A 56,531-nucleotide genomic window follows, 5' to 3' on the forward strand; every position below is an offset into this window, starting at 1 on the left:
CGGCCGGTCCACCGAGCTGAGCGCCCAGATGAACACGCGCCGCATCGAGCGCGTCGCCGCGAACTACATCACCTACGGCGGCGACGTCCTCATCCAGCCCGGCGAGCTGGGCTCGTTCTTCGTCGTTCAAGTGCCGCTGTCCGGCCGTAGCCTGGTCCGGTACGGCGGCGAGGAGCTGCTGTCCACCCCGGACGTCGCCTCCGTGATCTCGCCGACGGTGCCGCTGACGCAGCGCTGGTCGGCCGACTGCGCGCAGCTCATCCTGCGAGTGGAGCGGTCGGCGCTCGAGGCACACCTGCGCACCATCATCGAGGCGCCCCTGCCGGAGCCGATCCGGTTCGAGCCGAGCATGGACGTGCGCTCCGGGTCGGGGCGGCGCTGGCTGTCGGTGTTCCGGCTGCTGGTCGATGAGCTGGACCGGCCCGACGACAGCCTGATCAACTGGCAGGTCGTAGCGGCGGAGTACGAGGACTGGCTGATGACCGGCCTGCTGAGGGCCCAGCCGAACAACTACTCCGAACTGCTCGACGCACCGACGCGCTCGCCCGTCCCGCACCGTGCGGTGTCGATCGCGCGCGACTACATCGAGAGCCACCCGGAGTGGCGGCACACCGTGACGAGCCTGGCCAAAGAGGCGCGGGTCGGCGTGCGGGCGCTCCAGATCGCGTTCCGCCAGCACATGGGCACGACGCCGCGGGCCTACCTGACCCAGGTCCGCATGCAGCGCGCCCACGAGGAGCTGCTCGCCGCCCAGCGCGACATGACCACGGTGAACAGCGTGGTCGCGAGGTGGGGCCTGGGCCATCCCGGCCGCTTCGCCAGGGCGTACTACGCCCTCTTCGGTGAGTTGCCGTCAGAGACACTCGCGCGGTGAATGGGCGGCGCCATGACCCGGACACGGACATGAGCGCCGCGCCACTGGACCGCTTCCCGGTCCTGCGCTCGGCCGACGTCGAGCACACCCGGGAGGTCATCTACCACTTCGTCCACCGCCACCCGATCGAGCTGGTGCGGCCCGACGACGGCCTCGACGCGTGCATCAACGGCCGGCGGCTCGACCGCATCGGGGCCGCCTACCTGGCGTTCGGCGCCGAGACCCGCACCGATCCCGGCCGGCTGGACTTCTACCTGCTCCAGCTCGTGCTCTCCGGGTCGTACACGGTGTGGCTGGGCGACCGCGAGATCCGGGCGGAGCCGGGCGCGGCGGTCGTGCTGTCGCCCGGCGACGACGTCCGCACCTGGTGGTCCGCCGACTGCGGGCTGCTGTGCTTCCGGATAGGCGCGGCGGACTACCGCGACCACCTCGCCGGGCTGCTGGCCCGTCCACTGGATGAGGAGCTGCGGTTCGAGCCCGAGATGGACCTGCTCCACGGGCGCGGCCGCGATCTCAACGTCGGCATCATCCGGCCGCTCACCCAGCGGCTCAACCAGGTGTTCGGGCTGATCGCCCACTCCGTCCTGGCCCGGCAGCTGGAGGACACGCTGCTCACCGGGCTGCTGCGGGCTCAGCCGCACACGTACTCGGGCTCGCTCGGCTGAGGCGGCTCCGGCCGCCCGGGCGTCGGCGTCAGCCGAACAGGTCGAGCTGCGGGGCGAGGATGCGGGCCTCGTCCACCAGCGACCGGACGGCGGGCAATGCCGCTCCGACGTCGGCGACGGTGACCCGGTTGTCGCGGCCGACCGGGCGGCCCAGGCTCAGCTGCCGCTGGCGCAGCAGCTCGAGGTGCCCGAACCGGTCGCCGAACTGCGCGATGACGCACCGCCCGACGACGTCGCCGTCGGCGCCCGGTGCGGGGCGGAGTCCCTGTGCGGCCAGCAGTCCGCAGCCCACCAGCTGTGCCGCCTGGCAGACCAGCACGAACGCCGAGCCGGCCGACGCCGCCATGACGTCCTCCGCTGCCGTCAGGTGGTGTGCGGCCAGGTCGAGGTAGGGCCGGGCGTCGGCGGCCGGCCCGCTGAACAGCTCCAGCCGGTTGCCGGCCAGCAGCTCGGCGACGACGTCGGCGCCGGCCGGCCATGTGCCGGTCCCGGCCGACACGCAGTCGGCGGCCGCCGGCGGCGCGACGTGGACGACCGGCAGACTGCCGCGCTGGCGCGGGATCCGGACCCGCTCCAGCTGGTGCGTCCGCGGCGCGGTCCGCAGCGCCAGGTGCGGGCCGCGGCCGGCCGGTGCGCGGTGAGCGCCGTTCTCCGGCCGTCCGATCAGGGCGAACGCGACGCGCCGGCGCAGCCGGCGCTCGGCCCGCCGGGCCGCCGCGACCAGCTCCGGCCGGCCGGGCGTGTGGTGCTCGTCGGGGGTGAGCCGCACCTGGATGACGTCCGGCTCCGGCCCGACGACGCCGGTGAACCGCTCCGCCCAGGTGCCGGTCAGCGCGATCCGTGCGACGCCGGCGACCCGCCCGAACTCCTCGCCGACGATCTGCGGCACGCCGTACGTGCCGCGGATCAGCTCGGTGAGCGGGGCGATCGTGGCGCGGTCTGTGGCCGCCCGCATCAGCCGGATGGCGCCGTCGTTGCGCCGGACCAGGATGCCGGCGTCCTCGAGCAGCTTGGCCTCCTTCGACACCGAGGCGAGCGAGCCGCCTGCGTGTTCGGCGAGCTCCGTCAGGCTGAAGGCGCGATCGGGGTTCAACAGCGTGGCCGCGAGGATTCCGGCTTGGACGCGCGACCGGAACACCGGCAGCAGTGCCGGGGTGCCCTGCGGCCGGCGTGCCGTTCCGTTCTGCGGCGGCGGGGTGACCGCCGCCGCGTGTCCCAGCCGGCTCTGCCGCCGGGCCACCGCCGCGCCGGCGTCGAGGCGGTCGGCCGGGACCTCCAGGACCACGGCGAGCCACTGCCGCCACTCGCGTCGCGGCACCTGCCTGCCGCGCTCCCAGCGGGCGACGCGATCGCGGCCCATCGTGGGTTTGCCGGAGACCGCCGCGAGACGGTCCGCCAGCGTGTACTGGCTCATGCGCAGGCGTTGCCGGGCTGAGCGGATCATCTGTCCGATGGGCAGATCCGGGTCGCCGTGAGATTCCGCGTTCATGTCTGCACACACCTCTTCCGGAAGCCCTGCTCCGGGGTATTGCGCTGGGCTTCTGCTCGGAGATTACGGCGATCTTCGCCGCCTCGCCGGTGCAGTTCGCGACGAAGGCTGTCCACTTTGCGAAAAGGGTCGGTTCATCCGATGAGGCCGACGTTTCACCTGGTCAGAGGCGTGTCTGTGGTCAGAAACTCGTCCCCTGCACGCACCGGCGCGGTGCCGTCACGCTGACCTCAGCAATGCCACTGGGAGTGTGCGAAATGAGCCGACGAGGAATGCGACTCGACGACATGCTGGCCGGCGACGGCGCGTCGATTCGCGAATGCCTGACCATCATCGACACGCACGACGTGGGGACTGTTTTCGTCGTGGACCATGCCGGGCGGTTGTCCGGCGTCGTGGGGGAGCGGGAGATCCGGCGGGCGCTGATCTCCGGCGCGCAGCCCGACGACCCCGTCGCGGGCCTCGTCGGCTCGCCGTCGGCGACCGCCCGGCCGGAGGAGGGCCGGGCCGAGGTCCTCGACGTCATGCGCGCCCTCGGCGTCGGCGAGATCCCCATCGTCGACGGCGACGGCCGCGTGGTCGGCGTTCACGTCGACACCGACGTCGTCGGGGCCGAGCCGCTGCCGCACTGGGCGGTCGTCATGGCCGGCGGGCGCGGCACCCGCCTGGCGCCGCTCACCGACGCCGTCCCGAAACCGATGCTGCCGGTCGCGGGCCGGCCGATCCTGGAGCGCATCGTGCTGCACCTGGTCGGGTCGGGGATCCGGCGGATCTTCCTGTCGGTGAACTACCTCGGCGACATCGTCGAGCAGTACTTCGGCGACGGGACCGCCTACGGGTGCACGATCGACTACCTGCGGGAGGAGCCGGACCGGCCGCTCGGCACCGGCGGCGCGCTGGGCCTGCTGGACGACCTCGGCGAGCGCCCGGACGCCCCGGTCCTGCTGATGAACGGCGACCTCGTCACCGGCTTCTCCGTCGCCGACCTGCTGGCGGCGCACGAGGCACTCGGCGGCGTGGCCACCATCGCCACCGCCGAGTACGAGCACCAGATCCCGTTCGGCGTCCTCGAGTCCGACGCCGGCCGGCTGATCCGGATCGTCGAGAAGCCGCGCCGCTCCTGGGCCGTCAACGCCGGCATCTACGTCCTCTCGCCGTCCCTGATGGCCCGCGTCCCGCGCGGCAAGCTGTTCCCGATCACCCGCTTGTTCGACGACTGCCTGGCCAGTGGCGAGCGGATCGGCCTCTGGCCGCTGCGCGACTCCTGGCAGGACATCGGCCGCCCCGACGAGCTCGCCCACGCCCGCGGTCAGCGCTGAGCAATGCCGTGAGGGCACCGGCGCCCGGACCAACTCGATTGTGCGAATGCCTATTATAGTCTGCTGACCTAGGGGCGGACTCCCGTCACGCTAGTCAGCGTGGCGAACGGCGGCCGACCCGAAGACTCACTCGGCTTCCTGGCCCGTCCTCCAGGGGCGATCTCGGATTGCTGGCGGGAGCAGTTCATCAGGTAGCAGGTCAAGTAATTCGATCTCGAGTGCACGGGAGATGGCCAGTAGCGTAGCGAGCCCGGGGTTGCCAGGCCCCGGTTGCGGGTTGCCTGACCCGTCGCGAGCGTTGTTTCGCGCGTTCTCGATGTTCTGGATGTGGTTCCGACTGATCTTGGCCAGGTGTGCTAGTTGTTCCTGGCTGAGCTTTCGGCCGTCATCGGTCTTGAACAAGCCGCGCGCAGCGCGGAGCCTGTCTCCGAGCTTCACGGCAAGCGCCGGCCAATCTGCCGGGAGCGCGCGCCGTTCCGTCACGCCATCGAGCCTGGCTGAGCCGGAGAGCAAAGGCAGCCCACAATAGTAGGCATTTGCCCACTATGATGGGCGCGGCCTGTATCGAGCTGAGCGAGGTGGCAAGTGGGTCAGTCTGCTGGCGTGTCGGCTGAAGCCCGGGGGTGATGTGCGAGCTTGTGGCGCGGGGGCGTCCCCTTGCTGTGCATCCTGTAGTAGGCATACGCTACCTGAAATATCAAGTTCACCCCTTGATACGTGATGTTAAGGCGGGGTTCAACTATGAGCCTGAGCGTGAACATGCAGCGTCGGCCCGGGTCTCGTCCAGATTCTGACCACGGGGTCCCCATTCTCGGCATCTCGAATCTGACCGTACGGTTCCCGAGGCGCTATGGTGACGTCGCTGTCCTCGACCGGGTTGGGCTCAGCATCGGCCCCGGCGAGTCGCTGGCCATCGTCGGCGAGTCTGGCTGCGGCAAATCCCTTCTCGGCCTGGCCGCCGCGAACATGTTGCCACCGACGGCCGAGGTCGCCGGGGAGGTGCTCTTCCGTGGCCGCGACCTCTACGGCATGCGCGGACGCGAGCGCCGTGCCGTCCGGGGTGCCGGCATCGGCATCGTCTACCAGGACGCGTTGACCAGCCTCAACCCCGGCATGAGCATCGGTGCGCAGTTGCGCCAGGTGTGTCGGCTGGGGTCTCCCTACACGCCGGCCGACCTCCTCGACGCGGTCGGACTGCCTGACGCGCGTGTCCTCAAGGCGAAGCCGTACCAGCTGTCCGGCGGGCAGCGGCAGCGGGTCCTGATCGCGCTCGCGCTGGCCCGCGAGCCCGACCTGCTCATCGCCGACGAGCCCACGACAGCGCTCGACGTCACGGTCGAGTCGAAGATCATCGAGCTGCTCCAGCGGCTGCAGGCCGAACACGACTTCGCGCTGTTGTTCATCAGCCACGACCTCGCCATTGTCGCCCGGCTGTGCCAGCGGGTCGCCGTCATGTATGGCGGCCAGCTGGTCGAGACCGGCCCTACGGCGGAGGTCCTGGCGAATCCGCGGCACCCGTACACCGCTGGGCTGCTCGCCGCGAGCACCAGCCTCGACGAGGGCCACGGCACGCTGGCGACCATCCCCGGCTTCGTCCACCCGCCGACCGGGTTCCCCAGCGGCTGCCGGTTCCGCGACCGCTGCTCGCACGCCCAGGACGATTGCGCTGTCCGCCCGGCGCTGTCCGCGGGCACGAGACGCCTTGCTTGCCATCACCCCGTCGGCCTGGTGGACGGTGACCGATGACGGCCGTCGACGCGCCGCGCGCCGCGGACGACGTCGCGGCGGTGCCGATCTTCGAGGGCCGCGACCTCGTCGTCGACTACCACTCCCGCGGGCAGGTGCATCGAGCGCTGAACCGGGTTTCCCTCAGCATCGCCGAAGGCGAGGCCGTCGGGCTCATCGGCGAGTCCGGATCCGGCAAGACCACGCTGGCGCGGACGCTGCTGGGGCTGATCCGGCCCGTGCACGGCCAGGTGACGTTCCGCGGCCAGGACGTCTACGCCCTGAAGAGCGTTCCGCGCTACCGCATGCTGGGCCGCGACGCCTCCCTGGTGTTCCAGGATCCGCGTAGCTCGCTCAATCCGCGGCTGACCGTGGGTGCGGTGGTACGTGACCCGCTCACCGTCCAGCGCATCGGCACGCGGGCGCAGCGCGCTGCCCGGGTCGCCGAGCTGCTCGAGAGCGTTGGGCTCCCGGCCCAGCTGATGAGCCGGCCCGTACGCGCTCTCTCCGGCGGCCAGCTGCAGCGCGTGGCGCTGGCCCGCGCCCTCGCCGTCGAACCCGGCATCATCGTCGCCGACGAACCCACGTCGGCCCTCGACGTGTCCGTCCAGGCGCAAATCCTCAACCTCATCCAGCAGGTCCGGGCCACGCGCCGGCTCGCTCTGCTCGTCGTGTCACACGACATCCGCGTCATCCGCTACCTGACAGACCGGACCGCCGTCATGTACAAGGGCGAGATCGTCGAGCTCGGCCCCACGGCGGAGGTCCACGACCACCCGCAACACGAGTACACCCAGACGCTCCTGACCTCCGTGCCCAGCCTCAGCCGCTGGCCGGCGTGAACTCGTCCCCTGGCTGATCACCCGTGCGCTCACGACCCTGGGTGGTGACGAACCAGCCCGAGCAAGGGGGCAACAGTGACGCGCACGGATAGCGACAGCGTTCGGGTCGAGCTGGTGGGCTGCGCCGGCCTCGGCTCCCACATCTCGGTCGATCGATCGGCCGTGGCCGAAGGCCGCCTGAAGATCCAGTTTGGTGCCGGCTACGAGCACTTCGACCTCGACCACTTCACCGACACCAACGACGACGGCGAACCTGTGGCGGTGTTCGTCTGGACCGACCGCACCTGGATCGCCGAGTGAGCGGCGACTGGTCGGGCCTGGCCACGGCGCGGTCACTGCTCTTCGTGCCCGGCAACCGCCCCGAGCGGTTCGCCAAGGCGGCCGAGAGCGGCGCCGACGACATCGTCCTGGACATCGAGGACGCGGTCGCGCCGGACGCCAAACCGGAGGCGCGGAAGAACATCGGCACCTGGCTGGCGAACGGCGGTTCTGGCGTCGTGCGGATCAACGACCAGGGCACGCCCTGGTACGAGGACGACCTCGCGATGCTCGCGGACTGGCCGTGCGCCGTCATGGTGCCGAAAGTGACGGCACCGGACCAGGTATGGGAGGTCCTCGACCGGCTGCCGCGCGGATCATGCGTGCTGCCGCTCATCGAGACCGCGGCGGCGGTTCTCGGCGCTCGCACTATCTGCTCGGTGCCGGGGACTCTTCGCGCCGTCTTCGGCAATGCCGACCTCGGCCGCGAACTCGGCGTCGACCACGCCGACCCCTCAGCCATGGCCGCGGCCCGGTCGATGGTCGTGCTCGCCTCCGCCGCCGCGCACCTCCCGCCGCCGGTCGACGGCGTCACGACCGCCTTGACCGATGAGAAGAAGGTCACGATCGACTCCGAGCACGCGGTTGGGCTCGGATTCGGTGGCAAGCTCTGCCTGCATCCCCGGCAGGTGCCGGTCGTGAACGCCGCCTTCAGCCCCTCCACTGAAGACGTCCGCTGGGCCGAAGAGGTCGTCGCCGCTGCCGGCGACGGCTCGGTCGCCGCTCTCGACGGCAACGTGGTCGGCAAACCGATCGTCGATCGGGCACGCCGGATCCTGCTGCAGGTGCGGGCGTGACGGATGGCACGGTCCAACGACGTCGATCGTCGTCGCCGCGCACGCTAGAATCCTGAATCAGGCGGTTCATTAAATGAAACAGTCGTGTGTGGAGTCTGACGTGTTGTGGCCTGGAGGCGAGATGGCGATCAAGCCCGGCTGGCAGGGGCGTTTCTACGAAGACTTCGAGATCGATGACGTGTACCAGCATCCGCTCGGCCGGACGGTGACGGAAGCGGACAACACGTGGTTCTCGCTGCTCACGATGAATACGAATCAGGCGCATTTCAATCACGAGGTCGGCGCGGCTTCTGAGTTCGGCCGCCAGCTGGTCGTGTCCACGCTCACCATCGCTATCGCGGTCGGGCAGAGCGTGATCGACACGACACAGAATGCGTTCGCCAACCTCGGGTTGGACGAGGTGCGACTCTCCGCGCCGGTCTACGCGGGTGACACGCTCTGGTCCGAGTCTCTGGTGCTGGAGAAGCGCGATTCGAAGAGCCGCCCACAAGCGGGAATCGTCGCGGTCAAAACCCGAGCGTTGAACCAGCATGGTCACGAGGTGCTGTCATTCGTCAGGACGTTCTACGTGCACAAGCGCGGCTCGGACCGAGCTCGCTCGCTCTTCCCCACGGCGATGGAGCCGCTCGCTCGCCGCGGAACGGCGGAAGCCTCGTGAAGCCGCTTGAGGACGTCCGGATCATCGCGCTCGAACAGTACGGTGCCGGACCGTTCGGTTCCCTGCACCTTGCGCATCTCGGAGCTGACATTATCAAGATCGAGGACCCGTCTGTTGGCGGCGATGTCGGCCGCTACGTGCCTCCGTTCGCCGAGGGTCGCGACTCGCTCTTCTTCGAGTCGTTCAATCGCAACAAGCGCAGCATCACCCTTGACATACGTCGGCCCGAGGGGCGGGCCGTGTTCGAGGATCTGGTCCGATACTCGGACGCGGTGTACTCGAACCTGCGCGGGGATGTTCCAGCGAAGCTGCGGATCAGGTACGCGGACCTCGCCCATCTGAACCCAAGGATCGTCTGCTGCTCGCTCAGCGGCTTCGGGATGACGGGGCCGCGAGCGGCCGAGCCAGGTTATGACTACATCCTGCAGGGTCTGGCCGGCTGGATGTCGTTGACCGGCGATCCAGACGGCCCGCCCGAGAAGACCGGACTGTCGCTCGTCGATTACAGCGGGGGACTGGTGGCAGCGATCGCTCTGCTCGGCGGACTTCACGCGGCTCGCCGCGATGGCCTCGGCATGGACTGCGACGTGAGCCTCTTCGACACCGCGATCGCGATGCTGACCTACCCGGCGACGTGGTATTTGACGGCTGCGCACCGGCCGGCCCGCCTGCGGCGTTCCGCGCACCCGTCGCTGGTACCGTTCCAGATTTTTCCCGCGAAGGACGGCTGGCTCGTCATCGGCTGCGCCAAAGAGAAGTTCTGGCGCCGGCTGGCCACCGCACTTAGGCGGCCAGACCTCCTTACCGATCCTCGTTTCGGGACATTCGCGCGCCGGCTGGAGCACCGCGAGGAGCTCCAGGCGATTCTCGATGCCGAGTTCAGGGTGCGGGCCGTGCCTGAATGGCTGGAACTCCTCACGGCCGCGGCGGTCCCGTGCGGACCCGTCAACGACGTCGATCAGGCTTTGCGGGACGAGCAGGCTGCTGCGCGCGAGTTGATCGTCACGACGGAACACCCGCGCTTCGGTACTGTCCGCCAGGTCGCTTCGCCAGTGCGGGTAGGCGACAAGCAGTTCGAGCAGCGACGAGCCCCGCTGCTCGGTGAGGACACCGATTCAGTTCTTCGCGACGTGCTGGGCTACGACGACTCGGCCATCACCGCGCTGGCCGAGGCCGGAGCGTTTGGGTCGCGGTCCTGGCCGGCGGTGGTGACGGATTGACTGGTCAAGTGCCGGATGCGATGGCGGACGGGTCCCTCGTGTCGGCCAGCGGAGCTTCCCAGGACCGGGCGAAGGTCTCGAGCCCGTCGATCAGCACGGAACCGTCCGCACGGAGGACGTCCCGGCTGCATCGAACGGTGACCGCGACCTCGACGATCTCCCCACTCGTGTAGCGCACAGTGGCTCGGTAGGTTCCTTCGACCTGCGCCTGTTCTGGGTGCAGCTTCGCGACCCCGGCGTGGAAGAGTGAATCGATCTGGAAGGAATGTCCCTCGTTCGTTCGCAACGGAGGGCTTACTGTCCCCACCTCGACTTCGATGGAATCGGCGACCAGGTCACGAGAGATCCGCCGGCGATGGCCCGGGGCGCGTGCGCCGCCAGAATCTGGCGGCTCGGCGGTGTCGCTGGTCGGAGCAGGGGTGATGTCGACTTCACGACCCACCTCATCGGCCACCACCGGCAGTGAGACGGTCAGTCCTGCGATCTCGAGAGGACGTGCCTGGAGGAGGGGCGTGAGCCGAGGGAAATCCGCGTCCGAGATGGTGATTCGGATCCGGTCGCCTCGAGGAATCCTGCGCGCGGTCGGACGCAGCGTGACCCGGTATTCGTCTGCGACGGAGTCAGGGCAGAGGACGCCTGCAGTAACGAAGGTCGAGCGGCCGAGCGAGTCGACGTGTGCCAAGCGCACGACAAGACGACCCGGGGGTGTCGGCGAGAGATCCGCTGGTGCCGGTGCCGTTCGTACACGAACCTCCGGGCGGCCGATGAGCACTGTGTCCTGCGCCACTGGATCCGTAGTCACGGCCAGCGAGCGCATGTCGTCGTCGTGGTGATCGTGCGGTGGGAGAGCGCCGCTGAACGTCGTGCCCCAGAGCCCGCCCAGAATACCGACGGTGGGGTCGGGGCGATACACGCCGACAGGTTCCTGAGCACCGCCGGGAGCGGCCATCCGCAGCGTCCCGTCCATGCCGGACATGAATTCTCGGTCGGTCTTCGCGGGTGGCCAGGTGTCGAATGCGCGCCAGGGCTTCGGTGCTCCTGGGATTCGGACGACGACGGCGGGATCATCGGGTACGCCGTTGGCGACGCCGCGAAGCCAGTGGTCCCACCAGCGCAGGGCGAGAGGGAGAAAATCGATTGGCTCGAGCGGTGAAACCTGGGGAAGGAAATGGGCCCAGGGGCCCATGAGCAACTTCTTCGGCCCGGTGAGTTGCTCGAAGGCGCTCACGATGCCTTCACAGTGCAGGTCGAGCCAACCGCCGACGCAAAAGGCCGGAACATCGATGGACGCCATGTCCACGACCCGGTCGTGCCAGGCTGGGTCACGGGACGCGTGCCGCGCGTAGTCCATGAAGACGGGTTCGGTGCCGTTCAGGCGCCGGTGCCATCGACCGCGTTCGGCTGGCGATCGATGGTTCAGCAGCGAGGGAAGCAGTTGTAGCGCCAGCATGTAGCCGCCCCGGAACACCATCGAGTGCAGGTCTCCGCGGCTCCCGTCGGGATGTACGACTTGGCGACTGGGATCGATAGGGCCCTGGATCGGCAGAATCGCCTTGAGCGGCGTCGGCCGTCGGCTCGCAGCGCGAAACGCCATGTACGCGCCATAGGAGTGTCCCCACATTCCGACGTCGCCGGTGCACCATGGCTGCCGCGCCGCCCACTCGATGGCCGCGACGGCGTCGTCGCCCTCATCGGGGTGGAACTCCGGTCGGTGAACGCCGTCTGATGAGCCCGTTCCGGCGATGTCGATGAGAACACCGGCGTAGCCGCGTACGGCGAACCAGGCGAAGCTGTCTCCGACGAGCTGTGCGGCCAGGAGGTCCTTCCGGTATGGATATGCGGAGACCAGGGCAGGGACCTCGGCGGCGCCGACTGGGAGGTAGAGGTCGGCGGAGAGACTGACGGATGGATCTGTTGTGGGGATCCGCACGTCGTAGTGGATTTCTACGTCGTACTTCGCGCGGTGATCGGCGGTCGCAGGTTCCACTAAGCCTCCTGCCAACGGATGTCGGCGCCTCGGGACGGGCGCACGGACAGCGGCGGGCCCACCGACAGATGTTTCGGACAACGATATCACAGCTTCATTGAGAGAAACTGCTCTAGGAGTAAATCGGCCCGTGGTCGCCAGCGTCGATCAAGGGGTCTACTGGCCATTGCGTTACAGCATGTCAGCGGTGTGCCGATCGACCGGAGGCGGAGAACATTGGAACTCGAACGGTACTTGGATGGCACCGAACGGCAGATGGTGAACAAGCCGATCGTGCAGATCGCGGAGTACAGGGGCGACCTCGACGCAGGCGCACTCGCACGTGCCTTCGATCTGCTGTCCTTCGACTTTCCGGTCATCCGTGCGCGGGTCACGCCCGACGATGACCGCCTGCTGTTGCAGGTCCCTCCGGGTGCTGGTGTGACCACCGGGTTCCTTGCAGGCGGGCTGGACGAGCTGCGGGCCGAGTTGCGCCAGTCATGGAAGCCTGGCGATGGAGTGGCGCGGCTTCTGGTCGTCACCGGCGATCGTCATGGATACGTGGCGTTGCGGATGGACCATTCCGTCATCACCGGACCGAGCTGGACGGCGATCTTCGCTCGGCTCTGGACCCTGTACACACATCTCGTCACAGGTCGCGACGTGACCGTGAGCGCTATCCGATCCGGCACACTGCCGATGCCTCCGTCCGCAGTGTTCCGTAGCGTTCTTGGGGACCGATACACGCGCACGGAGCAGTACACCGAAGCGGCCGTCTCCGCCCGGCAGTTCGTCGTACGACTGGAGGAGCAATCGACGCGCGACTTCCTGGCGGCAGCGCGTGAACTGGGGACGACTGTGCATGCGTTGACCTGTGGAGTCGTGCTCAGGGCGTTGAGGGATCGTGCCGACACGGATCAGCCTGCGAGGATGACCTGCTTCACTGTGGCCAATCTGCAGAAGAGGTCGCCGCTTGGCCTTGGCGTCACAGACACCACGACGCCGCTCGTCTGGCACAGAGCCGACGTGACGGTCGATCACGCTGCAGATCCCGCGGTCATTGGCAGGGCGGTGAAGTGGCAGCTCGATCGCGCGCTCCAAACTCGTGACCTGCCCGACGTCGATGCGTCCGCGCTGGTCGACTCGACCATCGACCAGCGACTCGCCAAGGTGATGGTCACGAACATCGGGATTGTCGAGCGGTTCGAGCAGCCGCCGGCTCTGGAGATCGTCGATTGGTTCAGGCTCTACGAGGTGACGAGCCCGTTCCCGTGGTACGCCGGCTACACCTACGACGGCAGATACCACCTGATCTGTGTCTACCCGGCGACGACCTATACACAGGTTGAGGTCGAGTCGCTTGGAGCGGAGGTGGGGAGTCTGCTGGGGCGGCTCGCCAGCACGAGCGGAAGACGGCCGGTTCGGCCGGCGGTCGGTTCGGCCGAGTTCATGGGAGAATCCGCGTCAGCTCCTTCCGAATCGCCTCGGTCAGCGCCGTGACCTGCTGAGCGTCGAACGCATCGCTGGGATAGAGGTGCCTGATCGTGAGGCGGCCGCCGTACGTATATACCTGGTATGCGGGAAAGATCGATGCCGATTCTGGGAGCAGTCCCTTCTCGTAGTCGACGATCCGCGCGTTCCTCGGGTGACGAGCGGTCGGCAGCACACCGGTGTTCGTCACGTAGGCAACACGAAGGCGGTCCTCGACCCTGCCGGAGTCCAAGGATGCGAGATAGCTGGTGGCACTGAACGCCAGCAACTCGCGCGGTGCCCCAATCGATCTGACGAGCTGAGTCTTGATGTTTTGGCCGAGTTCGAATGCGTCGGAGTCGGGTGCGACATCGATGTCCGCCTTGCTGGTGTGTACGAAGCACGTAGTGTCGGTCGGCTTGATGGGTGGATCGATGAGCTGGCGAAAGTCGACGACGGTGAGGCACGCCATCGGGAGCGATTCCGGGTCCGGATCGGCGAAGGCTCGCTGCGCGATCATGATGGCGCCGCAGATCATCGCGTGGACGGTGGTGTCGCGAGCGCGTGCAGCGGCCCGAACTGCCCGGGTCTCGTCGGGGCCGAAGTCGATGCGGCCCTGATGGATGCGCGTGCGCACCGTAGAGCCCTTGATCGCTCGCACGTCGTTCAGGGCATCGGCCCCGAAAGCACGTTCGATGAAGTGGGTAGGCGGAAGGGGCAGCTGCCCGCGCGGCTCCTCAGGTAGAGCCTCGTCCTCGGTGATGCGCGCATAGATGTCCCAGAAATCGTCGAACATGACGTCCCAACTCCGGCCGTCGATGATCGAGTGGTCCGCACGGAGCGCGACGTATCCACCGTCGTCGTCCGCGATCAAAGTGACCTTCGCCACGCCGTTCGCGGGATCCCAGGGTTCTCCCACGTAATCCCACAACTGTTCACTCCCGCCCGTGATGACACGGATCGACGCCACGTGTCCCGCTGGAACCTCGAGGATCTGCTGATCGCCGACATGAAGTACCCGAGCGGCGAGGAGTGGATAGCGCCACTGAAGGAGCTGAAATGCAGACTCCAGTGCTTCAGGGTCTATGTGTCCTGAGAAGCGAGCCGCCTTGGTCGGGGCGTAGCCCAAGCCGCGGGATTCGATGTGGTCGAGGTTGCGACGCAGCGGAGAGGTGCCGGCGAGTTCAGACTTCATGATCACCTATGCCCAGTGGTAGTGGCGTGTGCTTGTGTTCAGCGTGACCGCGCCAGGCGCGGACGGCGAGGATGCGGCTTCCGGCGCGCAAGAACGAAACTGTTGTTTCAATACTGTGATGGTTGGCTTGCGCGCTGTCAATCGAGGGCAGCGCGCCTGAAGTCGTCCTCTGCTGGGTCACGGGGCGGGCCGACAGCCTGGAGTCGTTAGCAAACGGCTCGACGGCTGGAGGACGGGTGGCCGCGACACGACAGCCCGTGGGGATGCTCGGAACCGGGTCCTATCTGCCCGATCGGGTGGTCACGAACGCCGAAGTGGCGCCGGCCGCCGGGGTCACGCCGGAGTGGATCGTGCGGAAAACGCAGATCCGCACCCGCCGGTTCGCGGCACCCCATGAGGCCACCTCCGACCTGGCGATCGCCGCCGGGGTACGGGCGCTCGAAGACGCCGGCGTCGGCCCCGATCAGCTCGACTACCTGCTGGTCGCGACGTCGACGCCGGATTCGCCACAGCCGCCCACGGCGGCGCTGGTCCAGAAGGGCCTGGCCGCGAGCCGGGCCGCCTGCGTCGACCTCAATGCGGTGTGCAGCGGCTTCGTGTACGCGCTCGCGGTGGCGCGCGGCCTGCTTGCCGCTGACCCAGGCGCCCGGGCGCTGGTCATCGCCGCCGACGTGTACTCGCGGATCATCGACGTCGCGGACCGGAGGACCGCGGTGCTGTTCGCCGACGGGTCCGGCGCGGCCGTGCTGGGGCCGGCCCCGGAGGGCTACGGCGTGCTTGAGGTCGGCCTGCACACTCGCGGCGACGCGCACGAGCTGATCCGAGTGCCGGCCGGCGGAAGCCGCCGGCCCGCGTCGCCGGAGACGGTGGCGGCCGGTGAGCACTGGTTCACGATGGATGGCCACGCGGTGCGCGACTTCGTGCTCGAGGAGGTCCCGCCGGCGATCGACGCGCTCCTGGCCGGCGCCGGCATCCCGCCGGGGCTCGTCGACCACTTCGTGCCGCACCAGCCGAACGGGAACCTGCTCGACGACCTGGTGGCCAAGTCCGGCCTGGACGGCGCCCGCACCCACCGCACGCTCGAGCGGTACGGCAACGTCGGCAGCGCCTGCATCCCGGTCGCGCTCGACGAAGCCGCCCGGGCGGGTGCGATCGGCGACGGCGACCTGGTGCTGCTGGCCGGCTTCGGCGGCGGGATGTCGATCGGCACCTGCCTGCTGCGGTGGTCGGCATGAGCGGCGACGTCACCCGGATCGGCGTCGTGGGGTGCGGGGTGATGGGGCGTGGGATCGCGGAGACCTGTGCCACCGCCGGGCTGGACGTGGTCGTGGCGGTGAGTCAGCCGGAGTCGGTCGCGTCGCGCCGCCGGAGCCTCGACGACGCGTTCAGGCGGGCCGTGCGGCGCGGGACGACGACCGCGGACGAGGCCGAGGGCGCCAGGAACCGGGTCGTGTTGACCGCGGACCTGAGCGATCTCGCGGACCGGGATCTGGTGTTCGAGGCGGCACCGGAGGACGAGGAGACGAAGACGCAGATCTTCGCGACCCTCGACAAGGTCGTCGAGAACCCGGACGCGGTGCTGGCGTCGAACACGTCGTCGATCCCGGTGATGAAGCTCGGTTGCGTGACGCGCCGGCCGGACCGGGTGCTTGGCGCGCACTTCTTCAATCCGGCGACGCGGATGCCGTTGGTCGAGGTGGTCGAGTCGCTGCTGACCGACCGCGGCTGCACCGAGCGGGTGGAGGCGTTCCTGACCGGCGTGCTGGACAAGCAGGTGGTCCGGGTGCGGGACCGGTCGGGGTTCATCGTCAACGCGCTGCTGTTCCCGTACCTGATGTCGTCGATCCGGATGCTGGAGTCGGGCTTCGCGTCCGCGGCCGACATCGACACCGCGATGGTGCTCGGCTGCAACCACCCGATGGGCCCGCTGGCGCTGGCCGACTTCGTCGGGCTGGACGTGGTGAGCGCGATCGGGGAGTCGCTGCACCAGGAGTTCCGCGAGCCGCACTACTCGCCGCCGCCGCTGCTGCGCCGCATGGTCGACGCCGGCCTGCTGGGCCGCAAGACCGGACGCGGCTTCCACGACTACGGCGCGAGGAGCGCGTGATGCCGAAGGACCTGTTCGTCGCGATCGTCAGCACCAGCCCGTCCTTCCACGCCATCGCCGCTGCGGCGCTCGGCCAACTGGCCGCGGGCAACCGCTGGTTCGCCGGCGCGCTGGACAAGGACGTGTTCCCGACCGCATGGCCGCCACCGGCCCAGACGCTGACCGAGCGGGCCAACGCCTACCTGGACGACGTGCTGCCCGAGGCCCGGGTCGAGTTGGTCGAGGTCGCCCGGCTCGGGTTGGTCGAGGAGCGGCTGCGCCAGGTCCTGCCGGCCCCGGCGACTGGGCCGGCGGAAGGCGCGCGCCCGTGGACCGCCGCGCCGACCGTGCTGCTGCTGATCGACGCCACGACGGCGGTGACCGGCAGCGACGTCGGCGCTCGCCTGGACACCGTCGTCGAGACGCTGGCGAAGCTGCGCCAGCATCTCGGCATCGGCGTCTCGCCGTACTCCGTCGTCGTCTACGACGAGCTCGACGAGGACCAGGTCTACTCGCGGACGGTGTGCACGTCGCGGCGGCTGCCCGACGACGACTGGGTGCTGGCCGCGGAGGTGCTCACGGCGTTCACCGACCTCGTCCAGGCCCGCCATGCCAACGCGCGGGCGCTGCTGCCGGACACCGAACCGACGGGGACCCTCGCGCTGGCGCTGACGAGCTTCCTCACCGAACAGGCGGGGTCGCGCTGGGCGCTGCACTTCTTCACCGGGACACTGCCGGCCAAGCTGATCCAGGACGCCACCACCATCGCCCGGCAGGCCGGCAACCCGGTCCTGCGCGGCCCCAACGAACACAGCCTGGCCTGCGGCGCGCTGGCTCGCTGGCAGCTGGACCAGGCGCCGTTCCTGCTGGTCGCGACCGCCGGCATGGTCGACGAGCTCAAGGGCACTTTGGCGAATCTCCGGGACTCGCAAGCTCGCGGCTTCATCGTGTTCGGCGAGACGGCGCCGGGCGGCTGGCAGCCGTTCCAGGGCACGGTCCACGACGACGAGGACGCCCGCGCCGTCTTCGCCGCCCGCGGCCTGCCGTGCTTCTACCTGACCGAGCCGGAGCGGCTGGCCGAGGACCTCGCCGCCGCGTTCCGCGCCTACCACCGGCGCGGCGGCCCGGTCGTGCTGCTGGTGGCGCCGTCCATCCTGCGCCTGACCGGCCCGCTCGACGTCCAGAAGGTCACGGTCGCGGCCGGGCACCCCCAGGCCGGCGACGACGCCGTCGACGCCGTCGCGCGCATCCTGAACGAGGAGCCCGGACCGGTCGTCTGGCAGTGCGGCAACCTGACGGAGGAGGAGCGGGAGCGCGTCTACGACCTGGCGCACCGGACCGGCGCCGCGCTGGTCGACTCGCTGGGCCGGCCGGGGACCGTCGCGCGCTACCACCGGGGCCGCGAGGTCGAGGAGTTCCTCGGCACGATGAGCATCTACGGCTGCTCGCCGCCGGTCTGGAGCCTGCTGCATCCCGACGGCCGGCGGCTGGGTCACGGCGACCACGCGCTGTTCTTCCTCAAGAGCCGCATCACCGACCTCGCCACCCCGTTTCCGGAGAAGGTGCTCTACCAGGACTGCCGGATCGTGCAGGTCACGGACACGCCAGCACACGTCGCGCCGTTCACCGACCTGCCGGTGATCGAGGAGCTGTCGTCGTTCCTGCGCCGCCTGGCACCGCGGGTGGCGCCCGGCGAGTGGGTGGTGCAGGCCCGGCGCGACGCGATCGCACGGGCACGGCGGGCGACGGGCGACCCGCTGGCCGCCGTTCCGTCGGTCCCGATGAGCCACGAGCACTTCTTCACCGCGCTCGACGGGGTCCTGCGGGGCCTGATCACCGGCCACGACTACGAGTACACCGGCTTCTACGACGTGGGCCGCGGCGGCATCTCGGCCATTCGCAACCTGGCCCGCACCGGGCCGGGGTTCTCCGGCTGGTACGGGCGGGCGCTGATGGGCGACGCGCTGCAGGCGATCCCCGCGGTCGCGCTGACCCGGCCGGGCAACGTGCTGGGGTTCATCGGTGACGGCGCCGCCCGGCTGGTGCCGTCGAGCCTGCCCAGCTTGGCCCAGCAGCTGCGCTACGAGCAGGGCCGAGTCGACGGCAACGTCAGCATCTTCTTCCTGCTCAACGGCGGGTTCTCCATCATCCGCTCGAACCGCGAGCTGCAACACGCGGCCACCGCGGACGCCCAGATGTCGCTGCTGACGCCGGTGGAGCCGCCGTGGCGGGAGACCTGGGCCGGCACGACGGTGACACACGAGCGGCTGGTCACCGTCGACCCGGACCGGCTCGCCGAGCGGCTGCTGGCACCGTCGGCGATCAACCTGTTCTCCGTCTACCTCGCCCACGACAACGAGGGCGACGACATCATGCCCACCTCGCGCAAGAGCTGGCGGCTGCGGGTGACGCGGCCGGACGGGAGCTGACCGCCTCATGGACTTCACCATCCCCGACGACCTGCGCGACTTCGTCGGCGTCGTCCGCCGGTTCCGCGAACGCGAGCTGATGCCGCTGGAACGCGACTTCCTGCTCGAGGGCCGGTTCTCCGCGGACCTGCGCACAGAGCTGGAGCACCGCGCCCGCCGGCAGGGGCTGTGGGCGCTGGACGTGCCGGAGGAGTACGGCGGCCAGGGCCTGGGCACGCTCGGCGCCTGCCTGGTGGGAGAGGAGCTGTTCCAGCACCCCGCGATGTTCGAGTTCGGCGGCAGCCCTGAGCCGACCCTGTACGCCTGCAGCGAGGAGCAGCGGCACCGGTACCTCTACCCGATCATCAAGGAGGACCTGCGCTGCTGCTACGCCTTCACCGAGCCCGGTGGCGGGTCGGACGTCGCGGCGATCCGCACCCGCGCGATGCGTGACGGCGACCACTGGGTGATCAACGGCACCAAGACGTTCATCTCCTACGCCGAGCGGGCGGACTTCGTGATCCTGTTCGCCACCGTCGACCCGGACCTGGGGTCGCGCGGCGTCACCTGCTTCCTCGTCGACATGGACAACCCTGGCCTGACCAGGTCGCGGTCGATCCCGACCATGGGCGACGACTGGGATCCGCACGAGCTCTCGTTCGAGAACTGCGTGGTGCCGGACGCCAACCGGGTCGGCGAGGTCGGTGGCGGCTGGCGGCTGGCCACCGAGCAGCTCACCCACGGCCGGCTCAAGATCGCCGCGTTCCAGCTCGGCATCGCTCAGCGCTGCGTCGACATCGCCGTCGAGTGGGCGAAGGAGCGCACCACCTGGGGCAGGCCGATCGCGTCGCGGCAGGCCGTGCAGTGGATGCTGGCCGACTCCGTCACCGAGCTGGAGGCGGCCCGGCTGCTGACCTACCGCGCCGCCTGGCTGGCCGACGAGGGCCGCACGGTCACCAGCGAGGCCTATATGGCCAAGCTGTACGCGACCGAGATGGCGCAGCGGGTCACCGACCGCTGCCTGCAGATCCTCGGTGGCCTCGGGTACACGCGCGAACTGCCGATCCAGAGCTTCTACCGGCAGGTCCGGGTCTGGCGGATCGGCCACGGGACCAGCGAGATCCAGCGCTGGATGATCGCGCGCGAGCTGCTGGGACCGGCCGCCCGTGACTGACGACGTCATCGGCGCGGCCGCCGCCCGGCTGGCCGCCGAGGCCGGCGTGACGCGGCGCCGCGACCTCGGCGCGCTCCCGGCCCGCGACCTGGAGCGGTTCGCCGTCGCCGCCGGAGGCCCGCCGCCCGTGGACGGAGCCGTGCCGCCGCTGTACTTGAGCTCGGTCATGGGCTGGTCGGCCGGGCCGCCGGAGGCGGAGCTGCGGCCGGACGGGTCCGGCGCCGACGAGACCCGCGGGCTGCCACTGGACGGGCTGCGGCTGATGGGTGCCGGCCAGGAGCTGGAGTTCCACGGTACGGTCCGGGCCGGCGACCGGGTCGTCGAGCACACGACGCTCCTCGACGTCCGGCGCAAGGCCGGCCGCTCCGGCGACCTGCTGCTGCTCACGGTCGAGCGCCGGTTCACAGACGAGGCGGACCGGCCGCTGGTCACGTGCCGCGAGACGTTCGTGGCGAGGTGACGGACATGTCGACGCGGTCGCGGACGCGGCCGGCCGGGGTCACCGCCGGGGACGCGCTGCCGCCGTACCGGCAGCGGACCAGCACGGTCCAGCTGTTCCGGTTCAGCGCCGTCACCTGGAACGCGCACCGGATCCACTACGACGCCGCGTACGCCCGCTCCGAGGGCTACCCGGACGTACTCGTGCAGTCGCACCTGCACGGCTGCGTCCTGCTGAACGCCGTCCTGGCCTGGGCCGGGCCGGACGCGTCGCTGCGCGCCTTCGGCTGGCAGAACCGCGGCATCGCCGTCGCCGGCGACGAGCTGATCGTGACGGGGGCGGTCGTCGCCGTGCGGGACGCGCCAGCGGAGCGCGTCGCCGACCTGCGGCTGGAGGAACACAACCAGCGCGGCGAGCCGTGCGCGCCGGGCCACGCGACGGTGGCCTGGCCGGCCGGGCCGTAACGCGCCCCCTGCCCCGGGCGGTCGCATCGCACAAGAATCGACAGCGCTGGTCAGAGTGCATTCCTCGGCGGAAGGACGATCGCGTGCGCCCACTGGTGATACTCGGATCCGGCGGCCTCGGCCGCCAGATCATCGGCCTCGCGCAGGACGTTGAGCGGGAGAGCTCCGCGGTCAAGCTGCTCGGGTTCCTCGACGGCGGCGTGGACGAGCCGGACGTGTGGGGCGTCCCGGTGCTCGGTGGCGACGACCAGCTGGGGGAGCTCGACGCCGACTACGTCATCGGGGTCGGCCTGCCGTCCGCCCGACGCCGGCTGGACATGATGGCGACGGAGCTCGGCCGCGAGCCCGCGACGCTGGTGCACTCGGCGGCGTGGCTCGGGCTGCACACCAGCGTCGGCGCCGGGTCACTGATCTTCGAGACGGCGCACGTGGTGGCCGGCGCCGAGGTCGGCCGGCACGTGATGATGGAGGTCAACACGTTCGCCGGGCACGACTCCCGGATCAGTGACTACGTGCTCATGGCCGGCGGCGCCTCCGTCGGCGCCCGGGCGGTCATCGGCGCCGAGGTGATGCTGGGCATCGGCTCGATCGTCCTCGGCGATGTGGTGGTCGGGGACCGCGCGGTCGTGGGCGCCGGCGCGGTCGTCACCAAGGACGTTCCGCCGGATGCCGTCGTCGTCGGGATCCCGGCGAAGCCCACGCGGCTGCGGCGCGGCCGGATCACCGCATGAGCGGCGGGCTGGCCGGCCGGCGGGTTCTGGTGACGGGCGCCGACGGGTTCATCGGCAGCCACCTGACCGAGCGGCTGCTGCGCGAGGCGGCGTCGGTCAGCGCGTTCTGCGTCTACAACTCCAACGGGTCCTACGGCTGGCTCGACGAACTCGGCGCGGACCAGCTGGCGGCGACGGACCTGCAGCTGGGCGACATCCGCGACGCCCGCTCGGTGCGACGCGCCGTCCACGACGTCGACATCGTGTTCCACCTGGCCGCACTGGTGGCGATCCCGTACAGCTACCAGGCGCCGGAGTCGTTCGTCGACACGAACATCACCGGGACGCTCAACGTCCTGGAAGCGGTGCGCGACGCCGGAGACGTCCGGATGGTCAGCACGTCGACCAGCGAGGTGTACGGCACGCCGGAGTCGGTGCCGATCACCGAGACGCACCCGCTGTGCGGCCAGTCGCCGTACGCCGCCTCGAAGATCGCCGCCGACCAGCTCTGCCAGGCCTATGCCCGGTCCTTCGGTGTCGACGTGCTGACGCTGCGGCCGTTCAACACCTACGGGCCGCGGCAGTCCGCGCGCGCCGTCATCCCGACGATCCTCGGTCAGCTGCTCGCCGGCGCGACGACGGTGCGACTGGGCAGCCTCGAGCCGCGGCGCGACCTCACCTTCGTCACCGACACCGTCGACGGGTTCGTCCGGATGGCGACGTCCAACCTGCCGCCGGGGTCGCTCGTGCAGCTGGGCACCGGGGAGTCGGTGTCGATCGGCGAGCTGTTCGAGCTGTGCTGCGCGGTCACCGGCGTCGACGCCGTGGCCGTCACCGACCCGGAGCGGGTGCGTCCGGCGGCCAGCGAGGTGCAGCTGCTGCTGTCCGAGCCGAGCCGGGCCAAGGAGCAGCTGGGCTGGCAGGCCGGCTGGTCGTTGCGGGACGGGCTGGCCGCCACGGCGGCATGGCTGGCGCCGCGCGTGGACGCGGAGCGAGCGGCGAGGTACCAGCGGTGATCCCCCTGTCCGAGCCGTCGCTGGGCGGCAACGAGGCGCGGTACCTGCGTGAGTGCATCGACACCGGCTACGTCTCCTCGGCCGGTCCGTTCGTCGGGCGGTTCGAGCGCGAGTTCGCCGCCGCGGTCGGCGCCCCGCGCGCGGTGGCCTGTGCCAGCGGGACCGCCGCCCTGCACGTCGCGCTGCTGGCCGCCGGCGCCGGGCCGGGCAGCGTCGTGGCGGTCTCGGACTTCACCTTCATCGCCTCCGCCAACGCCGCCCACTACACCGGCGCCGCGCTGCTGCTCGTCGACAGCGAACCGGAGACCTGGAACATGAACACTGAGCTGCTGCACGACGAGGTGGTTCGGCGGGCCCGCCTCGGCCGGCCGATCCCCGACATCGTCGAGGTCGTGCACGTGCTCGGTCACCCGGCTCGGATGGAGCCGCTGTTCGAACTCCGCGACCGCTTCTGGATCGACATCGTCGAGGACGCTGCGGAGTCGCTCGGCGCCTCCTGGACGGAGGGGACGCTCGCCGGCCGCCAGGTCGGCACGGCCGGCGGCGCCGGCTGCTTCTCGTTCAACGGCAACAAGATCATCACCGCGGGCGGCGGCGGCGCGATCGTCACCGCCGACCACGAGCTGGCCGACGTCGCCGCCCGGCTCTCCGATCAGGCGAAGGCCCCGGGCGAGCACTACCGCCACGACGACGTCGGGTTCAACTACCGGCTCACGAACATCGCCGCAGCCGTCGCGAGCGCGCAGCTGGAGCAGCTGCCGGACAAGGTCGCCGCGAAGCGCGCCCTGGCCGCGCGCTACCGCGAGTCGCTGCGCCCGTTGCCGGTGACGCCGCCGCCGTCGGCCGACTGGGCCGACCCCACCTTCTGGCTCTACTCCATCCTCCTCGACGATCCCGGCCTCGACCCCGCCAAGCTGGTCGCCGCCCTCGCCGCCGACGGCATCCAGACCCGGCGGCTGTGGCCGCCCCTGCACGACCAGCGCCCGTACCGCTCCGCGGACCGGATCGGGGGTGCGGTCGCGGACGACCTATACCGCCGCGGCCTCTCGCTGCCCAGCTCGGCGCACCTGTCCGAGCACGACCAGCGCACCGTCGTCGCGGCCCTCGCCTCGATCTTGGCGGCGTCATGAGGGTGGAACGGACCGAACCCAGCGGCTCGCCCAGGGTCGCGATCATCACGGGCGGAGGCCGGGGGATCGGCCGCGCGATCACGCTGCGGCTCGCCCGGAACGGCTGGCGCTGCCTGATCGCCGGGCTGGACGAGGACGACCTGAAACAGACGGCCGTCCTCGCCGGCCCGCCGTCGGAGTCGGTCCACACTCTCTGCTGCGACCTGGCGACTGTCGACGGGCGTGAGGCGCTGATCCGTTCTTGGTCCGCCTCGGCGTCACGGCTCGACCTTCTGGTCAACTGTGCGGCGCGGTCGACCGCGATGCCGCTGTTCGAGCAGTCGCCGCAGATCTGGCGGGCGGAGCTGGAGACCAACCTCGTGGCGGTGGCGTTGCTGTCGTCCTGGGCGATCGGTTGCATGCGGGAGCGGGGCCGCGGCTCCGTCGTCACCATCGGCTCGATCTACGGCTCGCTCGGCCTGAACAGCGCCTTCTACGAGGGCGTGTATCCGCAGGACGCGGAGGGCGGGCCGCTGCGGTCGCCGGCCTACCACGCGTCCAAGGGCGCCGTCGCGGCTTTGACCAGGGAGCTCGCGGTCGTGGCCGCGCAGTGGAACATCCGGGTCAACACGGTGTCGCCGGGGATGATCCGGACGCCGGAGCGCTCTGTCAGCGCGGACAACGCCGCCCGTTTCGCGCGTGCGACCCCTCTGGGCCGTCTCGGCCGACCCGAGGAGATCGCCGCCGTCGTCGAGTTTCTGGCATCCGATGACGCCTCGTTCGTGACCGGCGCCGACTGGGTGGTCGACGGCGGCTGGTCGGTCTGGTGACGCCAGCACTCCCAGCAAGGTTCGGCAGAGAGGACAGGCAGGCGATGAGGATCCTGATCACAGGCGTGGCGGGCCGCGTGGGCACGGAGCTCGCGACACGGTCGCTGGCGTCCGGACATGCCGTGCGCGGCACCGTACGCCCCGGCGGCCGGGTGCTGACGCCGGCACTGGCGCGCGACGTCGAGGTCGTCGAGGTTTCGCTGGCCGACGCCGGCTCGCTCGCGCGGGCCGTTGACGGGGTGGACGTCGTGGTGCATCTGGCAGCCCGGATGGTGCCTGGCGATCGGCCGATCGACGAGCTTTTCGACGGCAACGTGCTGGGCACCCTGCGGTTGCTGGAGGCGGCGGCGTCGGCTCGGACGCCGGTCCGCCGGCTCGTCCTGGCCAGCACCGACAACACGTATGGGCCGGCCAGGCCACGGTTCACCCCGATCACCGAGGACCACCCGCAGGTTCCGGGTGACTATTACGGGACGTCGAAGCTGCTGGCCGAGCAGCTGGTACAGAACCTCGCCGAGCTGCACGGCCTGGAGTACACGATCGTGCGGCTGGGCTCGGTCGTGGAGCCGCACGAGGTGCTGCCCTTGTTCCGGCTGGACTGGACCCAGGCGTTCCTGACTGCCCAGCACGAGGCCGGACGCCGCGGCAACCTCTGGGCGCTGTTCGCCGACCGGCCCGATCTGGCCCTGGCAGTCAACGAGGTCGCGGGCGCCCGCGACGACAACCCGGCGGTGGCGCTCGCCGGACCGGCTGGTGAACCGTGGGCAATACACCTGACGCACGTCCGCGACGCGGCGGACGGTCTCCTGCTCGCCGTCGAGCGCGCGGAGGCGGCGGGGGAGGACTTCAACATGGTCGGCCCGCGGACGACCACGTTCAGCGAGGGTGCGGCGGTCATGGCCCGCCAGTTCGGCCTCGACACCGTCACCGTCGAGCTCCCCGTCACGCTAGCCTTCGAGCTCTCCAACCAGAAGGCGGCACAGCGGCTCGGGTACGCACCGAGCCGCGACTTCGCCGCGATAGTCCGCGCCGCGGTCAGTGGTCCGGATCTGGCCGGAACGCGGGTGAGCTGACCCGTGCGCCGGATCTGCGTGTTCACGGGCTCCAGGGCCGACTACGGGCCGCTGCTGCCCCTCATCCGGGCGCTCGACCGCGACCCCGAGGTCGACCTGCGACTGCTCGCCTCCGGGGGCCATCTCCTGCGTGCCCAAGGGTCCACCGTCGAGCAGATCGAGGCCGACGGCTTCCGGGTCGACGAGCGAGTCGACATCGTGCTGGCGTCGGACACGCCGACCGCCGTGGCGAAGTCGCTCGGCCTCGGCCTGATCGGTTACGCCGACGCCCTGGACCGGCTGCGGCCGGACCTCCTCGTCGTCCTCGGTGACCGCTACGAGGCGCTGGCCGTCACCGTCGCCGCTGCATTGCGGCTGCTGCCGGTCGCCCACATCGGTGGCGGGGAGCTCTCCTACGGCTCGACCGACGACTCCGTCCGGCACGCGATCACGAAGTTCGCGCAGCTCCACTTCACGTCGAACGAGGAGTTCCGGCAGCGCGTCATCCAGATGGGTGAGGACCCGAGCCAGGTGCATGCCTTCGGTGCCCCTGGTCTGGACACCGTGCGGACGATGTCATTCCTGTCCCGGGTCGAACTCGCCGACGTCTTGCGGGTCAAGCTGAGCGACCCGTTGTTCGTCGTCACGTACCACCCCGCCACCGCCGATCCTCGTGGCAGCCGTGACGGCATCGTCGGGTTGCTGGAAGCACTCGACGAGTTCCCCGAAGCGACGGTCGTCTTCACTGGGACGAACGTGGACCAGGGCGGTTCGGGGGTTTATGCGCCGATCGAGCGCTACGTGGTGGACAACCCGCACCGATCCACGACCATGCCGTCGCTCGGGCAGGCCGTGTATCTGAGCCTCGTGAAGCAGGCGTCAGTGGTCGTCGGGAACTCGTCCAGCGCGCTGGTGGAGGCGCCGGCGCTGCACACGCCGACGGTCAACATCGGCAGCCGCCAAGACGGCCGCCCCCGCGCGGCGTCAGTCATCGACTGCGGTGAGTCAAGTCGTGACATCGCGGCAGCGATCCGCCAGGCCCTCGGCCCGGCGCACCTTGCGCGCACCGCGCGGAGCCAGTCGCCCTTCGGGGACGGACGTGCGGCGGACAGAATCTCGGCCTTCTTACGAGAGACTGCGATCGGCGAGCCTCTGATCGGTGCAGGTGCGCCGCGATGAGGGTCGTCGGGTACACCAACACGCCTTGCGTGGCGCCGGGTGAGCTCCTAGAGGTGATGGTGAGCACGACAACCGGTCGTGTGAACGCCCAACTCGTTCGTCTGGCACACGCCGACTCGCATGCGGAAAGCCCAGGACACCAGGAAGTCCCGGTGGATTGCTCACTCAACGCGTCCTACAAGGCGGAGCCTCAAGCCCTGGTCCGGGGTTCATACGTCGTGCTGCCCGCTAAACGACGGCCGTGGACGTCGAACTCCTTGACGGTTCATCTCTTCATGTACCCGACGACTTGCGACGGGCGCTCGCGGACCATTGTCAGCTGTGGCGCAGGCACGCCGGGTGGCTGGGCCCTGGAACTGGATGCCGACGCTCGACTGCAGTTGGAGCTTCACGAGCCGGGCGGCGCAGTGCGCCGTATGCGATCCAGCGGGGCAATCGAAGCAGAGATGTGGTTCGCTGTGTCGTTCACTGCCGAATCCTCCTCTGGGGTGTTCGCCGCGGGTGCTCGGCATCTGCGGCGAACAGGGCGCCGTACGAGCGTGGTGCATCGCGCTGACCTGAACATCAGCGGTACCGCGGATCTGACAGGTATCCCGGGAACGGTTGCTGATCTGCTCATTGGCGCTCGGGACTCTGGCGGGAGCCACATGGCGCATGGCTTCGATGGAAAGGTCGGGAACCCGTCGATCCATGACGTGGTCCTACGAGCCGAGGAACTGACCGAGCTCGATCTCGGGAGAGTGCCGTCCACCGTCACCAACCCCGTCGCTGCCTGGGACTTCGGCAGCGAGCCGCAAGCGCGCCGCGTTCTTGACACCGGCCCCGGTGGTCGGCACGGCCACACGATCAATCTGCCCGCCAGGGGGGTGCCGGGGCCGTTCTGGGACCATGAGGTCGCCGATCACCGAGTCGCTCCAGATCAGTTCGGTGCCATACACCTGCACTCCGACGACCTCGATGACGCTCGTTGGCAGCCGGTCATCGAGTGGACGGTGCCCGACCTGCCCAGCGGCGCCTACGCGCTCAGGTTGACCGACGAAGCGATCGGAGAGGATCGCATCCCCTTATTCATTCGGCCGCGGCACGGCAGACCCACCTCGGACGTGCTCTTCATCGCTCCGGTGTTCAGCTACCTGGCCTACGCCAACGAGCATTGCCTGGAGGATGAGGACCTCCGGGCCTCATTCGTGGAGTCCGTCGGTTCGATCGACTATCCGAAGCAACCTGAGGACGAATACATCATCGACAACCGGCTGCACAGTCTCTACGATCGGCACGCAGATGGCAGCGGTGTCTGCTATTCATCATGGCGCCGACCCCTGCTGAGCTTGCGTCCGGGTTATCGGTGGACGCCCCTTGCGCTCGGGCGTGGTGGCGCGCACCAGCTCAACGCGGATCTTTACATCCTCGATTGGTTGCGGGCACGCGGGTTCTCCTATGACGTGGTGACGGACGTCGAGCTACATCGCGAAGGGCTCGAGCTCCTCGAGCCATACAGGGTGGTGTTGACCGGGAGCCATCCGGAATACGTCAGCATGGCGATGCTCGATGCACTGCTCGGCTTCCGCGATGGCGGCGGCAGGATCATGTACCTCGGTGGAAACGGGTTCTACTGGGTCACCGCTCTGGAGGAGATCGAGGGCCACACCATCGAAGTTCGTCGGTGGGGGCCCGCCACCAGGGCATGGGAGGTCGAGCCAGGGGCATGGCACCTGTCCACCACTGGTGAGCTGGGCGGGATCTGGCGTATGAGAGGTCTGGCTCCGCAGGAGCTGACGGGCGTCGGTTTCACGGCACAGGGCTACGGCCTCGGCCGGCCGTACCGGCGCACCGACGCCAGTCATGATCCGCGAGTTGATTTTGTCTTTGCCGGTCTCGAGGGCACGACGATCGGTGATCACCCGAACCTAGTCTGCGGCCACGGCGCGGCCGGCGTCGAGATCGACCGGGCCGATACGTCGCTGGGAACCCCGGAGCACGCGCTTGTGCTTGCCTCGGCGGCCGGTTTCACCGACCACTTTCAGCATGCGATCGAGGAGGTCATGGTTGCCGATTCGGCGCAGGGTGGCAGCCAGAACGACAAAGTACGGGCGGACATGGTCTTCTTCGAGTCTGACAACGGTGGAGCTGTGTTCTCGGTGGGGTCGATAGCGTGGTCCGGAAGCCTTGCCCACAACGGCTATGTCAACGACGTCTCTCGGATCACAGAGAACGTGCTCAGACGATTTCTCGATCCCCGGCCGTTCAGCGTGCCGTCAGACTCCTGAGGGGCTTCCCGGACGCAGCCACGACGCCCAACGCGTGATGGCAAGGTACCCCATACCTTCGTAAATCGGTCGCCCGGCATCGCTTGCACCCAATACCGCCGGCATGTCCGGTTCGCCCCGGGTCGCGGCCCAGGACACCGCTGTGCCAGCCCCATGTCCGCGTGCCTCGGGCAGGGTGGCGACGTCCAGGACGAGTTGGACTCCCGCAGCGATGTGGGCGGCGGCCACCGCTACGGGCTCGTCATCCAGATAGGCGAGCCAGACCCGGAGTGGCTCCTTCATGACCGTGGTTCGCGAATCAGCGTCGTGCAACGTCGGGAGCAGGTCTGGTTCAGGGTAAGCGGTGGCGAACAGTCGTTCTGCGGCCAGAAGTTGGTCGGTGCCGGTCACCTCGCGGACAATCACGCCTGTCTGCCTGCCTTCCCGCTCCGGCGCCGGGAAACGCGCCATAAGTGGAAAGTGGCCCAGCAGACTGAGCCCGAAAGGCGCGAGATCGGTGGTCGGCCACGGGCTCACCACGACGAACGGCACGCCTGCCGGAAAGAACCGATCCAGCTCCTCTATCAGCTTCGCCGGCTCCTCGAGGGGACGCACCAGCACAATGGGGTTGGTCAAGGTCCCGTGATCACCCAGCCAGGCGCCGGCCCACTGCTCACCATCGTGCCACGGACGGCCAGCCCGCTTCGCGATCTCCACCGGCCACGACGCGGTAGCGAGATAAGCCTGCCGGACGATGGTGTCGTCCGCCGGACGTCGAGGATCCCAATCGGTCACCGATCTCTCCTTCTTGACGAACGCGAGCAGGACTCAGAGAATGAAAACAGTATTTCGTTAGTAGAAACCAGCGTCAAGAGGGATAAAGCTGCCCCCTTGGAGGTTGGCGTCCTCACCGGCCAGGATCGTGGCCGGCAACCTCAGCATTGGGTTATCCGGACTTGTGGAGGGTCGACGTGATGTCGAAGGAAGAACGCAACATCGAATTGGCGCGGCAAGCGTGCTCGCACCTGGAGGCTCGGTTCGTCGAATCCCAGTCTCAACGGGATGGGTTCGGCCCGCTCGACTACAGCCACTTCCTCGGCCTGTTGGCCGACGACGTCGTCTTCCATGTTCCTTGTCCGGCGAACACGCCGTATTACGGGGGCGAGTTCACGGGAAAGAGCGCCGTCACGAAGCTCTTCCTTGAGGACGACGCAGAGATCGTCGCTGATCTCAGAGTGGAACGCCGCCCAGAATACGTGGCGACCGGCGACCGCGTCGTCGTTCTCACGGCATACAGCTACACGATCACGAAGACAAACACGCTCGCTGAGAACAAGGAGATCGCCTTGGTGCTCGACTTCCGCGATGGCCTCATCCAGCGCGCGATCGAGATTCAGGACATGTCCGAGTGGTCTCTCGCCTACAGCCGGTGAGCTGAGTGGCCCGGCGTCGGTTCGGGTCAGGTACTTCTGAGCCGACGCCCGAGGGCCTCGGAGAACCGGTTCAGGGTCAGGACCGCCCCCATGATGGCGAGTCCTGGGAAGAGCGCCACCCACCAGGCGCCGGCCTGGCTCAATGCTTGACCGTCGCGGATAATGTTGCCCCAGGATGGTGCCGGCGGCGGCACGCCCGCACCCAGGAACGACAATCCTGCCTCTGCGGCGATCGCGACGGCTGCGATCACGGTCGTGTAAACGGCGATGGGCGTTGCGGCAACCGGAGCGATATGGCGGAGCAGAATACGAGGCGAACGCGTGCCGATCAGGCGTGCGGCGGTCACATAGTCTTCGCCCAGCTCGTTGAGGATCGCTGAACGTGCGACGCGGGCCATTGGAGGAGTCATCAGAATACTGATGACTAGAATCGTAGTTCCGAGGCTGGGCCCGATTGACGCGGCGATCACAATTGCAAGGAGCATGCCCGGGAAAGCCAGGCCGATATCGGACACCCGCATGACGACCTCGTCGAGCCAGCGCGGCCCGAGTGCTGCCGCTGCGCCCAGTAGTCCGCCTACCAGAAGCGCGAGGGTGGCCGTCACGGACGAGACCAGGATGCTGATTCGCGCACCGTGGAGCACCCGGCTTGCGATGTCGCGTCCTACTTGGTCGGTTCCGAATGGATGAGCCACCGAAGGGGGTTGCAAGGATGCCGTGGGGTCGATCGCGGTCGGAGACGTGGGCAGCAAAGCTGGGAGAACGACTAGGATGAGGACCAGCCCCATGGCGATGAATCCAACCCAGGTCGCGATCATTCTGTCGGAGCCGCGGCGGGAGCTTGCCGGGACGTTGTCGGCAAGGCTGAGGGAGGACGTCATTTCGACACTCCGTTCACGCTCCGCGGGTTGAGGACTAGGTAGATGAGATCGACCAAAAGGTTGACCGCGATGAAGCCGATGGCACCCACGAGAGCAACCCCGCGTACCACGCCGAGGTCCCCTTGGTTCACGCCGGCGACGAGGAGCGTGCCCATCCCGGGGAGGTTGAAGACGACCTCGACCAGGATGGCTCCGGCAATGAGGTCGCCGATCACGAGGCCAAGCACGGTGACCGGTGCGATGAGGGCGTTACGGAGAACGTTGCGGGAGAGGACCATCACCCAGCCGACGCCGTTGCCTATCGCCGTGCGGACGTAGTCCTTCGCTAGCTCGTCGGCGATCGAGGCACGGAGGACCCGGGTGAGTGCGGCGGTGATCGGGATGGCGAGGACGATCGCAGGGCCGATCATCGAGCCGTACCAGCTCTGGATGCCGCTGCTCAGAGGCGTGTAGCCGCTGGCGGGCAACAGGCCGAGTGAGACGGCAAACAACTGGACGAATAGGAGGCCGATCCAAAAGCTCGGAGAGGCCTGGAGGATGGCGATGACCGCGCTGATGACCTGGTCGATCGTCTTGCCTTCCTTCCACGCCGCCAAGATGCCCAATGCCAGCGAGAACACGACGGACATGAAAACGGCAGTAGTCATCAGCTGAAGACTGACCGGCAGCGCCCGGGCGATCAGCTCGTTGACGGATTCCGGACGTGTGACGGACTCGCCGAGCTCCAAGTGGACGAGGTTGACCAGGAAGTGGCCGAAGCGCACGAGGAGCGGTTCGTCGAGTCCGTGCTCGTCGATGAATCTCTGCCGTGCCTCGTCGTCGGCCATCACGCCGAGCTCGGCCGTGGCCGGGTCGTTCGGTGAGAGGTCGACCACGATGAAGACGACCAGAGTCACGCCCAGCAGGATGATCGGTGCCAGGAGCGCGCGATGGAGTCCGAGCGCGCGGAACTGGGACGGATTTCGGCCGACCTGCGGTGTCACCGTGATGGCGGCGTCGACGATGTCGCCCGGAGCGCTGTGTCGCATGCGTGTCCTCTCAGACGTCAGCAGTTGACCGTGTCGAGTCCGAACCCGCTCTTCGGCAGCGGTTGGTAGCCATCGAGGGCGCTGTCCCATGCAGTCACTTTGTCGACGAAGTGCACCGGGATCAGCGGAGCTTCGGTCTGGAGGAGGTGCTGCGCCTCGGCGAGGGCCTGGTTCCGGGTATCCAGGTCAGGGGCGGCAAGCGCGATGTCGAGCATTTCGATCAGCCCCGCGTTCTCCCAACGCGCCTGACGAGGCACGAAGGCGCCGCCGTAAAGCCAGCGCAGGCCCCATTCGGCGTCCCCGGCGAAGGCGCCGGCGTCGGCACTCGTGAGCCACATGTGATAGTTCCCGTCGATGGCGCGCTGCGCCTGAGCTTGGATGTCTCCCGGTATGACGTTCGCGGTGATCCCGACCTGGCGGAGGTTCTCTTGGATGATCGGAGCCTGCTGTGTGAGGGTCTCGTCGTTGTTGATCAGCATGTCAATCGTGATGCCGCCGCCGAGCCCGGCCTCGGCCAGGAGTTCGGAGGCACGGTCGACGTCATAGCTGTAGACGGTTGACGTCTCCACCGCACCCGCGATCTGAGGTGAGGTCATGTGTGACCACGCAGGTTCGGCATGCCCGGCGAAGGCGATCTGCGTGATGCTGTCCCGGTCGATCGCGTAGAGCACGGCGCGCCGGACGCGGGGGTCGTCGAACGGCGGCTGAGCGGTGTGGAACATCAGGTACGTCGCGAGCGAGCTGGGCACCGCCTCGATGCTGATGCCGTCGAGGTTCGAGAGCGTCTCGTAGGTGTTCGCCGGAGCGTTCTCGATGACGCTGAACTGGCCGGTCCGCAGGCCAGAGACGCGTGCGTTGTCGTCCGGGACCACGCTGATCTCGAGCTCCACGAACCCCAGCCGCCGGTCTCCCTGATAGTCGGAGAAGGATTCGAGGCTGATGCTCTGCTCGGAGACGGCCGACTGGACTCGGTACGGCCCGGTGCCGATCGGCTCCAACTTGAGTGCATCGGGGGAGTTCGACGTGGCGTTGCGTGAGAGGACCCAGATCAACGCGAGGCGTTCCGCCAACAGCGTCGTCGGGTGCTTGAGCGTCAGTTCGATCTCGGTATCGCTCACAGCGGTGACCGCGTCGATCACCGTGAAGGACGTGAGATATGGAGAATTCGTCTCCGGGTTGCGGATCCTGTCCAGGGTGAAGACGACGTCGTCGGCCGTCAGAGGGCTGCCGTCGTGGAACGTCGTGCCCTCCCGGAGGTGGATTCGGTACGTCGTGGGGTTGATCTCTCGCGGCAACTCGGTTGCCAGCACAGGTGTCAGCTCCCTGGGCGGGAACGGATCAACCCGGTAGAGGGGCTCGTAGACGAGATCCACGATGGCGAACGTGGAGACCAGCGGTGACGTTGTTGGATCGAGGTCGCGGAAGGGGGTTGCCATGGCCGCAGCGAGCCTTTGGCAGTCCAGTTGTGGAGCCGCCTCTTGCCCGGACGTGTCCGAGGAGCACCCTGAGAGGGTGCCTTTGAGCGCGATGAGTGAGCCGCCGATGCCAACCAGTGCGAGCAAGTTGCGTCGCGTGAGCCCGCCAGACTGAAGAGCGTCTCGTGGAGTTTCGTTCGTCTCGATGGCCATGTCAGCCTCCGACGTTCAATAATGAAACGCTCGTTTCAAGGAAAATAGGGTTGTGGGGCCGCATTGTCAATCGCTCCTATGGGTAATCGCTCGCGGGGCAATGTGGCCGGTTGGGCGCGCCTCGACGATCTTGTGATCAGCTCACACCGTCACCATGGACCGAACTCGGAGATCGCGTCTCGGAATTCGCATCGGGGCTCGAAGCCGAGCATGGTGCGGGCGCGGCGGATGTCGAGCTCGAGGTGGTGGGCCATCGGCATCTCGATCATGAGTTTCGGCACGCCGTAGGCGTCGGCTATGACGGCCGCACCTTCGTCGTGGGAGGTGGGGCGGGAGGCGGCGAGGTTGAAGGCGTGGCCGACCGCCTCGGGCTCGGTGAGGGCCAGATAGAGCCCGTCGACGGCGTCGCGGACGTCGAGCAGCGACAGGGTCCAGGGTGCGCCGTCGGGGCCGGTCAGTCCCACCGCGGTGTCGCCCGCGGCCTCGCCGGCCTGGGCGTCGAGGATCTTCAGCAGGTTCGGCTGACCGTCGAAGAGCTGCCAGATGTGGCAGTCCTTGCCCAGCGCCTGCCAGCTCAGCACTCGCCGCCAGAAGCCGAGCCGGAACATGTCGCCGGCCTCCTCTGGGCTGACGACGGTGGCGAAGCGGGTGATCGAGAACGGGATGTCGTACTGCGCGGCGTGATTGCGCAGGATGAGCTCGCCCAGCAGTTTGCCGGTGCCGTAATAGTCGGCCGGCTCCTGCGGTGCGTCCTCGGTGAGCGGCACGGCGGGCGGCGCGCCGGGCCGGTAGGTCCCGTCGGAACTGGCCAGGACGAACCGCTCGATCGGGCCGCCGGCGTGCACGACGCCCTCCAGGAGGCGCAGCGTGCCGAACGCGTTGACGTCGTAGAAGCGGTCGACCGGCGTGTCGCCGCGGATCAGCTGCGCCGCGAGGTGCACGACGTGCGTGACGTTCTTGCAGGCGGCGTCGATGGCGGGCTGGTCGCCGAGGTCTGCCTCGACGATCTCGATGTCGGGAAAAGGCGACAGCTTGCTGCGTAGGGGGTCGCCCGGCAGGACCATGGCCTTGACGTCGGCACCGGCGGTCACCAGCCGCCGGACCATGTTCGCGCCGACTCTGCCTGTTGCGCCGGTCACCAGTACTCGCATGTCGCGCCCACTTCCCGTCGTGTCCGAGCCGTGACGGCGACGCTGCGGTGGGCGACCGCCGTCCGCTATGGTGGCGAGAATGGAACCTGAGTTTCAATAATCGTAGCCGTCGGCCTCCGCGGACTCAACGCCGGTTCGATGCCCACGATCTGGATGGAGTGGCGATGGAACGAACTCAACCGACGTTCAGCGCCGAGAGGGTTCTGGCCGGCGGCGCGGTTCTCACCACGATCAGGGGCGGCCCAGGGCCGACCGTGGCGCTCCTCGGCGGCGTGCACGGCGACGAGGACGAGGGGGTCCTCGCGGTCCTGCGGGTCCTGCACCACCTGGCCGGCGCTTCGCTGGCGGGGACGGTGCGGGCGGTACCACGGGCACATGTAGCCGCGTGGGCGGCCGGCAGCCGGACCGGGCCGCTCGACGACGGGAACCTGGCCCGGTGCTTCCCCGGCGACCCCAAGGTGGGCCCGACGGCGGAGGTGGCGGCGTCGATCACCGCGTCAGTCATCGAGGGCGCCGACGTGCTGATCGACCTGCACTCGGCCGGTCAGGCGTACCGCATGCCGCTGTTCTGCGGATTCATCCGTGACGCCGGCGACGCGGACGGGTCGCGGCGTGCGGCGGCCGCGTTCGGGGCGCCGCTGATCTGGGCGCATTCCGGCGCGCCGCCGGGCCGCAGCCTGTCCGTCGCGGCCGAGCTTGGCATCCCCGCGATCTACGCCGAGTGCGGCGGCGGTGGCGGCATCCGGGGCGATCATCTCGAGGCCTACACCCGCGGCGTGCTGGCCGTCCTGGCCGAGTTCGGGCTGCTGCCGGCGACGGAAACCGCCCAGCCCGCATCGGCGAGCTGGGTCTACGACGGTGGCGGCGACCTGGACGCGGGGGTGATTGCGGCGCACGACGGGTTCTTCGTCAGCTCGGTCGACGCCGGCGACCGGGTGGCACCGGGAACGGAGATCGGCCGCCTGCACGGCTACGACGGCGCGCTGCTGGAGACCGTGACTGCGCCGTCGGCGGGCATGGTGATGTTCCTGCGCCGCCGAGCCCGCACCCGCGCCGGCGAGGTGCTGTTCTCCCTGGCCGGACTGGACGAGGGAGCGGGCACGTGAGCGCGCGGGGGCTGCGCCGGTTCGCCTCCGACCTGCCCGAGGCCGGTGAGTTCGTGACCCTCGGCGAGGGCGACACCCCGCTCGTCGGCCTGCCGGTGCTGGCCCGCCGGCTCGGCGTGGGCCGGCTGTCGGCGAAGCTGGAGTCGCTCAACCCGACCGGGTCGTACAAGGACCGCATCGCGGCGATGTCGCTCTCGCTGGCCAGGCATCAGGGCCGACGCGGATGGATCGCGTCGTCGTCGGGGAACGCCGGCGTGGCGATGGCCGCGTACGGTGCGCGGGCCGGGCTGCCCGGATTCCTCTGCCTGGTCGCGTCAGCGCCGCTGGAGAAGCGGGTCCCGCTGCTACCGTACGCGGCCGGCGTGGTGGCCGTCGACGGCGTGGGCGACGGCGCGACCTCGCAGCGCATCACCGGGCTGGTCGACCAGGTGCTGGCGGCGGCCGAGCGGCACGACCTCTACCTCGGCATCACCGCGCACGCGTTCAACCACGACGGCATGCGGGGCGCGGACACCATCGGCTACGAGCTGGCCGAGCAGGCGGGCTCGGCCACGCACGTCTACGTCCCCGTGGGCGGCGGCGGGCTGCTGGTCGCGGTCGCCCGCGGGCTGGCGCACCGGGGGATGCCGGCGGCGGTCGTCGCCTGTCAGCCCGCCGGCTGCGCGCCCGTCGTCGATGTGTTGCAGGGCGTGCGGGCCGAACCCGTGGTGGCCCGCGTCGAGACGACGGTCTCCGGGCTGCAGGTGCCGAACCCGCCGGACGGCGTCGCGGCCGTCGACGCGGTCACGGCGTCCGGCGGCTGGGGCACGGCGCCGGCCGACGGCGAGATCCTGGCGGCCCAGCGGCTGCTCGCGGCGGCCGCGGGCGTCTTCGTCGAACCGGCCGCCGCGACGACGCTGGCAGCGTTGATCGCCGACGTCGAGGCCCGCCGGGTCGGCTCCGACGACGACGTCGTGCTGGTGCTGTCCGGCGCCGGCTGGAAGGATCTCGGCCGGTTCGTCCCTGACGCCGGGGAACTGCCCGTGGTGTCCGTGGACGACATCACCGCGCGAGTGGACGACTGGGCCGCGCGGGTGGGACCCGCCCGGGCCGCGACGACGAGGAGGACCGGATGACGAAGGTGATCGTCGTGGGCGCCGGGTTCATGGGCAGCCTGCACGCGCGGACGGTGCACGATTCGCGGCTGGCTGAGCTGGCCGCCGTCGTGGACCGCGACGAGGCCGTGGCGGCCGCCGCCGGCGCCGCCCTGGGCGTGCCGGCCTACACCGAGACCGAGCGGGCGCTGGCCGAGACCGGCGCCGACGTGGCCATCGTCGCCACGCCCGACTCCGTGCACCGGCCCGCGGCCGAGGCCGCCATCGCCGCCGGCGCGGCCGTACTGGTGGAGAAGCCGCTGGCCACCACCGTCGCCGACGCCGAGGCCGTGGTGGCGCTGGCCGCCGAGCGCGGCGTCCGGCTGATGACCGGGCACATCACCCGGTTCTACCCGCGCTACGTCCAGGTGGCCGAGACGGTGCACTCGGGCCGCCTCGGCCGGCCGGTGCTGGTGACGACATCGACCTGGGGGCAGCGCTCGCTCGGCGAACGGGTCGCGGCGACGACGAATCCGCTCTGGCACTTCGCCATCCACGACATCGAACTGATCCAGTGGCTCACCGGCGGCGTCGTGGCCGATGTCGACGGCGCGCAGCTAATGGAGTCGGCGTCGGGTGTCGCCAGTTTCACCGCGACCGGCACGGTGACGTCCGGCGCCGCGTTCCACCTGGCCACCGGCTGGACGCTGCCGGACAGCGCCGGGCCGCGCTGGGACCTCAAGGTGCACTGCGAACGCGGCATGGTGCAGGCCGCGTGGAGCTCCGACGGCGTGACCAGCTTCGGCGCGGACTCCGCCGAGGAGCTGGACTGCCTCTCGTGGCCAACCGTTCACGGCCGCATCGAGGGCGCGCTGCGCCTGGAGGTGGAGCACTTCCTGACCGCGGTGGCCGACGGCACGCCGTTCCTGGTGCCGCCGGCGGCCGCGGTCGACGCCGTCCGCAGCGCCGCGCTGTTGGAGAAGGCGAGCACCGTGCGGAGGCTCCCATGACGGCCGCGGGGCTGGCGATCGTCACCGGCGCCGGCAGCGGCATCGGCCGGGCGACCGCCGTCCGGCTGGCCGAGTCCGGCCACGCCTGCGTGCTGGCCGGGCGCCGCGAGACGCCGCTCAAAGAGACCGGCGAGCTGATCGGCGTTCGTGGCGGGACGACCGTCGCGGTGTCCGCCGACGTCACGACGGACGAGGGCCGGGCGGCCATCCTCAGGGCGGCCGACGACGCGGCGGACGACCTCGGCGTCCCGCTGCGGGCGCTGGTCAACAACGCCGGCGATTCCAACCTGGCGCCGCTGTTCGCGCCGGACCTCGGCCGGTGGCGGGAGAACTTCGCGCTCAACGTCGAGGCGGCGGCGTTCCTGGCGATGGAGGCGATGCGCCGCATGCGCGACGCCGGCGGCGGAGCGGTGGTGAACATCGCCTCCGTCTACGGGAAGGTCGCGCTCAACAACGCGTTCTACGAGCCCAGGCTGCCCGCGAACACCCCCGACGGCCCGGTCCGCGATCTCTCGTACGCCGCGGCCAAGGGCGCGATCCGGATGATGTCGCGGGAGCTCGCGGTGGCGGGCGCGCCGATGGGCGTCCGGGTCAACACCGTCTCGCCGGGCATGGTCGACGTCGGCAAGGTGCCGCTGGATCCCGAGGTAGTTCGCACGTTCAGCGCGGCGACACCGATGGGCCGGCTCGGTCGCGCCGAGGAGATCGCCGGCGTGGTGAATTTCCTGCTCTCGCCGGAGGCCAGCTTCGTCACCGGCGCCGAGATCGTCGTCGACGGCGGCTGGACCAGCTGGTAGCGCGGCCGGCGAAGACCGGCACCTGACCCGTCGCCGCCCGTTGCGCTGCAATGGCGGCAGGGTCCCGGGCCGGCCGGGCCATGGGTCGTCACGGAGGACGCCGATGCGGTACCGGCAGCTGGGACGGTGGGGGATCGAGGTCTCGGAGATCACCCTCGGCACCTGGCTCACGCACGGCGGGACGGCGGGGGAGACAGCGACCGCCTGCACCCGGCGCGCCTACGAGCTCGGAGTGAACCTGTTCGACACCGCCAACGTGTACCCGGAGGGTCACGAGGGGGAGGCCGAGCGTGTCCTCGGCGAGGCGCTCGCGGTGTTCCCGCGCGACAGCTACCTGGTGGCGACCAAGGTCTTCTCGCCGATGGGCGACGGACCGCTGCTGCGCGGACTGTCGCGCAAGCACGTGCTGGCTCAGGCCGACGCCTCGCTGCGCCGCCTCGGACTGGACCACATCGACCTCTACCAGTGCCACCGCTACGACCCGAAGACGCCGCTGGAGGAGACCGCCGGCGCGATGGACCACCTGGTCCGGCAGGGCAAGATCCTCTACTGGGGCGTGTCCGAGTGGTCGGCGGCGCAGCTGGACGAGGTGGTCGCGCTCTGCCGCGACCAGCGGTGGGCGGTCCCGGTGTCCGACCAGCCGCACTACTCGGCGCTGTGGCGCGAGCCGGAGGCGAGCGTGCTGCCGGCCTGCGCCCGGCTGGGGCTCGGCGTCATGGCCTTCGCCCCGCTGGCACACGGCGTGCTGACCGGCAAGTATCGCGACGGCGAGACGGCGCCGGCGGGCAGCCGGGCAGCCCGGCCCGCGGACCGCTGGATGTTCGACCGGTACCTGACTCCGGCGGTACTCGCCGCTGTCGCGGACTTCCAGAAGCTGGCCGCCGACGCGGGCTACCGTCCGGCACAGCTGGCGCTGGCCTGGTGCCTGCGCGGCGCGGCCGTCTCCACCGTCGTGGTCGGAGTGTCGAGCATCGCGCAGCTGGAGGCGAACGCCGCGGTGCCGGAGCTGGGGATCGGCGCGGACGTCGTCGAGCGGGCGGGCGAGATCCTCGGCCCGGCCCGGCTCGCGTGACGGCGTCAGTCCAGCTCGTACGGGCGAGGCTCGAGCAGCTCCGACGGGATGCCGTGCCGCGGGAACGGGGTGCGGCGCTGGCCGCGGATAGGCGTGGTGACGACGAAGACGTCACCGGCGAGGCGGCCCTGGCGGCCGTGCTGCGGCGCCGCCTGGGCCGCCGTCGTGATGTAGAGCTCGTTGCGGTGGGGACCGCCGAACGTGCAGCTGGACACGTTCGGGGTCGGGACCGCGACGGCGCCCAGCAGGCGGCCGTCGGGGGTGTAGCGGCGGACCTCGCCGGCGCCCCAGACAGCCAGCCAGAGACAGCCCTCACTGTCGACGGTGAGGCCGTCGGGCAGGCCGTCGCCCGGCGGGATCTCGATGAACGGCTCGGGGTCGGACGGCACGCCCGCGGCCGCGTCCCACCGGTAGCGGTGGACCGTCTGCGCGATCGTGTCGACGTGGTAGAACCAGCTGCCGTCGGGGCTCCAGTCGAGGCCGTTGGACATGCCGATGCCGTCGAACAGCGCCGCGGTGCTGCCGTCGGCGTCGACGCGGTAGAGGGCGCCGGTGAAGCGCGGGTCGTGGGCGGCGGTCCCGGCGACGAAACGGCCGCCGGGGTCGCACTTGCCGTCGTTGAACTGAGTGGCGCGGTCCGGCTCGACCGGCTGCCAGAGAACCGGGAGGTGGTCCCAGCCGGCCAGCACCAGGACGCCGCGCCGGGCGGCGAGGAGGAACCCGCCACCGTCGATGAGCGCCATGCTGCCCAGCGGCTCACCGATCTGGCGGTACGCGACGTCGCGGCTGGCGCGGCGCCAGCGCCACAGGTGACCGGCCGGGATGTCGACCCAGTAGAGCGTGTCGGACGCAGGGTCGTAGACCGGGCCCTCGCCGACGTCCGCGCGGCAGTGAACCAGCAGGCGCGGCTGAATCGTGTTCACCATCGTCCGTCGGCTCGTCCTCTCGTCGCGGCGGTCACCCGGCCGCCGGCCCACGCCGCCCGGCTTGCACCAGGGCGGAGCGGGTCAGCCTCCCGCCCGGTCGGTTCGGTGGCCGCTGGGCTCACCGGCCAGGTGGCCGGCGATCTCGCCCAGCCGGGCGGCGACCGCCGGGATGTCGTCCATCGTGAACCGGCTGGACGGCGCGCTGACACTCAGCGCGGCGGGCAGCCGGGTGCCGAGAATGGCGACGGCGACGCAGCGGCCGTCCTCCTCGTTCTCGCCGTCGTCGACGGCGTAGCCCTGGCGCCGCACGGCGTCGAGCTCGGCGAGGAACCGGTCGGTGGAGGTGATGGTGTTGCCGGTACGTGGCTTGAGGTCGACCTGCTCGAGCAGCTCGGCGACCTGGCCCGCAGGCAGCTGCGCCGCGATCGCCTTGCCCAGCGCCGTGCAGTAGAGCGGGTCGCGGCTGCCACGGACGCTCACCATGCGCACGGTGCGCGGGCTCTCGGCCACCTCCACGTAGCGGACGGCGGTGCCGTCGAGCACACCGAGGTTGGTGGTCTCGCCGGTCTCGTCGCGCACCCGCTCGAGCCACGGCCGGGCGCGGTCCTGCAGGACCTCGAGGTCGCGCGACTGCATGCCGACGAACCCGAGGCCGAGGCGGTAGCGCCCGTCGCCGTCGCGCTCGACGTAGCGGTGCTTCTCCAGCGTCCACAGGTAGCGGAACGCGGTGGCCTTGGCCATGCGGATGGAGCGGTGGATCTCGACGAGCGACATCGGCTCAGGCGACTCCTGGAGCACGTTGAGCATCGAGACGACGCGTTCGACGGATCGGTTGTTGTACTTGCGGGCTTGTTCCGGGGTCGCGGTGGCCGGGTCGGGTGCGTCGTGGATGTCGATCTGCTCGTCGGCGGATTCGTGGTCGAGTTCGTCGGGGTTACGGCCTGCGGGCCGTCTGCGTGGCATGACGCCGCCTCCATGGTTTTGGGATCTGAACCTGCAGTTTCAGAAGAATATCGGAATCAAGATCATCTGCCAGGGGCCAGTTTCGCGGGACCTCCCGCGCCGGCAACCACTGACCATCGCCTCGACCTCCGGTCGCAGGCTGTGCTGCGAACTGGCCCCCTTGACGCATGGTTTCCGTCAATCGTAGCGTGATTTGCCAAGTGGAGCATCTGTTTCGATAAACAAAACGCCCTGGTACCGGTGCCACTGTTCAGCCCGCCCGGCAGGAGACCCCGCTCATGAGCACAGATGCTCGACGTCATCCCCGTTCCCGCGAGCTCCACCGGCGCGCCAGCCGCCACACCCCCGGGGGCGTCCACTCCAACGTCCGGCTGGCCGGGCCGCGGATCTTCTTCGAGAGCGGCAACGGGCCGTGGCTGCGCAGCGTCGACGGCGACGACTACGTCGACTACCTGCTCGGACAGGGCCCGAACTTCCTCGGCCACGCGCCGCAGGCGGTGGTGCAGGCCGTCCACGAGGCCAGCCGCACCGGGGTGATCTTCGGCGGCCAGCACGAGCTGGAGATCGAGGCCGCCGAACTGGTGTGCTCGACGCTGCGCTGGCCCGACATGGTGCGCTTCTGTGTCTCCGGCACCGAAGCGGTGCAAGCAGCGTTCCGGCTGGCCAGGGCGGTCACCGGCCGCACGAGGATCGTGCGCTTCGAGGGCCACTACCACGGCTGGCTCGACAACGTGCTGATGGCGCTCGGCGACGACGGCTGGGGCGTCGCCAGCGCGGGGCAGCTGGCCGGCCATCTCGACGACTTCGTGGTCCTGCCGTGGAACGACGCGGACCGGCTCGCGACGGTGCTCGCCGAGGAGGGCGAGCGGATCGCCGCCGTCGTCATGGAGCCGGTCATGATCAACGCCGGGGTCATCGAGCCGCTGCCGGGCTACCTCCAGCGCGTGCGCGAGCTGTGTACGTCGCACGGTGTCGTGCTGATCTTCGACGAGGTGCTCTCCGGGTTCCGGCTCGGACTCGACGGCGCCGCCGGACGCTACGGCGTCACGCCCGACCTCGCCACGTACGCGAAGGCGCTGGCCGCCGGCTGGCCGGTGGCGGCGCTGGCCGGCCGGGCGGAGCTGATGGAGCGCTTCGGCACCGGCGAGGTCAACCACTCCGGCACGTTCAACGGATCCGTGGTCGCGACGGCCGCGGTCAAGGCCAGCCTGGAACTGCTGCGCGACAACCCGCCGTACGCCGGCATCGAGGAGCACGGCACCGCGCTGATGGCCGGCATCCGCGAGCTGGGCCAGTCCTACGGCGTCCCGCTGCGGGCGGCCGGGCTGCCGGCCGCCTTCCACGTCTCCTTCGGAGACGCCGAGGTCGTCGACTACCGCTCGTTGCAGCAGCTGGACCTGGCCCGGTACGAGGACCTCGCCGAGGCGCTGGTCGACCACGGCGTGTGGGTGGCGTCGCGCGGGGTCTGGTACGTCTCCGCCACCCACGGACCCGGCGAACTGGACGCCGCGCTGACCCGGTTCGCCAAGACGCTGACGGAGTGGCTGTGATGGCCGCGCCCGAGTCCGCGGCGGCCGGGCAGGCGCCGGCCGAGCCGGCGCCGGCGCCGCCGTTCCGGCGGTTCGTGCGGGCCGGCGACTTCGTCTTCGTGTCCGGCCAGGCGTCGGTCGACGAGGCGGGCCGGCTGGTACCGGGCACGTTCGAGGAGCAGTTGCGCCTCTCCATGGAGAACGTCCGCCGCGTCCTGGCGCAGGCTGGCCTCGATCTCGACCACGTGGTGCGCACCGGCTGCTACGTGCACGACCCCGCCGACGCGCTGGAGTTCAACCGGCTCTATCGCGAGTACTTCCAGGCGCCGCTACCGGCCCGGACCACGCTCACCGGCTGCCTCACCGACGACGTGCGGTTCGAGATCGACGTCGTCGCGTACGCCGGCGGGGAGGGCTGACCGGTGCGCCTGGCCCTGCTCGGCCTGTTCCACGAGGCCAACACGTTCTCGCCGCTGAAGGCCGACCGCGCGCTGTTCGCGTCCGGCGGCGTGTTCCGCGGCAAGGAGATCGTCGACGAGTACGGGGGCTCGTCGACGACCATCGGCGGTCACCTCGCCGCGGGTGAACGGCTCGGCGTCGACGTCGTCCCGCTCACCTTCGCGTTCGTCAACCCCGTCGGCGCCGTCACCGAGGATGCGTTCGAGTGGCTGGCGGGCGAGATGCTCGGCGAGCTGGCGAACGGTGGACCCTGGGACGGCGTGCTGCTGAACCTGCACGGTGCCGCCGTCGCCGAGCACCTGGCCGACGCCGACGCCGAGCTGGCCCGGCGGGTGCGGGCCGTCGTCGGCCCGGGCGTGCCGGTCGGCACGGTCCTCGACCTGCACGGCAACGCGTCGCCGGCACTGGTCGACGCGCTCACCGTCACCCTCGCTTACCAGACCAACCCGCACGTCGACGCCGCCGTCCAGGGGGCGCGGTGCGTCGAACTCGTGGTCCGGGCCGCGCGCGGCGAGATCGCGCCGGTGCAGGTGCTGGTGCCGCTGCCGGTGGTAGTGAACATCGCCCGCCAGGACACCGGTGAGGAGCCGATGGCGTCGCTGGTCGCGGCCGCCGAGCGGGTCGCGGCGCGGCCGGGCATGCTGTGGGCCGGCGTGATCGAGGGGTTCCCCTACGCCGACGTGCCGCACGTGGGCATGTCGTGCCTCACCGTGCACGACGGCGACCGGCTGGCCGCCGAGTGGGCGGCGTGGGAGCTGGCCGACGCCGTCTGGTCACGCCGCGACGACCTGCAGGCAAGCGGGCACACCGTCGAGGAGGCGCTGGACGTCGCCGAGCGCGAGCACGGGCCGGTCGTGCTGCTCGACGTCGGCGACAACATCGGTGCCGGCGCGCCGGGCGACTCCACCGTGCTCCTCGCCGCCGCGGTGCGCCGCGGGCTGCGCTCGCTGGTGCAGACGCTGTGGGACCCCGACGCCGCCGCGGCCTGCGTCGCCGCCGGCGCCGGCGCCGAGGTGACTCTCTCCGTCGGCGCACGGCACGGCCACTCGGCCGGAGCGCCGGTGCCGGTGAAGGGCCGGGTCCGGCTGATCTCCGACGGCCGCTTCGAGGAGCCCGCGCCGACGCATGGCGGGTTCCGCTGGTTCGACATGGGTTCGACCGCCGTCCTCGAGACCGCCGACGGGCCGACGCTTGTGCTGATGTCGCGGCAGACCATGAACACCAGCCGGCGCCAGCTGACGGCGCTCGGCCTGGACCCGGCGGCGTTCCAGGTGATCGTCGCGAAGGGGGTCAACGGCCCGCGGGCGGCGTACGCGCCGATCGCGTCGCGGCTGGTCGTCGTCGACACCGACGGCATCACCGCGATGGGCCTGGACCGCTTCACCTACCGCAACCGGCGGCGCCCGCTGTACCCGTTCGAGCCGGCCGAGTTCCCTGCGGGAGCGGCCCGATGACGCGCACGTTCGACCACCTCACGTTCGGCGACGTCCTGGCGCACCGGGCCGCGGCCGACGGCGACCGGCCGTTCCTCACCTACGCCGATCCGCTGGAGCCGCACGCCATCCGCACCTGGACGTACGCCGGGTGCGCCGCCGACGTCGCCGTGCTCCGGGCGCTGCTGGAGGAGCTGGGGGTCGGGCCGGGCGACCGCGTCGTGCTGCACATGGAGAACGCGCCGGCGTTCGTCATCGCGCTGCTGGCGATCACCTCGACCGGCGCGATCGCCGTCCCTACCATCGCCCAGTACACCGCCGAGGAGCTCGGCTACGTCGTCGAGCACAGCGAGGCCGCCGCCGTGGTCACCAATCTGCGGCACCAGTCGATGGCCGAGCGGGTGGCCGCGGGCGCGTCGGTCCCGCCGCCGGTCGTCTGCGGCACGACGGTGACCAACGGCCGCCGGCGGGCGCGGCGGGCCGCCACCGCGCTGCCCGACGACGGCCCGCCGGGGCAGCGCACCGCGCTGATGATGTACACGTCGGGAACCACTGGCCGGCCCAAGGGCGTCATGCTCTCGCACGCCGCCTGCCTGTCCGCCGGCGCCACGACCCGCGCCGAGACCGCGCTGACGCCGTCCGACCGGTCCTACTGCGTGCTGCCGCTGTTCCACGTCAACGCGATGTGCTTCCAGCTGATGCCGGCGCTGCTGACCGGCTCGCAGCTGGTGATCGGCCCCGTGTTCAGCGCGCGGGGGTACTGGCCGGTGGTGGCCGAGTACGGGATCACGGTGGGCAACCTCACCGCCGGGCCGTTGCGGATCCTGCTGGGCGCGCCGCCGGGCCCCGACGAGGCCGCGGCGGCGTCGTCGATGCGGCTGATGATGTACGCGCTGCCGCTGGATCGCGACGAGATCCGGGCCATCGAGACCCGGTTCGGCGTTGCGGTGTCGATGGCGTGGGGGCTGACGGAGTCCGCGGCCTGCGGCACCCGGACCCCCGTCCATCTCGATCCGCGACACGACTGGCAGTCGATCGGGACGGTGAGCCCGGGGTGGGAGCTGCGGGTCGTCGGCGACGACGGCGCCGAGGTGGCCCCGGGCGGAGTGGGCGAGCTGGTCATCCGGGGCCCGTCGACGATGACCGGCTACTTCAAGGACCCGCCGGCGACGGCCGAGGTGCTCGACGGCGACGGCTGGCTGCGCACGGGCGACCTCGGCCGCGTCGACGGCGGCTACGTCTACTTCCTCGACCGGCGCAAGGACGTCATCAAGGTCAAGGGCGAGAACGTCGGGGCCGGCGAGGTGGAGCGGGTGCTGCTGGAGCACCCGCTGGTCGAGGAGTGCGCGGCGGTCGGCGTCCCCGATCCGATCCTGGGCGAGCGGCTGCTCGCCTTCGTCGTGCTGTCCGCGGGCGCGGCCCCCGGCCCGGCCGCCGAGGACGACGCGCTGCGCGAGCACTGTGCCCGGCGGCTGGCGCCGTTCAAGGTGCCGTCGCGGATCGTCCCGGTGCCGGAGCTGCCGCGCACGTCGATCGGGAAGATCCGCAAGGCCGGGCTGCGCGACCTCGCCCGGGCGCTCGCGTGACTGCGGGGCTCCTGGAGCTGTACCGGCGCATGCGCCGGATCCGGCGGTTCGAGGAACGGGCCGGGCAGCTCTACCGCGACACCGAGGTGCCCGGCTTCCTGCACCTGTCCATCGGCCAGGAGGCGACGGCGGTCGGCGCGTGCTGGCCGCTGCGGGCCAGCGACGCGATCACGTCGACGCACCGCGGGCACGGGCACTGCCTGGCCAAGGGCCTGCCTCCGGCGCCGATGTTCGCCGAGCTGATGGGCCGCGACGCCGGGACCTGTCACGGCCGCGGTGGGTCGATGCACATCGCCGACCCCTCGCTGGGCGTGTACGGCGCTAACGGCATCGTCGGCGCCGGGTTGCCGATCGCGGGCGGCGTCGCGACGGCGTTCCGGCTGCTCGGCGGCGACGGTGTCGTCGTGGCGTTCTTCGGCGACGGCGCCGTGGCGCAGGGGATGTTCCACGAGGCGGTCAACCTGGCCGCCGTCTGGGACCTGCCAGTGATCTTCTGCTGCGAGAACAACCACTACGCCGAGTTCTCCCGGGCCGCCGACCAGCACCGTGCCGGGCTGGCCGAGCGCGCCGCCGGCTACGGCATCGACTACGCGCACGTCGACGGCAACGACGTGGTGGCCGTCGCCGACCTCATGACCAAGCTGGTCGACCAGCGGCGGCGCGGCACCGGCCCGGTGCTGGTCGAAGCCGACACGTATCGGTGGCACGGCCACTACGAGGGTGATCCGGAGCGCTACCGCGACGCTGCCGAGGTGGCCGAATGGCGCCGTCGTGACCCGATCGTCCGCGCCCGCGACCGGCTGCTGGCGGCCGGCGTGGCGGCCGAGGCGATCGAGGCGGTCGACGCCGATGTGGAGGCGGAGATCGAGGCGGCCCTCGCGTTCGCCCGCTCGGCGCCGGAGCCGTCGCCGTCGTCGCTGGGGGAGTACGTGGTGGCGCCGCGGGCTGATTCGCCGGACGCGGACGCCGGCGAGGTCGCGGCGGTGCACGCGGCCGTGGTCGCGCCGGCCGCCGCAGACCGGTACCGGGTGATGGACGCCGTCCGCGACGCGCTCGACCACGAGCTGGCCGCCGACCCGTCCGTCTTCCTGGCCGGCATCGACGTCGGCGCGGGCGGCAACGTCTTCGGCCTCACGCGCGGGCTCGCGGCGGCGTACCCCGACCGCGTCCGCGACACCCCGATCAGCGAGACCGCGATCGCCGGTGTCGCCGTCGGCGCCGCGATGGCCGGGCTGCGGCCGGTCGTCGAGATCATGTACATGGACTTCCTCGGCGCCTGCTTCGACCAGCTGCTCAACCAGGCGGCGAAGCTGCGGTACATGACCGGTGGCCGGGCGGCGATGTCGCTGGTCGTGCGGACCCAGTTCGGCGCCGGCCGGTCGTCGGGCAGCCAGCACTCGCAGAGCCTCGAGGCGCTGCTCGCGCACATCCCCGGCCTCACCGTCGTCATGCCGTCGACACCGGAGGACACCTACGGGCTGCTCCGCGCCGCGATCCGCGACCCCGACCCCGTCGTCTTCGTGGAGAACCGGCACCTCTACGGGTTCCGCGGCGTGAAACCGCCGCCCGGCCACCTCGTCCCCCTCGGCCGCGCCGTCGTGCGCCGTCCGGGCACGGACGTCACCGTCGTGTCGTGGTCGCGGATGGTGCACGAAGCGCTCGCGGCCGCCGCGGCGCTCGCCGACGAGGGGATCTCGGCCGAGGTTGTCGACCTGCGCACCATCGTGCCGCTGGACCGCGCGACCGTCCTGGAGTCGCTGGCGCGGACGAACCGCCTGCTCATCGCGCACGAAGCGGTCCGCGACTTCGGCGTCGGCGCCGAGCTCGCCGCCCTCGCCGTCGACGAGGGTTTCTGGCACCTGGACGCTCCCGTGGTCCGCGTCGCGCCGCCGCCGACCCCCGTGCCCTACGCCCCGTCCCTCGAACGGGCGTGGCTGCCCGGCCGCGACGCCATCGCCGACACCATCCGGCGCCTCGTCCGCGTCTGATCGCGAGCGTCGCCCCGATGGGTGAGCGTCTGATGCTGCTCTGACCACACCAGACGTTCACCCATGCGCACAGAGCCTTGACGTGTGCACGGCGTTTGCCGTATCAAAACAGTAGTATCAGTCACCGAAACAGCGATGTTGGAGGGCCGCCTCGTGTCCGTGGGTTTCCGATCGTTCCTCCACGTGGTCTCCGGACCGATCGTCGAGGCCGTCGTCGATCATGTGGGCCGGTGGTCGGCCGCGAAGGAGATCGACGTCGACGCTGGGCGGCCGGGACGGGCCGAGCTCGACGCCGACGACGTCGTGACGGTGCTGGTCGCCGATGACGACACCGGCCGCCGGCTGTACCGCTGGCGCCGGCTGCACCCGCTGGCCCGCGGCGCCGACGAGATCTGGCGCACCACGATCACCGCGGTCGAGGACGGCGCCTCGGGCCGCGGCTGGCTGTGGGTCGAGATCGAGGTCGCCGACGAGCCGGGCGACCGCGCGCCGCGCGTGCCCTTCATGTCGGTCCCGGCCGTGTTGCGGGGGCTGCTGCCCGACCTGGCGTGCGCCGACGGCCTCGTGCCGGTGAGCACCGAGCCGCGCTGGGCCGGTCCGTCCGACCTGCCCGATCTCATGGACTACCTCGCCGACGAGTCCAGGCTCGGCCCGGTCTACGTCGCGCGGCAGGGCGCCCGCGACGCCGACGAATTCCAGTCATGGGCCACGAACGTCGCCTGGGAGGTGGTCGGGCTCGGGCACATGTTCCTGCTCCCAGCGGCGGCCGAGGACGAGTTCAACGAGATGGTCGGCCCGAACCACGCCATCCCGGAGGCCGCCATCCGCACCTACCTGCCCGGCGTGAACCTCGACGACCCGTTCGACCCGCGCCGGCACCAGATCCTCGGCAGCGTCCGCATCGACCGCACCGGCCCGCGGCGGCTGTCGTACATCCTCGGCCTCTCGCAGCGCGACCGCACCCTCAGCATCCCGCTCCCCGACGACGTCCAGGTCGTCGACGCCGCGCTGACGATGCTGGAGGACCGCATCGGCGACGAGGACGTGCTGGCCCGGCTGCCGGTGGTGGCGACGCCGCCTGTGGGCGTGGCGGCGCCGGCCGTGGCGGCCGAGCCGATCCAGGTGCTGACCCGGCGCGGCCAGCATCGCCGACTGGTCGAGTTGCTGTCCGAGAACGACCGGCTCCGCGCGGAGAACGACGAGCTGCGCGGCGCGCTCAACGGTCAGAGCCATACCGGTGCCGCTGTCGCCGCGGCACTCGATGCCCTCGAGCAGCAGGTGCAGTCGTTGCGGCAGCGGCTGGGCGTCGACGCGGCGGACTGGCGGCGGCTCAGCGCGTCGTAGTCGGCAGTCCGCGATCGCGGCTCAGGCGAAGATTGGCTGTCCGGCCGTCTATTCGGCTCTGGATGTGGCAGACTTTGGGTCGACAGACTATGAGTATCAATCTCCGGCTGAGTTCGCACGATGCAGCAGTTGTGCAGTCCGGCCTCACCCGGTTCGGCAGCTTGTGCCAATCCTCGGGTTGCACATAGTCCGCACCGTAGGACAATGGTCGCTCAAGAGCAGGAGCCCGCCCGGCCATCTCGAAAGAGGTGGTGATGGTGTTCGACGCCGCTCGTGATCGCCCTGACGGCTGTGACCCCGGCCAGCCGGACAACCCGCCTGCCAACCATGTCGTGCGAGCGAGGTGACCGGACACATGGCCGACCTGCCTGCGAACCCGATGTCGATCGAATTGAGTGTCACCCACCGGATGCTGTGGTGGCAGACGGTCGATGAGGACGACCTTCCCGAGCACTGGCACGTCTCCGCCGACGTGTGGAACCTCGACGTGTGCCGCCCCGAACACCGTCACGTCGGCGACTTCTCCCTCGCCGTCGCCGACCTCAACAGCGACCGCAACCTGCTCGACAGCATCGAGCTGGGGGAGTGGGCCCTGGAGTTCATCGCCGAGACCGTCATCGACCTCGCCGAGGGCACCCTCGTCCCCGAGCTGGACGAGCAGATCAGCGAGGGCCTGCCGCGCATGGTGATCCTGCGCCGGTTCGAGCTGGCCGCGGCATGGCGGGGGTACGGCCTGGCCGCCCCGCTGACGGCGGCGGCGCTGGGCCGGTTCTCCACCACGGCCCGGCTCGCGGTGTGCCGGCTCTCGCCCGCCGACTTCCTCGACGGCTGCGCTGACCGGGTGTCCGCGGAGCTCACCTGCCTGCGGCTGGGTGCCCTGCTGGAACGCATCGGCTTCTACCTGTGGCGCGGGGTGTACGTGGTCGACCTGCGCGATCCCGCGCTCACCGACGCCAGCTTCGAGCCACTCGAGCGCTGGGGTCCCTACAACGACCCGGGCCAGTGAGGACGGGTCCACGATCGTGCTGAGCGCCCCGCCGGCCAACCCGATGTCCGTCGAGCTGACCGTGCAGCACCGCCGCGCGTGGTGGCAGGCCGACGACGAACTGCAGCCCGAGGCGTGGGAGGTCACCGCCGACGTCTCCGAGCTGGACGTCTGCCCGCCCAGCCTCCGCCACGTCGCCGAGCTGTCCGTCACCGTCGCCGACCTGCGCCGTGGTCGGGTTCCCCTGGACGCCGTCGTGCTGGGCGAGTGGGCGCCTGGCTTCCTCGCCGCGGCGGCCGGCGAGGGCGGTGCGCTCCAGCCCGGCTTGGAGGAGCTGGTGAGCGACGGCCCGCCGCGGGTGGTCGTCGTGCGCCGGTACGAGCTGATGCCCGAGTGGCGCGGCCACGGGCTCGGCCCGGTGCTGCTGGCCGGTGCGCTTGCGGCGTTCCTGCCGCTGGCCCGGCTCGCCGCGTTCAGGGTGACGGCGCCGCCGGCCGCCGTTCCCGGCCCGCCTGGCGTCACCGGTCTCGGCCGCGCCGCCCGCGAGCGGGTGGCCGAGCGGTTGCAGGCCCGGCGGACCGCTGTGCTGGAGCGGCTCGGGTTCCGGCTCTGGGACGGCGTGCACGTCGCCGACCTGCGCGGGGTCGAGCTCGCAGACGCCCGGCACGGCCCGCTCGATCGCTGGCGGCGGCTGGACTGGCGCTGACGCGTCAGGCGGGCTTGGTCCGGGTTGACGGCGTAGTCCCCGACGCCGGCCCGTCGCGCGTCACGTCATCCGCGAGCAGGTCGCGCGGGTCGGTCTCCAGGGCCGCCGCCAGCAGGTAGAGGTTGTCCAGTGTGAGGTTGCGGGTGCCGCGCTCGACGCCGCCGGAGAACTTGCCGCGGTAACCCATGCGGGCGTCCAGCTGCCGCTGGGTCAGTCCGAGCTCGCCGCGGCGGGCGCGCGCCGTCTCGCCGAAGGCCATGAGGAAGTCGGCCTTCCGGGTCTTGACGTCGTCGTGTGCGGGCATCCAATCACCGTCGGGGCATGATGATCGTTTCGTCGACAGACTATGGAGAGCACCCTCGCGTCAGAGCAGATCGCGGGCGGTGACGCCCAGTGCCCGGGCGAGGCGATGGATGTTGAGCAGGGCCACGTTGCGCTCGCCGCGCTCGATCGAGCCGACGTAGGTGCGGTGGAGGTTGGCGCGATCGGCGAGGTCTTCCTGGCTGAGGCCCAGCTCACGACGGAGCTCCCGGACGCGGGTGCCGAACGCGCTGAGGGCGCGGCGCTCGTCGTCGGGAGGCTGGGGCACCCGTCTACGCTGCGGGTCGCCCCGTTCAAGATCTACAGACTATGAGTAGCATGCCCGGGTTCGGCCACCCCGGGCGAGGGCACTATTCGGGTACAGCGGGCAGAACGGGTAGTGGGTGATCGGGCAGTAGATCGCTGGCCGGGCGGCCCAACGCGGCTGCCAGCAGATGCACGACGAAGATCGACGGGGTGCGCTCGGCCCGCTCGAGCATCCCGACGTACGAGCGATCCAGCCCGGCGGCGATGGCCAGCGCCTCCTGGCTCAGCTCCGGCTCGGCGGCGTCGCGCAGCTCCTGCAGCCGGGCGGCGAACGCCTCGCGCAGGCCGCGGGCGTACTCCTCGGTCGTGGACACTCGTCCACGGTCCGGGCCTGGGCACTATGGGTCGACAGACTATGGATGGCATTCTTGTTATTCGAGCGCTGACCGCGAGGTCCCAGGCAGCGGCGAGCCCCACGAGGGACAAGGGACGAATGTCGGTGGTCGGTGGCAGGGTTGACTCGTGATCACGCGCGCGCAGGTGCTCGCCTACCGGGCCGCGGTCAGTGGGCTGTCCGGGCCGGGCGCGGTGCTGCTCACAGGCGTCCAGGACCATCCGGCGGGCATGACGGCGCGGCTCGCCGTGGCGCTCCGCGGGGGTGGGGACGGTGACGACGACGGCGTGCTGGTGCACTCGATGCGAGCCGCGATGCACCTGCACCGGTCGTCCGATCTCGGGCTGCTGGCCGCGGCGCTGCGCGTCGACGATGGCGCCGAGCTGGCCAAGCCGTCGATCGGCCCGTTCGGCACCGAGATCGGCGCCGGCTTCGGCGCGGGCATCGACCAGGTGGCGGCCGTCATGCGCGACGTCATGGCCGATGGGATGGCGCGCACCAAGGGCGAGCTGTCCGGCGCCGTCTCGCCCCGGATCGACCGCTGGCTGGCGCCGTGGTGCGAAGGCTGCGGCGTCCACCACGTGCAGGACGCGCTGTTCCGGTTCGCCACGCTGCAGGCGCGGCTCGTCATCGACGTCGAGTCGCCGTCGGTGTTCCGGTTCCGCACTGCGTCGCTCGATGGCGGTCCTGCGGCCGGTGCCGCCGGTGAGGCTGCGGAGGCCCGGGTCTCCGCGGCGCGGGCCGAGCTCGTCCGCCGGTTCGTCCACGCCGCCGGGCCGGCGCGGCCGGCGCATCTGGCCGCCTGGCTCTCGCTCTCGCCGGCCGCGGCGAAGCGCTGGTGGTCGCTGGCCGAGGCCGACCTCACCGACGTCGAGGTCGACGGTCGGCGCGGCTCGATCCTCGCGGCCGACGCGCCGTTGTTCGAGGCGGTGCCTGAGCCGGGCGAGCTGCGGGTGCTCGGTCCGTACGATCCGCTCACCGAACTGGCCGACCGCGAGTTCCTGGTGCCCGACGCCGCCGCGCGGCGACAGGTCTGGGCCGCCGCGGCGAACCCCGGCATCGTTCTGCGGGACGGCGAGATCGCCGGCACCTGGCGGCGCCGGACCGACCGGCGCCGGCTCACCCTGACGGCGACCGCGTTCGGCGCGCTGCCGCCCGGCTGGACCGACCACGAGTCCGTCCGCGCCGACGCCGACGTCATCGGGCGGTTCGTCGACGCCAAGGAGGTGAGGATCGAGACGGCAGGCTGAGTCGGCCGGCCGGCTGCGCCGGGACACGCCGGAGCGATCTGCCACCGGGAACGTGGCGGCCGGGTGCATCGTCGTGCACAATGGAGCCGTCGCAGGTTCACCTGGACGGAACGAGGTCGCAGGGGAAGGCGTCCCTCGAACCGCAGGAGGATCCGGTGACGACTCGTGGCGTTCTGTACGTCCACGCCGCTACGTCGGCCTTGTGCCCACACATCGAGTGGGCAGTGGCCGGCGCTCTTGGTGTGCGCGTGAAGCTGGAGTGGAGCGCGCAGCCGGCCGCACCAGGGATGTACCGTGCCGAGCTGTCGTGGCAGGGTGCCGCCGGCACCGGGGCCAAGATCGCGTCGGCGCTGCGCGGCTGGATGCACCTGCGCTTCGAGGTGACCGAGGAGCCCAGTCCCGGCTGCGAGGGCGCGCGCTACTCCTACACTCCGGAGCTCGGCGTCTTCCACGCGGTGACGGGCGTCCACGGCGACATCATGATCCCCGAGGACCGCATCAAGGCCGCCGTCGTGAAGGCGGCGATGGGCGAGGTCGACCTCGAGGAAGAGCTGCGTCGGCTGCTCGGCGCGCCGTGGGACGAGGAGCTCGAACCGTTCCGCTACGCGGGCGACGGCGCCCCGGTCCGGTGGCTCCACCAGGTCGTCTGAACGGTTGAGTGGCGGGTCGGAAATTCATCCGCGACAGGGCCTTCACAAGACGCCAAGTCCTCGGTATGGTCACGGACAGGTAACACACCTCAAGACGTGGCCGCTCCGGCATCGGTGGTTGTCCCCGGCCCGGTGACCGGGAAATACAGCGGCCTCACCACGTAGCAGCGCCCCGGACCAACGGTCCGGGGCGCTCCGTTTTGTCGGAGCGCACAGCGAGCTCCCGCCCCAGCCAGATGGCCCTGGCGAGGCGGGAGCTCGGGTCTGGTGGGACGGCCGGCCCTACAGCGGGATGTTGCCGTGCGAGCCGCGCCGGTCGGGAGCCTCGGCGATCGCGCGGGCCAGCGCCGAGCGGGTCTGCTCGGGGGTGACGACCTCGTCGACGACGCCGATCTCCATGGCGCGGTCGAGGCCGCCGGCGATGCGGGCGTGCTCCTCGGCCAGCTCGGCCTCGACCTGCGGGCGGAGCTCGGGGGCCACCTCGGCCAGCTTGCGGCGGTGCAGGACGCGGACGGCGGCGACGGCACCCATGACGGCGACCTCAGCGGTCGGCCAGGCAAGAACGCGAGTCGCGCCCAGGGCCCGCGAGTTCATCGCGATGTATGCGCCGCCGTAGACCTTGCGGGTCACCAGCGTCACCCGCGGCACGGTCGCCTCGGCGAACGCGTGCAGCAGCTTCGCGCCACGCCGGACGACGCCGTCCCACTCCTGGCCGACGCCGGGGAGGTAGCCGGGGACGTCGACGACGACCAGCAGCGGGACGCCGAACGCGTCGCACATGCGGACGAACCGGGCTGCCTTCTCGGCCGAGATCGAGTCGAGGCAGCCGCCGAGGCGCAGCGGGTTGTTCGCGATGATCCCGACGGTGCGGCCGCCGAACCGGCCCAGCGTGGTGGTGATGTTCGGCGCCCATCGCGGGTGCAGCTCGACTCCGGTGCCTTCGTCGAGGAGGTCCTCGACGATCGGGTGGACGTCGTAGGCGCGCTTCGCCGACTCCGGGAAGTGCACGCCGAGGTCACGGTCCTCGACCGAAGCAACGTCCAGCAACCCCTGCGAGCCGAGCAGCGCACCGAGCGCCCGCGCCCGGTCCAGCGCCTCCCGCTCCGTGCTCGCGACGACGTGGACGACGCCGGAGCGGCGGCCGTGCGGCTCCGGGCCGCCCAGCCGCAGCATGTCGACGTCCTCGCCGGTGACCGAGCGGACCACCTCGGGGCCGGTCACGAAGACCCGGCCCTCGGGGCCCATGATCACGATGTCGGTGAGCGCCGGGCCGTACGCGCCGCCGCCGGCGGCCGGGCCGAGCACGACCGACAGCTGCGGG

At 70.5% G+C, this 56,531-nt stretch carries 54 protein-coding genes (2 of these 54 running past the window's edge); 39 read left to right on the plus strand and 15 right to left on the minus strand.

The genetic code is table 11. From position 1 onward, the window contains the following. Together E1262_RS08660 and E1262_RS08665 are read left to right on the plus strand one after the other, a co-directional pair. Positions 1-874 carry the 3' portion of an AraC family transcriptional regulator gene (locus tag E1262_RS08660; RefSeq protein WP_132102726.1) on the plus strand. The gene continues 107 nt to the left of window position 1, outside the view, so only the last 874 of its 981 coding nucleotides appear in the window; the start codon falls outside the window, past its left edge; the stop codon is at positions 872-874. A gap of 29 nt (positions 875-903) precedes the next feature. Continuing rightward, positions 904-1,539: a cupin domain-containing protein gene (locus E1262_RS08665; protein ID WP_132102727.1), complete on the plus strand. Its 636-nt coding sequence runs from the start codon at positions 904-906 to the stop codon at positions 1,537-1,539. 28 nt (positions 1,540-1,567) lie between these two features. On the opposite strand, the gene E1262_RS08670 is transcribed toward E1262_RS08665, so the two are convergent. Then, positions 1,568-3,028 (minus strand): helix-turn-helix domain-containing protein, encoded by a 1,461-nt coding sequence (locus tag E1262_RS08670; protein ID WP_132102728.1) that lies wholly within the window; start codon positions 3,026-3,028, stop codon positions 1,568-1,570. Positions 3,029-3,300: 272 nt separating this feature from the next. Here E1262_RS08670 and E1262_RS08675 point away from each other — a divergent pair, with 272 nt between their 5' ends. After that, on the plus strand, positions 3,301-4,347 hold the full coding sequence (locus tag E1262_RS08675) for a sugar phosphate nucleotidyltransferase (protein ID WP_162605823.1): 1,047 nt from the start codon (positions 3,301-3,303) through the stop codon (positions 4,345-4,347). Between the two features lie 126 nt (positions 4,348-4,473). Here E1262_RS08675 and E1262_RS08680 read toward each other — a convergent pair whose 3' ends face one another. Continuing rightward, positions 4,474-4,830 carry a helix-turn-helix domain-containing protein gene (locus E1262_RS08680; protein WP_132102730.1) on the minus strand — a complete coding sequence of 119 codons (357 nt, stop codon included), beginning with the start codon at positions 4,828-4,830 and terminating at the stop codon, positions 4,474-4,476. Between the two features lie 276 nt (positions 4,831-5,106). On the opposite strand from E1262_RS08680, the gene E1262_RS08685 reads away from it, so the two are divergent. From E1262_RS08685 to E1262_RS08710, 6 genes are all read left to right on the plus strand, one after another. Continuing rightward, the gene (locus tag E1262_RS08685) at positions 5,107-6,093 is read left to right on the plus strand and encodes an ABC transporter ATP-binding protein (protein WP_238992879.1); all 987 of its coding nucleotides are present in this window, start codon (positions 5,107-5,109) and stop codon (positions 6,091-6,093) included. Continuing rightward, positions 6,090-6,914, plus strand: a complete 825-nt coding sequence (locus tag E1262_RS08690; protein ID WP_132102732.1) for an ABC transporter ATP-binding protein — start codon at positions 6,090-6,092, stop codon at positions 6,912-6,914. Before E1262_RS08685 ends, E1262_RS08690 begins: the two co-directional genes overlap by 4 nt. 75 nt (positions 6,915-6,989) lie before the next feature. Beyond that, entirely contained in the window at positions 6,990-7,214 is a 225-nt protein-coding gene (locus E1262_RS08695; RefSeq protein WP_132102733.1) for a DUF5988 family protein, read from the plus strand. Next, entirely contained in the window at positions 7,211-8,029 is an 819-nt protein-coding gene (locus tag E1262_RS08700; protein ID WP_132102734.1) for an HpcH/HpaI aldolase/citrate lyase family protein, read from the plus strand. Before E1262_RS08695 ends, E1262_RS08700 begins: the two co-directional genes overlap by 4 nt. A gap of 121 nt (positions 8,030-8,150) precedes the next feature. Continuing rightward, the gene (locus E1262_RS08705) at positions 8,151-8,687 is read left to right on the plus strand and encodes a MaoC family dehydratase (RefSeq protein ID WP_132102735.1); all 537 of its coding nucleotides are present in this window, start codon (positions 8,151-8,153) and stop codon (positions 8,685-8,687) included. Continuing rightward, positions 8,684-9,907 (plus strand): CaiB/BaiF CoA transferase family protein, encoded by a 1,224-nt coding sequence (locus E1262_RS08710; RefSeq protein ID WP_132102736.1) that lies wholly within the window; start codon positions 8,684-8,686, stop codon positions 9,905-9,907. The genes E1262_RS08705 and E1262_RS08710 overlap by 4 nt, the downstream gene beginning before the upstream one ends. 4 nt (positions 9,908-9,911) lie before the next feature. Here E1262_RS08710 and E1262_RS08715 read toward each other — a convergent pair whose 3' ends face one another. Continuing rightward, positions 9,912-11,894 (minus strand): CocE/NonD family hydrolase, encoded by a 1,983-nt coding sequence (locus E1262_RS08715; protein WP_162605825.1) that lies wholly within the window; start codon positions 11,892-11,894, stop codon positions 9,912-9,914. A gap of 189 nt (positions 11,895-12,083) precedes the next feature. On the opposite strand from E1262_RS08715, the gene E1262_RS08720 reads away from it, so the two are divergent. Next, positions 12,084-13,373 carry a phthiocerol/phthiodiolone dimycocerosyl transferase family protein gene (locus E1262_RS08720; protein ID WP_162605826.1) on the plus strand — a complete coding sequence of 430 codons (1,290 nt, stop codon included), beginning with the start codon at positions 12,084-12,086 and terminating at the stop codon, positions 13,371-13,373. Here the strand turns inward: E1262_RS08720 and E1262_RS08725 are convergent. Further along, positions 13,321-14,538 carry a phthiocerol/phthiodiolone dimycocerosyl transferase family protein gene (locus E1262_RS08725; protein ID WP_132102739.1) on the minus strand — a complete coding sequence of 406 codons (1,218 nt, stop codon included), beginning with the start codon at positions 14,536-14,538 and terminating at the stop codon, positions 13,321-13,323. The two genes, E1262_RS08720 and E1262_RS08725, sit on opposite strands and share 53 nt — an antisense overlap. Positions 14,539-14,801: 263 nt before the next feature. On the opposite strand from E1262_RS08725, the gene E1262_RS08730 reads away from it, so the two are divergent. The 13 genes from E1262_RS08730 to E1262_RS08790 all read left to right on the plus strand — a co-directional run bounded on the left by E1262_RS08730 (position 14,802) and on the right by E1262_RS08790 (position 29,272). Continuing rightward, entirely contained in the window at positions 14,802-15,773 is a 972-nt protein-coding gene (locus E1262_RS08730) for a 3-oxoacyl-ACP synthase III family protein (protein WP_132102802.1), read from the plus strand. Next, a complete protein-coding gene (locus E1262_RS08735) occupies positions 15,770-16,645 on the plus strand; it encodes a 3-hydroxybutyryl-CoA dehydrogenase (protein ID WP_132102740.1) in 876 nt (291 codons plus the stop codon). The genes E1262_RS08730 and E1262_RS08735 overlap by 4 nt, the downstream gene beginning before the upstream one ends. Further along, complete coding sequence (locus E1262_RS08740) at positions 16,645-19,053, plus strand: hypothetical protein (RefSeq protein WP_132102741.1); 2,409 nt, start codon at positions 16,645-16,647, stop codon at positions 19,051-19,053. Before E1262_RS08735 ends, E1262_RS08740 begins: the two co-directional genes overlap by 1 nt. A gap of 7 nt (positions 19,054-19,060) precedes the next feature. Further along, a complete protein-coding gene (locus E1262_RS08745; protein ID WP_132102742.1) occupies positions 19,061-20,206 on the plus strand; it encodes an acyl-CoA dehydrogenase family protein in 1,146 nt (381 codons plus the stop codon). Continuing rightward, positions 20,199-20,666 (plus strand): FAS1-like dehydratase domain-containing protein, encoded by a 468-nt coding sequence (locus E1262_RS08750; RefSeq protein WP_132102743.1) that lies wholly within the window; start codon positions 20,199-20,201, stop codon positions 20,664-20,666. The genes E1262_RS08745 and E1262_RS08750 overlap by 8 nt, the downstream gene beginning before the upstream one ends. A 5-nt stretch (positions 20,667-20,671) precedes the next feature. Next, positions 20,672-21,109, plus strand: coding sequence for a hotdog family protein (locus E1262_RS08755; protein ID WP_132102744.1), 438 nt, complete (start codon positions 20,672-20,674; stop codon positions 21,107-21,109). A gap of 83 nt (positions 21,110-21,192) precedes the next feature. Next, the gene (locus tag E1262_RS08760; RefSeq protein ID WP_132102745.1) at positions 21,193-21,840 is read left to right on the plus strand and encodes a PglD-related sugar-binding protein; all 648 of its coding nucleotides are present in this window, start codon (positions 21,193-21,195) and stop codon (positions 21,838-21,840) included. After that, the gene (locus E1262_RS08765) at positions 21,837-22,835 is read left to right on the plus strand and encodes an SDR family NAD(P)-dependent oxidoreductase (RefSeq protein ID WP_203453695.1); all 999 of its coding nucleotides are present in this window, start codon (positions 21,837-21,839) and stop codon (positions 22,833-22,835) included. Before E1262_RS08760 ends, E1262_RS08765 begins: the two co-directional genes overlap by 4 nt. Next, positions 22,832-23,965, plus strand: a complete 1,134-nt coding sequence (locus E1262_RS08770) for a DegT/DnrJ/EryC1/StrS family aminotransferase (RefSeq protein ID WP_132102746.1) — start codon at positions 22,832-22,834, stop codon at positions 23,963-23,965. The genes E1262_RS08765 and E1262_RS08770 overlap by 4 nt, the downstream gene beginning before the upstream one ends. After that, positions 23,962-24,774: an SDR family NAD(P)-dependent oxidoreductase gene (locus tag E1262_RS08775; protein ID WP_132102747.1), complete on the plus strand. Its 813-nt coding sequence runs from the start codon at positions 23,962-23,964 to the stop codon at positions 24,772-24,774. The genes E1262_RS08770 and E1262_RS08775 overlap by 4 nt, the downstream gene beginning before the upstream one ends. A 44-nt stretch (positions 24,775-24,818) precedes the next feature. Further along, the gene (locus tag E1262_RS08780; protein WP_132102748.1) at positions 24,819-25,847 is read left to right on the plus strand and encodes an NAD-dependent epimerase/dehydratase family protein; all 1,029 of its coding nucleotides are present in this window, start codon (positions 24,819-24,821) and stop codon (positions 25,845-25,847) included. Between the two features lie 3 nt (positions 25,848-25,850). After that, positions 25,851-27,005: a UDP-N-acetylglucosamine 2-epimerase gene (gene neuC / locus E1262_RS08785; RefSeq protein WP_132102749.1), complete on the plus strand. Its 1,155-nt coding sequence runs from the start codon at positions 25,851-25,853 to the stop codon at positions 27,003-27,005. Then, positions 27,002-29,272: a N,N-dimethylformamidase beta subunit family domain-containing protein gene (locus E1262_RS08790; RefSeq protein ID WP_132102750.1), complete on the plus strand. Its 2,271-nt coding sequence runs from the start codon at positions 27,002-27,004 to the stop codon at positions 29,270-29,272. The genes neuC and E1262_RS08790 overlap by 4 nt, the downstream gene beginning before the upstream one ends. Here the strand turns inward: E1262_RS08790 and E1262_RS08795 are convergent. Further along, positions 29,261-30,046, minus strand: a complete 786-nt coding sequence (locus E1262_RS08795) for a GNAT family N-acetyltransferase (protein ID WP_132102751.1) — start codon at positions 30,044-30,046, stop codon at positions 29,261-29,263. The two genes, E1262_RS08790 and E1262_RS08795, sit on opposite strands and share 12 nt — an antisense overlap. Positions 30,047-30,225: 179 nt before the next feature. Between E1262_RS08795 and E1262_RS08800 the strand changes: the two genes are divergently transcribed. Next, positions 30,226-30,684, plus strand: coding sequence for a nuclear transport factor 2 family protein (locus E1262_RS08800; protein WP_132102752.1), 459 nt, complete (start codon positions 30,226-30,228; stop codon positions 30,682-30,684). Positions 30,685-30,710: 26 nt separating this feature from the next. Here the strand turns inward: E1262_RS08800 and E1262_RS08805 are convergent, their stop codons facing one another. The 4 genes from E1262_RS08805 to E1262_RS08820 form a co-directional block, all read right to left on the minus strand. Continuing rightward, on the minus strand, positions 30,711-31,565 hold the full coding sequence (locus E1262_RS08805) for an ABC transporter permease (protein ID WP_132102753.1): 855 nt from the start codon (positions 31,563-31,565) through the stop codon (positions 30,711-30,713). After that, positions 31,562-32,593 (minus strand): ABC transporter permease, encoded by a 1,032-nt coding sequence (locus tag E1262_RS08810; protein WP_162605827.1) that lies wholly within the window; start codon positions 32,591-32,593, stop codon positions 31,562-31,564. The genes E1262_RS08805 and E1262_RS08810 overlap by 4 nt, the downstream gene beginning before the upstream one ends. Before the next feature lie 17 nt (positions 32,594-32,610). Beyond that, entirely contained in the window at positions 32,611-34,221 is a 1,611-nt protein-coding gene (locus E1262_RS08815; protein WP_132102755.1) for an ABC transporter substrate-binding protein, read from the minus strand. A 149-nt stretch (positions 34,222-34,370) separates the two neighbouring features. Further along, positions 34,371-35,372, minus strand: a complete 1,002-nt coding sequence (locus tag E1262_RS08820; RefSeq protein WP_132102756.1) for an NAD-dependent epimerase/dehydratase family protein — start codon at positions 35,370-35,372, stop codon at positions 34,371-34,373. A 164-nt stretch (positions 35,373-35,536) separates the two neighbouring features. Between E1262_RS08820 and E1262_RS08825 the strand changes: the two genes are divergently transcribed. The 5 genes from E1262_RS08825 to E1262_RS08845 all read left to right on the plus strand — a co-directional run bounded on the left by E1262_RS08825 (position 35,537) and on the right by E1262_RS08845 (position 40,430). Next, positions 35,537-36,478 (plus strand): succinylglutamate desuccinylase/aspartoacylase family protein, encoded by a 942-nt coding sequence (locus E1262_RS08825; RefSeq protein ID WP_132102757.1) that lies wholly within the window; start codon positions 35,537-35,539, stop codon positions 36,476-36,478. Beyond that, positions 36,475-37,593, plus strand: coding sequence for a pyridoxal-phosphate dependent enzyme (locus E1262_RS08830; RefSeq protein ID WP_132102758.1), 1,119 nt, complete (start codon positions 36,475-36,477; stop codon positions 37,591-37,593). The genes E1262_RS08825 and E1262_RS08830 overlap by 4 nt, the downstream gene beginning before the upstream one ends. Continuing rightward, on the plus strand, positions 37,590-38,561 hold the full coding sequence (locus E1262_RS08835) for a Gfo/Idh/MocA family protein (RefSeq protein WP_132102759.1): 972 nt from the start codon (positions 37,590-37,592) through the stop codon (positions 38,559-38,561). Before E1262_RS08830 ends, E1262_RS08835 begins: the two co-directional genes overlap by 4 nt. After that, on the plus strand, positions 38,558-39,358 hold the full coding sequence (locus E1262_RS08840; protein ID WP_132102760.1) for an SDR family NAD(P)-dependent oxidoreductase: 801 nt from the start codon (positions 38,558-38,560) through the stop codon (positions 39,356-39,358). The genes E1262_RS08835 and E1262_RS08840 overlap by 4 nt, the downstream gene beginning before the upstream one ends. Before the next feature lie 103 nt (positions 39,359-39,461). Beyond that, on the plus strand, positions 39,462-40,430 hold the full coding sequence (locus tag E1262_RS08845) for an aldo/keto reductase family protein (RefSeq protein WP_132102761.1): 969 nt from the start codon (positions 39,462-39,464) through the stop codon (positions 40,428-40,430). A 5-nt stretch (positions 40,431-40,435) separates the two neighbouring features. On the opposite strand, the gene E1262_RS08850 is transcribed toward E1262_RS08845, so the two are convergent. Beyond that, positions 40,436-41,356 (minus strand): SMP-30/gluconolactonase/LRE family protein, encoded by a 921-nt coding sequence (locus E1262_RS08850; protein WP_132102762.1) that lies wholly within the window; start codon positions 41,354-41,356, stop codon positions 40,436-40,438. Positions 41,357-41,437: 81 nt separating this feature from the next. Continuing rightward, a complete protein-coding gene (locus E1262_RS08855) occupies positions 41,438-42,319 on the minus strand; it encodes an IclR family transcriptional regulator (protein WP_132102763.1) in 882 nt (293 codons plus the stop codon). Positions 42,320-42,597: 278 nt separating this feature from the next. On the opposite strand from E1262_RS08855, the gene E1262_RS08860 reads away from it, so the two are divergent. From E1262_RS08860 to E1262_RS08895, 8 genes are all read left to right on the plus strand, one after another. Then, positions 42,598-43,869: an aspartate aminotransferase family protein gene (locus E1262_RS08860; RefSeq protein ID WP_132102764.1), complete on the plus strand. Its 1,272-nt coding sequence runs from the start codon at positions 42,598-42,600 to the stop codon at positions 43,867-43,869. Beyond that, the gene (locus E1262_RS08865; protein ID WP_132102765.1) at positions 43,869-44,267 is read left to right on the plus strand and encodes a RidA family protein; all 399 of its coding nucleotides are present in this window, start codon (positions 43,869-43,871) and stop codon (positions 44,265-44,267) included. Before E1262_RS08860 ends, E1262_RS08865 begins: the two co-directional genes overlap by 1 nt. A gap of 3 nt (positions 44,268-44,270) precedes the next feature. Then, complete coding sequence (locus tag E1262_RS08870; protein WP_132102766.1) at positions 44,271-45,761, plus strand: M81 family metallopeptidase; 1,491 nt, start codon at positions 44,271-44,273, stop codon at positions 45,759-45,761. Then, positions 45,758-47,326, plus strand: coding sequence for a class I adenylate-forming enzyme family protein (locus tag E1262_RS08875; protein ID WP_132102767.1), 1,569 nt, complete (start codon positions 45,758-45,760; stop codon positions 47,324-47,326). Before E1262_RS08870 ends, E1262_RS08875 begins: the two co-directional genes overlap by 4 nt. Before the next feature lie 29 nt (positions 47,327-47,355). Continuing rightward, positions 47,356-49,314, plus strand: a complete 1,959-nt coding sequence (locus E1262_RS08880; protein WP_132102804.1) for an alpha-ketoacid dehydrogenase subunit alpha/beta — start codon at positions 47,356-47,358, stop codon at positions 49,312-49,314. A 183-nt stretch (positions 49,315-49,497) separates the two neighbouring features. Continuing rightward, positions 49,498-50,658, plus strand: a complete 1,161-nt coding sequence (locus E1262_RS08885; protein ID WP_132102768.1) for a hypothetical protein — start codon at positions 49,498-49,500, stop codon at positions 50,656-50,658. 355 nt (positions 50,659-51,013) lie between these two features. Further along, a complete protein-coding gene (locus E1262_RS08890) occupies positions 51,014-51,664 on the plus strand; it encodes a hypothetical protein (RefSeq protein ID WP_132102769.1) in 651 nt (216 codons plus the stop codon). A gap of 16 nt (positions 51,665-51,680) precedes the next feature. Continuing rightward, on the plus strand, positions 51,681-52,349 hold the full coding sequence (locus E1262_RS08895; protein ID WP_132102770.1) for a hypothetical protein: 669 nt from the start codon (positions 51,681-51,683) through the stop codon (positions 52,347-52,349). A gap of 4 nt (positions 52,350-52,353) precedes the next feature. On the opposite strand, the gene E1262_RS08900 is transcribed toward E1262_RS08895, so the two are convergent. The 3 genes from E1262_RS08900 to E1262_RS08910 all read right to left on the minus strand — a co-directional run bounded on the left by E1262_RS08900 (position 52,354) and on the right by E1262_RS08910 (position 53,290). Next, positions 52,354-52,653: a helix-turn-helix domain-containing protein gene (locus E1262_RS08900; RefSeq protein WP_203453697.1), complete on the minus strand. Its 300-nt coding sequence runs from the start codon at positions 52,651-52,653 to the stop codon at positions 52,354-52,356. 60 nt (positions 52,654-52,713) lie between these two features. Further along, positions 52,714-52,938: a helix-turn-helix transcriptional regulator gene (locus E1262_RS08905; protein ID WP_069110879.1), complete on the minus strand. Its 225-nt coding sequence runs from the start codon at positions 52,936-52,938 to the stop codon at positions 52,714-52,716. Positions 52,939-53,020: 82 nt separating this feature from the next. Next, positions 53,021-53,290 (minus strand): helix-turn-helix domain-containing protein, encoded by a 270-nt coding sequence (locus tag E1262_RS08910; protein ID WP_203453698.1) that lies wholly within the window; start codon positions 53,288-53,290, stop codon positions 53,021-53,023. A 148-nt stretch (positions 53,291-53,438) separates the two neighbouring features. Here E1262_RS08910 and E1262_RS08915 point away from each other — a divergent pair, with 148 nt between their 5' ends. Further along, a complete protein-coding gene (locus E1262_RS08915; protein WP_132102771.1) occupies positions 53,439-54,560 on the plus strand; it encodes a DNA glycosylase AlkZ-like family protein in 1,122 nt (373 codons plus the stop codon). Between the two features lie 155 nt (positions 54,561-54,715). Then, positions 54,716-55,210, plus strand: a complete 495-nt coding sequence (locus E1262_RS08920; protein WP_162605828.1) for a DUF3145 domain-containing protein — start codon at positions 54,716-54,718, stop codon at positions 55,208-55,210. 282 nt (positions 55,211-55,492) lie between these two features. Here E1262_RS08920 and E1262_RS08925 read toward each other — a convergent pair whose 3' ends face one another. After that, positions 55,493-56,531 carry the 3' portion of an acyl-CoA carboxylase subunit beta gene (locus E1262_RS08925; RefSeq protein WP_132102773.1) on the minus strand. The gene runs 413 nt beyond the window's last position, so the window shows 1,039 of its 1,452 coding nt (coding positions 414-1,452); the start codon falls outside the window, past its right edge; the stop codon is at positions 55,493-55,495.

The organism is Jiangella aurantiaca (genome assembly GCF_004349105.1).
Taxonomy (GTDB): Bacteria; Actinomycetota; Actinomycetes; order Jiangellales; family Jiangellaceae; genus Jiangella; species Jiangella aurantiaca.

Bases quoted from the DNA above. Each gene is read 5' to 3' on its own strand.
- E1262_RS08775 (WP_132102747.1), top strand. From the start codon at position 23,962: ATGAGGGTGGAACGGACCGAACCCAGCGGCTCGCCCAGGGTCGCGATC.
- E1262_RS08790 (WP_132102750.1), top strand. From the start codon at position 27,002: ATGAGGGTCGTCGGGTACACCAACACGCCTTGCGTGGCGCCGGGTGAG.
- E1262_RS08880 (WP_132102804.1), top strand. From the start codon at position 47,356: ATGCGCCGGATCCGGCGGTTCGAGGAACGGGCCGGGCAGCTCTACCGC.
- E1262_RS08900 (WP_203453697.1), bottom strand. From the start codon at position 52,653: ATGCCCGCACACGACGACGTCAAGACCCGGAAGGCCGACTTCCTCATG.
- E1262_RS08685 (WP_238992879.1), top strand. From the start codon at position 5,107: ATGCAGCGTCGGCCCGGGTCTCGTCCAGATTCTGACCACGGGGTCCCC.
- E1262_RS08665 (WP_132102727.1), top strand. From the start codon at position 904: ATGAGCGCCGCGCCACTGGACCGCTTCCCGGTCCTGCGCTCGGCCGAC.
- E1262_RS08835 (WP_132102759.1), top strand. From the start codon at position 37,590: ATGACGAAGGTGATCGTCGTGGGCGCCGGGTTCATGGGCAGCCTGCAC.
- E1262_RS08820 (WP_132102756.1), bottom strand. From the start codon at position 35,372: ATGCGAGTACTGGTGACCGGCGCAACAGGCAGAGTCGGCGCGAACATG.
- E1262_RS08815 (WP_132102755.1), bottom strand. From the start codon at position 34,221: ATGGCCATCGAGACGAACGAAACTCCACGAGACGCTCTTCAGTCTGGC.
- E1262_RS08780 (WP_132102748.1), top strand. From the start codon at position 24,819: ATGAGGATCCTGATCACAGGCGTGGCGGGCCGCGTGGGCACGGAGCTC.
- E1262_RS08850 (WP_132102762.1), bottom strand. From the start codon at position 41,356: ATGGTGAACACGATTCAGCCGCGCCTGCTGGTTCACTGCCGCGCGGAC.
- E1262_RS08690 (WP_132102732.1), top strand. From the start codon at position 6,090: ATGACGGCCGTCGACGCGCCGCGCGCCGCGGACGACGTCGCGGCGGTG.
- E1262_RS08845 (WP_132102761.1), top strand. From the start codon at position 39,462: ATGCGGTACCGGCAGCTGGGACGGTGGGGGATCGAGGTCTCGGAGATC.
- E1262_RS08865 (WP_132102765.1), top strand. From the start codon at position 43,869: ATGGCCGCGCCCGAGTCCGCGGCGGCCGGGCAGGCGCCGGCCGAGCCG.
- E1262_RS08860 (WP_132102764.1), top strand. From the start codon at position 42,598: ATGAGCACAGATGCTCGACGTCATCCCCGTTCCCGCGAGCTCCACCGG.
- E1262_RS08735 (WP_132102740.1), top strand. From the start codon at position 15,770: ATGAGCGGCGACGTCACCCGGATCGGCGTCGTGGGGTGCGGGGTGATG.
- E1262_RS08890 (WP_132102769.1), top strand. From the start codon at position 51,014: ATGGCCGACCTGCCTGCGAACCCGATGTCGATCGAATTGAGTGTCACC.
- E1262_RS08755 (WP_132102744.1), top strand. From the start codon at position 20,672: ATGTCGACGCGGTCGCGGACGCGGCCGGCCGGGGTCACCGCCGGGGAC.
- E1262_RS08875 (WP_132102767.1), top strand. From the start codon at position 45,758: ATGACGCGCACGTTCGACCACCTCACGTTCGGCGACGTCCTGGCGCAC.
- E1262_RS08745 (WP_132102742.1), top strand. From the start codon at position 19,061: ATGGACTTCACCATCCCCGACGACCTGCGCGACTTCGTCGGCGTCGTC.
- E1262_RS08740 (WP_132102741.1), top strand. From the start codon at position 16,645: ATGCCGAAGGACCTGTTCGTCGCGATCGTCAGCACCAGCCCGTCCTTC.
- E1262_RS08730 (WP_132102802.1), top strand. From the start codon at position 14,802: ATGCTCGGAACCGGGTCCTATCTGCCCGATCGGGTGGTCACGAACGCC.
- E1262_RS08855 (WP_132102763.1), bottom strand. From the start codon at position 42,319: ATGCCACGCAGACGGCCCGCAGGCCGTAACCCCGACGAACTCGACCAC.
- E1262_RS08805 (WP_132102753.1), bottom strand. From the start codon at position 31,565: ATGACGTCCTCCCTCAGCCTTGCCGACAACGTCCCGGCAAGCTCCCGC.
- E1262_RS08840 (WP_132102760.1), top strand. From the start codon at position 38,558: ATGACGGCCGCGGGGCTGGCGATCGTCACCGGCGCCGGCAGCGGCATC.
- E1262_RS08705 (WP_132102735.1), top strand. From the start codon at position 8,151: ATGGCGATCAAGCCCGGCTGGCAGGGGCGTTTCTACGAAGACTTCGAG.
- E1262_RS08800 (WP_132102752.1), top strand. From the start codon at position 30,226: ATGTCGAAGGAAGAACGCAACATCGAATTGGCGCGGCAAGCGTGCTCG.
- E1262_RS08675 (WP_162605823.1), top strand. From the start codon at position 3,301: ATGCGACTCGACGACATGCTGGCCGGCGACGGCGCGTCGATTCGCGAA.
- E1262_RS08765 (WP_203453695.1), top strand. From the start codon at position 21,837: ATGAGCGGCGGGCTGGCCGGCCGGCGGGTTCTGGTGACGGGCGCCGAC.
- E1262_RS08725 (WP_132102739.1), bottom strand. From the start codon at position 14,538: ATGAAGTCTGAACTCGCCGGCACCTCTCCGCTGCGTCGCAACCTCGAC.
- E1262_RS08825 (WP_132102757.1), top strand. From the start codon at position 35,537: ATGGAACGAACTCAACCGACGTTCAGCGCCGAGAGGGTTCTGGCCGGC.
- E1262_RS08810 (WP_162605827.1), bottom strand. From the start codon at position 32,593: ATGCGACACAGCGCTCCGGGCGACATCGTCGACGCCGCCATCACGGTG.
- E1262_RS08670 (WP_132102728.1), bottom strand. From the start codon at position 3,028: ATGAACGCGGAATCTCACGGCGACCCGGATCTGCCCATCGGACAGATG.